Consider the following 57,671-nt stretch of genomic DNA (forward strand, 5'->3'; position numbering starts at 1 on the left):
AGGATTTTTGTAAACAATTTAGAACTAGCAATAAATTGTACACCCTTCTGGTAATAGTTTTAATTCCAATTGTGTTTATTCTTTAATCCTTTTATAGATTTCATAATTGAAAAACTTATTAGATTATCTATTTTGCTCGAAAAAGAAATAACATTATTTCCATTGAAATATTCATTGAATAAATGTGTTTTTTTAAGAAGTATGCCTTTGTCTTTTAAATCATAGATGGTTATGGTAAGCGTAATTTCTTTTTGTCTTCTTAATTCTGGATAAAAATCAATATTCGGCAATTCATTCTTTAAAATGGTTAGAGAAGTATCTATTAAAAAATCAAATTTAGTCTGCTCATAAATTACGGCAAGACTTTCTTCGCTTCTATCTTTTTCAGGGAATAAAAAAAGGTTGTCAAACTCAGTTATTAATACAAACTTTTCTCCAATTTTTTTATTAAGATGTTTTTTATAATTTGTTAGAGTTTCATTCTCGAAAGAGAAATCAATATTTCTGCCTAAAAAAGGTTTGTTAATAATCCATTTACCAATTTCAGGATTGAAATTTATTGGTTTAACTTCATAAGAATAGTTAGAATCGTATGAAGCACAAGAATTAACTAAAATTATTAATATCAGAAATAGGTTTTTCATAATCTTCGTTAAGGGACATGGTTTAGTATCAGAAACGTAGGGCAGGTGATAAGCATTATCGTTCCTATTTATTACGTAGCTAAATATAAATATTTTGCTTTTATCTTTTCTTCTATAAACGTCAAATTTTGTGTTTAGCGGATTGTGTTAATACTCCCAGATTTTTTCGGTTTAGCACAAAAAACCTTTTATTTTTCATTCACTCGTTTTCTAATATTAATAAGGCTGGGAATAATCAGAAGTAATTGTACAAATATTACAAATCCAATTAGTGCAATTAAAATAGTCCAAATATTTTCCAATTCTACATTTTCAAAATAATTCAAAATGACGAAGGCTATTGGGATAAAAAGAAAAGTATAGAAATTTGGAATTGGGATTATTTTCAAATTATTTTCCGTTTTAAAAATAAATTCAGGCGAATAATAGTCTGCATAATTTCCGGGAAAATATTTCACGTAATATTTGAATTCAGATTTATATTTAGTTGTTATCGAAGAACCGTTTTCAAACACAATTTTTCTTTTCCGTTCCATTTCAGTCGAGATAAAATGTTTTAAAAATAGCTGTTTGTCTATGTCGTTCATTCAAATGTCTAGTTCTGAAATATGGCTACAAGTTAAAACTGAATTTAAGCTGATAATTAATATACCTTATTAGGTGTTTTATAATCTAAAGATAAATGTAATCTTACGTCGTTGTATAAATTAATTGCATTTTTTGCAACTCTCTTTTTGTGAGTCACGTTATCAAAGGTTTGATCTAGATATAACTCATCTTTTAATATACCATTTACACGTGCTGCCATTGCATTTTCGTAACAGTGATTTTCTTCAGTCATACTAATGTCTATCTTTTTCCTTTTTAACATCTGTCGGCGATAACTTGCAATTTTAAAAAGTATTTAAAGTTTGTACAAAAACGAACAAAAAATAAAGGAAAAGTACTTGGAGTTTTGCTTTTTGAAATAATAGCACTTTACAAGGCCATAAACTTCCATTTAAGCGTATCAAAATTAAGGTGAATCTTAGCAAGTATTAAAAAATAACCCTTTTAAAAAGGCTTAATTTGCTTGATCTATTAGAATATTATAGTGTTGTGCAACGGTTACTATTGTTGGGCACAGTCATTTTTTTTCGTTATTATAAATTTTCTCCCAAGCTTTTCTTTTCATTGTAAAAAGAGATTCCTTTTCTAAATCAAATATCGATACTTCTTTTTCACTCATAACAATGTGCCGATTCCACTCAACATACTTTTTATAAAGTAATAAAGTGCATACGTCAGTCGATGAAATGTATTCGGTTATAATATGTGAGTGAATTGTCGAAACTGATGGGTTTTCTTTATCTTCTGATGTATATGGAAATTGTAAAATAGTGTTATGAATTTTCTCTTTTTTCTTAAATTCATTTTTCTTGTCATAACTCAATTTATAATCGTTCCCAAGTAATACTATTCCAGAAACTTGCGGTCCAGTTAATACGAAAACGCTTTTTTCTTTATCAGTAATTAGAGGAATAAAATTCAGTGAAGTATTGTCATAAAAACTAAAAAATTTGTCTTCGTTTGCATAAGCTCTATCTCTCGCATCTTGTCGGATAGAAATGAGATTTCTTTCTAAATCAGTTGCATTTTGGTTTAAAGTGTCAATTTTTATCGGTTCAGGTTTTGGTAAACTGTCAAACTCATATCTTATCAGTATTTTGTCAGAGTCAAATCGACTAAAAAAAATCGTATTGATTGTGTTATCATCAGTTTCATATGACAAATATCCACCAACTGAATCTTTTTTCGTTTTAAACCTTGCTAACATATCGTCTGTTCCATACCAAGAACCTTTTTCCATTCGAAAAAGTAATTTTCCTTCGCTCAATATTTTTTCAGTTTCCTTATTTTGAGAATATATAAGAGAACTTGTCAATAGTAATAATGCTATAATTATTTTCTGCATTTGCGTTTCGTTTTAATGTCTAGTACTAAAATAGGGCTACAGGTTAAAATTTAATATAAGTTGATAATTTATATGCCATATTAGGTGTGCGGGACACATTACGACTATTTTAGTCGAAGCCGTCTACTCGATAGTAAACAGTTTTTATTCCAAAATGTGTTTCGTAATATCTTCTGGCCAAATTATAAATTGTCCATATTGTCCACTTTTTTCAATTCCGCCAGCTTCTTTTCCACGCTTTGTTGTTACCCAATCATCATCTTTCTTATACATCAGTTTTTTGTCGGTAAACCAACTATTTACTTTTCTGCTACTCAAACCAGTAACTTGAGATAATTCCTTTGTAGTTAGAAGTTTTGATTTGGATTTATCTTTTGTTTCAACAATTTCAGAGATAGTTTTTTCAGATTGTAATTTTTTCTGTGGTGCTTTTACGTATGAAAAATCCTCACTATTATGAATTATTGAGTCAATATCTTTTGTAGCATCTTCATAGACTTTTTTATCATCTTCATTTTCCGTGTCAATTAAAATTCCCATTTCTCGATTATTTACTTGAGAATATTCGTAAAGATTCATTGATGCAATTATCATCTTATTTTCATTTAAATAACATTTTGCGTGAAGGTTTTTAGAGAAGTAAAGACGTACATATTTTAAATTTTCTAAAAATCCCATTTCTGAAGGTGCTAATTCTTGTTTTCCAAAAATTATTCGGACTTCAACTTTTTCTCTTTCTTTATCATTTAGAAGTTCCTTGACTTGATCAGAAAGTTTCAAATATGGACTAATTATATAAAGTTCTTTTTTTGCGTCTCTTATTAAAATTTCTAATTCAGCACTTATGCTTGATGTTCTTAAATATTTTGCCATTATTAATTTTGTTACAATTTTGTTACAATTTTTTTTTAATTTTTTACAATGTTTTGTGTATGATTAGTGGCGAGGATTTTCGTAAGTAGGCGAGAACCAGCCATTAATTATAATCGATGTGTTTGCCCAGCATGGGCATCTTTTTATTTACGGAAAGGTAAATAATTAATCTAGAAGGTGCAAGTCTCTTATGCGCAGAAGTAACCCTTCGGCTACGCTCAGGACAGGCTTATTGAAGCATTAGTAAGTCGCAAGGGTGAAAACCGCGAGGTTACATCTGAACGTGATTCTCTTCAAAATTCGCATAGGAGCACTAGTGGTAACCTATGCCTAAATTAGAAGATAGTGTCAAGGGTGAAAAGCCCTTTGGCGTGATGATTTACGAACGGCCGTATACGTTCCTGAGTGCTATTGCTAGTAGTAATAGATACGAAAGGACTAACGTAGTTGCGTACGTACGGTGGTTTGAGAGGCGCACTCCGGCTATTTTAGTCGGAGCCGTCTACTCGATTGGCAACTGTTATTTTTTACTATCACAATATTCGTTGTATAATTTAACAAGTTCAATAATTTCCTGCTGAGATAGTTTTTTTCTTGTTTTAATGAATTCTTTTGCTTTCGTGCAATCGTCAAAATAATCAATTCTTTTAGTTTTGATAAATTCTCCTAAACCTTTGAAAAGTGTGCTCTTCCATTCGTTTTTTCGATGGACGTAGTAATAATTATTCACATTATAAACATTAAAGTCGATAGCAGAAGTAATAATAATAAAATCTATATATAAATCACATTTTCCTTCAACTAATGATTCCAAAAGTCTTAGTTTTCCATTTGGTAATACTACAGTTTTTCGCTCTGAACGAGAATGAACCCATACCTTTCTTTTATGATTATTTGTTTCTGATTCCCAAATCACATCATTTTTATTCAAAAATTTACGCTTTTTAATATAAATACTATTATTAATTACTTTATCTATATCTTTTAAGGGTATTGCTATCTTTTTTAAGTGATTATCATTTATACTCTCTATTTTTTCCATACTTACCTCATATTTACTAGTTATTAAATATTCATTATGGACAATTATTGTTTTGAAATTTTCAATGATTTTAGTCCCGTCTTTTTTAACAATAGTATCATTTGGTATACTTTGAGAAAACGAATTTAGATATGTTAAAAATAAGATTGTATAAACTATAAATTTATTTGACATGATTTGTTCATTTAATTGTTGCCAACGTGTTCGTATAGGGTTAGTGTGGCAGTTGGAAATTGTATGATTTTCAGCCTAGTACTAAACTTATACTTATTTTATGTTTTTATCTTAGTTGACCTAAAATACTTAAATAAGTATAAGTGATATAGCAAAAAGACACACAACTTTGGGCAAACCCAAAAAACCACATTGACTTTATACGGTGTGTGTGCCCAGCATGGGCATCTTTTAATTTACCTAAAGGTAAATAATTAATCTAGAGGGTGCAAGTCCCTTATGCGCAGGAGTAACGTCTTGAAGCATTAGTAAGTCGCAAGGGTGGTAATCGCGAGGTTACATCTGAAGGCTATTTGTGATTGATTATTGAGTAAATACCACTACAAAACTCGGTACTGACGAACAGAAATCGTATACAGAGGCATAGTTATTCGGGTAAGCAAGCACATCATTGTAACGCCCCACGATTACCAAAAGGGTAATTATGTAGATACGGCAGTGATTGAGTGAAAGAAGATGCCATTACCTGGGGAGATCTCCAAAGTTACGAGTTAGCTATATGGAGAAGTCAGCAGAGGTCATAGTACTTACAGGACACGAGTTGAGGCAATACCTCAGAAGGTCTCACAAGTAAGGAAGGACTGAACGTAATTCTCTTCAAAATTCGCATAGGAGCACTAGTGGTAGCCTATGCCTAAATTAGAAGATAGTGTCAAGGGTGAAAAGAGCTTTGGCGTGATGATTTACGAACCGCCGTATACGTTCCTGAGCGCTATTGCTGGTAGCAATAGAGACGAAAGGACCAACCTAGTTGCGTATGTACGGTGGTGTGAGAGGCGCACTCCGGCTATTTTAGTCGGAGCCGTCTACTCGATTGTATGTCTGGTCTTTTATTTTTCAGATTGTAATTTAATTCTTTTTTATTAGATTAGTCAAATGAAAAAATATCTACCTATTATAAACTTAGTTTTACTACTCTCCTTGTTTTGTTTTACGCTCTATATTTGGCATAGATTCAACCTTTCTTCTTTCAGTAGGGAAACAGAATTTAGCAAGAACGGTACAGGCATCGAGCATAATATCGGAATGGATTGGATAATCGGTCTCATTAATTCTAATTTTAGCACTGTCATCACTTTTGTTACTGTCTTGTTTAGTATGCTTGGTATTATCACTTTCGTAGGAATCAGAGAAAAATTCAGGTTCACTATCGAAAGACTTGAAGAAAGATTTAAAGAGCAAAGGGATGAGAGCATTATTCATATTAATAATATTAAAAGTTTAGAAGGTGACTTAAGTTTTGAGGTTGCTGATAAAATGAATGATAGGTTAAAGGTTCTTTATGATAAAAATGAAAAATCTCTTGAAGATTATTCAAGTATTGTTGAATTGTCATTAATTGCTTGTGATAATTACTCTAAAAGTTTAATGTTTAAATCTGATATTCATCCAAAATTTAAAAAATCAGTTGATAATTTAATTAAATTCACTTTATCTGATGCATCTAAATTAATCTCAACTCAAAATAAATTTGAACTTAACACTATGGGTTATGATCGTTTTTTAAGATTAAAGAGAAATATTGAGCAAGTTTGTGATTTAGAGGGTAATCAAAATCTGTCTATAATTTTCAGTATACTTGATTTTCCTGATTTAGATTAATTTTTTCCGCATAGTTAGTAGTTCAGTTTTGAGTAAGCTTTTCACGCTCTGCTTGTCAGTCCAACGTAACAGTTGCGAACTGTTTGTAATTCAGATGTTATTTATTATCTTGTTTAAAAATTATAATTATGAGTTATACTCCAAGTGCCAAATATCTAGATGTTTATAATAAAGGGTTAGAGGCTGAAAAATTTATTATTGATAAAATTGATTCTTCATATAAAGAAATATCTGAACGAACTAAGGACAGAGGTGAAAAATTAGAATATATAAGAGATAATGTGCGTTCAGATGTATTTTCTTTTTTATCCGACTACGTAGGTAACTCTGCATTTAGCAGTAGCTTAAATCACGGAAAAGACAAAGAATATTTTAAATTCGCAAGAGTGTTTTTTGATAAATATCTTGAAATTATAAAATATCGTGATGAGGTTTGTTCCTAATCTGTAGTAGGATAGTCTTCTATGTTAAATCGGAATGGAAGATTATTGTCTACACATATTTCTGAAAGTTTTGCTACTACTACCATCATATTAAGACCTAGATATTTTGTCTGTCTGTCTGTCTGTCTGTCTGTCTGTCTGTCTGTCTGTCTGTCTGTCTGTGTTGTCTTTTAACTCCTTTAACTCTTTTTCAAGTTCTTCGTAACTAGGTTTGTTTTCTTCAGTATTCATTAGTCATTGTTTTTTAGATTTCAACAACTCTTATACATCTTCTTGTCGTATGAGTGAGTGACTTGCATACAACGACTAGGCTATGGTTAGTGCGGGAATTAAAAGTAGTGAACTTTCGATTAAGCACTTAGCCAAATCTTTTTATTTTGTTTTATCTTTTTCTTTATAAAGCCAAATCAAAAAGATTTGGCGGACTTCGTTTTAAGCTCTAAACTTTGGGTTAAGCACCAAACCCCGCATTAATTATAGCCATTGTGCCTGTTGCACAACATGTTGTTAAAGATATATAAATTTCGTATATTTAGTAATGCAAGGCACAAAAATATATCAAGAGAAATTATTCAACAATTTCCAGTTGAGTCGTCGGGTTCCCCAAGACAATTTTTATAGACGCTTATCAGAAATTTTAGACTTAGAGTTTCTACGAAATCAAACAAAAATCTATTACGGAAACTGTGGACAAAAAAGTTTAGATCCCGTGGTGTTTTTCAAATTCTGTTTAGTGGGTTATTTAGAGAATATCACCAGTGATAGAAAACTGGTATTACATTGTAGTCTTCGACTGGATATTCTTTATTTTCTAGGCTATGATATCGATGAGGAATTACCATGGCATTCCACGTTAAGCAGAACACGTCAACTGTACCCAGAGTTGGTTTTTGAAAGTCTATTTACTCATGTTTTCAAAATGTGCGTAGACATGCAAATGGTAAGCGGTCACACCCAAGTTATCGACGCCGCACCAGTTAAAGCAAATGCTTCTATGGATAGCTTAGAACTTAAAGTGCCAGAAGAAGATTTAGAATCTCATTTACGAGCAGTACGACATATAAGCAATAGAGATAAAACGTTACCCTTTCGTAGCTCTAAGGTTAATAAAGCCCCAAAATCGCAACAAGAATTATCAGCAAGCCGTCAGGAATTACAAGCTATAAAGAGCCGAAACAAAAAATGGTCAAAAGATCAAAACCATCGTCCTGGAGCAGGAAATAAAGGTTCCCGTTATACTAGTAATAAAACGCATTACAGTCCAACCGATCCCGATGCTCGCATAAGTGTAAAACCAGGAAAAGCGAGAAAATTAAACTATTCAAGTCAGCTCACGGTAGATGCCGCACATCATGTAATAAGTGACATCAAGGCCTATCATGCCGATGGCAAAGACAGTCAGCATTTACCTGATATTGTATTACGAGTAAAAAGACGCTTATGGCAATCTGGTCTTACCATAGACACCTGTCTCGCGGATACTGGTTACAGTAGTGGCGAGAATTATGCTTTTTTAGAAAAGCAGGATATTACGAGTTACATTCCGCCACACGGTACCTTTAAAGGAGGCCCAGATGAATTTATTTATAATGAAAAAGAAGATCACTATACCTGCCCCCAAGGGAAGATTATCCCCTTTAAAAAGGTGTTTTACGAAAAGAAGAACAACACCAAAAAGAAGGCCTATAGAGGTTCAAAAAAACTTTGTATAGATTGCCCAATACGAAGCGCTTGTTTAAGCAAAACGGCACAAGAAAAGTCATTTTCCGTAACGTATTACCGCGCAGAATACATGCGGAATATAGCACGAGTTGATAGTGAAAAAGGAAGCTATATGAAAGGAAAACGACAAAGCACGGTAGAACCTGTTTTTGGTACACTAACTCAGTTTTTAGGCATGGGAAAAGTGAATACCCTTGGGATTAAACAAGCTAATAAGTGTATGCATCTATCCGCAACAGCCTATAATCTTAAAAAGTATTTAAAATATATGAAAAACGGGCCAGAAAGTATAGCAGGACTACTTGCTTTTATTAAAAGTACCAAAAACTACCTAATAAGCGTTCGAATGCTATGTTTTAAGCCACTTGAATTTTAGAGAAAATACGGAGAGTCAAAATTAAAGACAGCTTAAAATCAAAGATTTTAAGCTGTCTTTGTGTTTTTTTAAGGGGTTGTGCAACGGTTACCATTGTTAGCAGCTTTGCTTTATTCACGTTTGATTCCATCTTCATTTTCAAGAAGATTTAGTAGTTCAATAATCATTGAATAAATTTTATCTAATCTTATTGAGCCAGATAATCCTTCTTTTTCTCCAGTCAATTCTTCATGTGTCGAATTAAACCGAAACTCATTATTCATTAGTTTAATTTCAATACATAGCGTACTAATTGAGGAAATAATCTTATCGTCGATGTTGAGAGAGTGGCTTGAAAGAATTTCATCAAGTGAATCCTTTAGGAACTTTAGTTTATCAAGTTCAGACTTTATAAAATCATGTCTTTTCTCACCAGAGTATTTGGCAATAGTTTCTAATATTTTGACGTTTAATTGTTCAGGAGCAACAGGTTTGAAAATATTTGGGTTTAGTAAAGCAACAAAATCAAACAAATCATTATACTTTTTATTTTTAACAAGAAAAGTAGTAGAATCTTTATTTACTTTAAATTCTTGTGGCATAGAATTTAAAAAATAGCATAACTCAGATATTATAAAGGTGATTTTTGTCCGAAAATGATTTATATTTTTTCTTTTTAATAGTCTAATTGTATATTTTGGGATGAGCCAAATGGACACTAATATTCCTAATATAAAATAAACGCTCCCAGCCAAAATATTAATCCAAAAAGAATTCCAATCCATATTTTATTAAATTTTATCTATTGTAGTAATATTTGGTTTTTCACGCATTGCTGCTAACTCGTTATATAAAAACTTTTATTCCACATATCCCGTAAATATTATGGGATATCCGCAACTTAAGTTACTGTTGCTAATTGGTTAAGCGAAACTACACTTTATAATTATTTTATACAATACGTAGAACTACGTATATTTATACCGTACTAGTTACCCAAAGGTAATTGTAGTATTTAGTATAATATTACGGAAAACCGTAAATGACCGTAATTAATGCAGAAGTAGCACTATTTAGTATGGGATTTTACCCTCTTAAATCTTGAAACCTGATGTTTAGCTTATTTAGTTGACTAATCATATTTTGGAGGCGTTCTTGCTTGAGCGCATCCACTGAAAAACGATAGACTTTATGATACACCATATGTATGACTAGCTGTGTACTACTGCCTTTTCCGTGCCTTATTTGTTTTAATTCAATATGATTAATTTGAGCTAAGGCTAATGGTGTCTTTTGTTTTAAAAACACTAAATTTTTAATATATAAGCCTTTGTCACAGCTTTCTATATAGTTTGATCTTGTGGCTATTATTAGCAATATAAAAACACATAAAGCACTACTTATTATAAGCCATTGGCTGTGTTCTATATTAAAATAAGCAGCTATACTACTGCTTACCAAAGTGACTAAAGCCAATAGTAAAATAAATGGGAGTGCTTTAGTTAGTAAAGGGATCGGACTGGTTGTATTGCCGTTAGTGTTACAATCAAAATTAGTCTTAAAATTAAAATCGAAAGTGGTGTTATTATTTATAAATCGGTTTTCTAAAAACCAACGGAGCTTCCATAAATTAGCACAATAGTTATCTTGAACAACTATTTGTTTACCATTTTTTAAGATTATGGTTACACAGGATTCGACCATTGGTAAAAATAAAAACTTATAAGTTGTGTAATCGTAAAGAGTTATACTAGCGATATCCTGATAGTTATATTTGGTAAAAAATCCAGTTTTAATATAGTCTTTATGCACGCTTAAATAAGTGAGTTGTTTTAAGGTGTAATACATAGCGAAAACAACAAAAGCGATAAAAAGTCTTAAAAATATAACAATCTCGTTTTTTGTATATAACAGTATAATTAAACCAAAGCATACTATTAAGCAGAATATTAAAACAAATACGATGATACTTTTGGGTCTTGCGGTTATTGTTTTACTCATTTATTTTAATAATATTTATCGATCTATTTAAAGTTAATGGCCAAATTGCGTGGCATGACGTCGCTTTATAATTTAATAGAATGCTTTTCACAAAAATTAAGAATTGTATCCTAGCAGGCGTCATTAAATTTTACGATGTGTTTATAGCCTTTTATAGGTTGTGTTTTTGGATTTAAATTTTTTCTATCTTTTAAAAGTATAACTAATTTTAAATCTATTCAACTTTCTGCTCAACGCGTTGTCTTTATAATTACGATGCCTTTTAAGTTACAGGCGTTTATTATAACATCAGTCCAAGCCGTCACGTAATATAGTAACTAAATTATGGGCGTCATCCAATTGTAAATTAGGATAAGTGATTTGACTTAAAAACAAACCATTGGGATGTGCCGCATAAGTGGTTTTTAATTTTTTGTCCTGGTTTAGGATGGCTTTAAAGGTTTCTATAGTCATTTTACCACGTCCGACTTCTAGTAGATAGTAAACACATATTCTAACCATGCCACGTAAAAAACGATTGCTAGTAATAGTAAAACGGAGTCTCCCTTGAGGTTGATTAACAGATAATCCACAGTGACTAATAGTACAATTGGTATTATCGTATAAATCTGGTTGCTTACAAAAGGCTCTAAAATCCGTAGTTTGACTTAGTAGCGCGGTTGCTTTTTGCATGAGATCAAAATCTAAGCTATAATCCTCGTAAAAAGAACTGTTAGAAAAGAGTATTGGATTTTTTTTCCAATGGACAAAATAGTCGTAAGTGCGTGTTGCCACATCATAACGACAATGTTGGTCGGTGGTGACTTCTAGGACTTCAAACACGGCGATACTATTGGGCAGGTTTTTATTCATCCGGAATTTTAAATCGAATGTCGGCGCTTCGTCAAGATTAATTTGAATGACATATTGACTAGCATGAACACCAGCATCCGTACGTCCACAGCCATAAATAGGTATTGGCTTTTTAAATAGTTTATGAAGGGTGTGTTCTATAACCTCTTGGATAGTATTTGACGTTGCATTTTGGCGTTGCCAACCACTAAAAGTACTTCCATCGAATCCTAAATGTATAAAGTATCGCATCTTTAAATTTAAAAACCGTAAAACTAAGTATTGTAACTATAATATGATGTGTAAATAGGGAATAGTTACTATTTGTTGCACATAGGAATGGTCTTGTTTTATTTAATTAAAGCGTGGTACTTAATTTTTTAAATCTGTACTTTTTTGTATAGAACTGGCGTGGTCTTTTATAAAATACCACTGGCCCTCTATTTTTTGTAAATCGTAGCTTACAATCATACGATTAAAATAAGGTTTACCATCTCTTAGCGGTTCGGAGTAGACAACGTCTACTATGGCCATACCTAAACGATCACCAACTTGTATATTCCGTATTGTTGTGATAAAATCCCATTCCAGATCTGCTTCAAACCACGTTTTATGGTAGTTTAAAAAGTCAGTATTGGTGTTGGTCGGTTCTGTTTGTGGTAAAATAAGTTGCATGTTTCCGTTTGGCGTCAAGGTCCTTTTTAGGGTTTCTAAATCCTTAGTTGGGATAGCGGCCAAATGTTTGTTTAAGACGTTTAAAAATGCGGTTCTTTGGTCTTGTTGGCTAATTTGTGGTCCTGTGGTTTCAGTGGTTGTTTTCGCTTATTGGCACGCATTCAGCGAAAGCGTTATAACTATAATTAAAGCTGTTTTTAGTGCCATATGTTTTAGTTTAATTAGCGTATTTTAAATAAAAATTGATAAGTGTATTGTTCTGTTATTGAGTAATTTGATTTAAATATAAGCAATTTAGGGTAATTAGTGTTCTAAAAAAACTGAGATCATGAAGTGTGATTATAGCGTTTAAGGTGTTTAATAGTTTAGTCGTTTGCTTTCCAATAGGTATCTGACACTAAAAAGCGGCCTTCTTTTTTATTTAATTGTAATACGATCGTGTTACCTTTAAAACAGTCCGAATCCTCGTCTTGGTGTAAAGCCCAAGAGGCAATGGTAATACTTTGGGGCGCACTAAAATCGTAATCAAAAGTGATTTTGTTTTCTTCTAACAGGTTTTGACAGGTTTCAGAATTATTTTGAAGTAATGCATTAAAGTACTCACCAAAAATGGGAGTGGCGTCTATAAGTTGTAAAACAGCATTTTTTAATATATACACGGTATAATCATTACCATCGCCCACGCTATCATTAGTAATAACCAAGGTGTTGTCCGCGTCGAGAGTATAGAGAGATAACGTCCAAAAGCCGTCCACAACAGATAAGCCCATGGTGTTGGGTTTGACGTATTTGATATTTAAAAATTGTGCTGTGGTATCTATGATATAATTATGTGTTTTAATATAATCAACCATGGTTGTACGGTCTTTTTGAGGCCAATCCCAACTGCCCATATTTGACTTGGGAAATAACTGGAGTACATCTAATAGTTTTTTATTGTCCTTATAATTTATAGCAATGGTGTCTCTAAAACGGTTAGATTCTGATTGTGATGCTTTGTAAAGAATAGCTTGTGTTCTTTTCGTTTTTTCAATTTGTTTTATATGGTGAACGTATTGCTTCTCCGTTTCGGTAAGAAAAACAGGGTCGTTTTTTCTAGGTGAATACCAGGGTTGTGCATTAAAATAAGTGTTTAATTCGGCACTATCAAAGACATACCCTTTCCTGGCATATACCTCATTTCTTAGTAAGCGTAATTGATTTAAGTCTTTGGCGTTTAATTCGGTTTCTGTTAATAATTTTGGGGAATGGTTGTCTAGCGCCGTAATCTTTGTTTCTGTGTCTATAGTTTTAGGGTGCTTCCTATTATTACAAGAGATTAGTAAAAAGAGGGTAGCGCAGAGGAGTAGTATGGCGTATCTCATATTTGTTAGTCCTTTTTTGTGAAATAAGGTGTGGTTTTTACGGATAGCATTGGAATGTCCATAAACGTAAAGTCAATTAAAAACTGAACACTATCTGGTGTAGCATTTACGATATAGATTGGCATTGTTTTTTTGACGTAAAACTTCATTCTAACAATAGTATGCTCTATTGGTAACGTCGTTTTAAAATTATACGTTTGCCCCATATAAGTGATTGGGATGATTAAATTAGATTTAAATTTAATTATGTCCTTCTGTTTATGATAGTCGCTAGTGGCAGGTTCAATATAAGAAGACGATTGGTTTGGATACAGTTCGTTATCGTACACATCAACCGCTCTGTTTTCTGTCCAATGTAATCCGTCTATTTTTATAGTATCCAATACTATAGGAACGCTTTTTAGCTTGCTTAGTAAATTGGTGCGGTGTTTGCGGTTTGATTTGACCTGATAAGCACCTGTTATTTTTACTATGATTAAAATAATAACGGTGACGACTAGTATAATTGTCTTGAGTTCCCCGACCATGTTTAAATGTTATTAGGTTTGTTTTTAGTACTATAGTTTCCGTTATAACGGTGAAGCTTTTGGCTTTATTTCCGCGAAAGCGAGCTGATATTACTGTATCATATTTTTTGAACGGTCAAACTCTTTAACGCAGTCTTCTAAGTTTTTAAATGTCATAACATATAAATAATGGTCATTTTGTATTTTAAAATAACGTACTAGATTATAGTTGTTTATTCTTTGATAGATATAACCAGAGGTATCGGCATCTATTGTTTTGTTACGTTGCGCTTCTTCTTTTACAGCGTCCATGGTTTCTTTAAAGTCATAAGCAACATTTGGTTTCTTTAAAATAAGTAGTTTACCATTTGGTTTGTTATAACTATCTTGATATTCGATATAAGTGGTGTCTTGAATTTGATATTGTATCAAATCTTTATTGGAATTATCAAAGACCAGACTGTCACTTAAATTAAAGATATACATACCTCCAATAGCTTGCTTTTTGACTTCATAATTGGCAGGAAAGGTTAAGTTTAGATTGGGTTTTACTTTTTTAAGACGTTCTAATTGATTTACTGGCTTTTGTCTGATGACTTCTAGATCTGCAAGGTAACTTTGGTTAAACGCAGGTGTTTGGTTATGAGCATTGTCGTCCTCTTGAGAAAAACTATCTAAGCTGTTACTCGTGTTTTTTAACGTTTGTATTTGGTCTTTTAATGTTTGTATTTGTTCCTGTATTAGTTTAGGATTTGGCTCTGGATAATCATAAGTGGTCCCATCTTTTAGTCTTATTTGACTAGGTATAATCTCTACACGTAAGTCATATTGCGCCAAGTCTGTTATAGGATAGTTAAATGTTGGTTGTAGTTTTTGTAATCGTCTGCTATTTTGGATTATTGAAGATAGTGATGTTGATATATTACAGAAAAATTGATCATTAGCTATTGTATTACCATGTTCTAAACGACTTCCAAAACCTGTGGATAAAATCAGTTTATCCTGAGCGATAGAGTATAGGTTTACAGTAAACATATAGTTGGTGATATCTTTTAAATTATTAGTGTTTTTAATTTTAAGATAAAGTGCTGGCTCGTCCCAACTGTTTTCTTTTATAACGATATCAGAAGGTTTAAACGCATCTAGAAGTGTAACGACTGCATCTGTTTTTGTGCGCTGTGCGTCTAGTTCTGAGATTTCTGATTCTAGAGCGTTTATTTTATCTTGGTTAAGGGTTTGAATAAAATCTTCGGCAAAATTAACAACAGCGTCGTACGATTTATTATTTAGTGTGCTTAATGTAATAGCCGTTATAGACTGGTTAGGGTGATTATCCGGATGTTCCCATTTTTCTTTCATGGCATACAGACCAATAACACCGATGGCATTATCTAATTTTTCTTGTTGAGTCACATTGAGCTCTTTTTTAACCACCAATAACGAGGCGGTTAAATCGTCTTCGGTGTCTCCAGATAATTTTGGTTTACAACTAACACTACTTAACAGTAATAGGCTATATAAAAAATGTTTTATGGTCATGGTTGGTTGGTTGGTTGGTTGGTTGGTTGGTTGGTTGGTTGGTTGGTTGGTTGGTTGGTAAATGAAGATAATATTAGTTCAGTTTGACAACATAGTTATAGGCTAAACCAACAGCTATAGCAATTCCAAAACTGACTAAAGTCCCTATTAAAACATACTCGGTTAACTTACGGTTTTTGGATTTTGATAAATCACCAAATCTAAACACCGATTTAGCTGTAATTAGTAAACCTATGGCGCTCCATTGGCTGAGTATAATAAACCCAAAGACAAATAAACGCTCTAGAATACCAATGTATTTTCCGGCTTTTTCTAAGGACTGGTCTGCGTTATCTTCTTCGATAACCCATTGACTCATCATTAAGCGCATAACTACTGGTGCTATGGATACTATAGTAATGATTGCAAGAAGAAAAGCGATGTTGTTTTTTGAATAAATTTCTGAAAAATCTACGACATACGACGTGTAGGCTATAGCAACAATAACGATTATAATTAGATGTGCGATTTGATCTAAGAAAAAGAGTAGTCTTGCATTTACTTTTTCTGTTAGATTAATTTTTAGAAGGTCTATAATATAATGGGATGCTAGTATGCTTAAAATACCCAACCAATAGTTAAAATCAAATTGTAGGGCTACTATTAAAGCGATGGCATGAACTAAAATATGGTAGTATAAATATTTTGATTTGTGCTTTTTTGACGCTTTGTCTATAACCCATTTTTCTGGTTGTAACACAAAATCGCCTATGGCGTGTGCTAACACTAATTTAAGTACTAATAACATCATAGTTTTATAATTTGGTTTTGGTAGTAGTTGTTTAATTGCATAATCTCTTCATAACCGCCACGTTTTAGGGCTTCACTAATATTACTTTGTGATTTACCTAAGAGTTTTGCAATATCTTTTTGGTTTTTTGTAGGGTGTTCTAATACTGTTAAAATGACTTTAGCAACGGTGCTGCTCCAATTATTAGCCGTTAGTAGTGCTAAATGAAACATTATATTTAAAGGTTGATCCCATTCTGGTAGGTCAGATTTTATGGCTAATGTTTGCTTTTTTAAGGCTTCAAAAGCTTCGCCAGAATTGATATAAGCAATACCATTGGACTCGGCTACTTTTTTAGCGCTATGGGTTTCTTCTCCTAAACCGATGGCTATTCTAACGTCATAACTTTCATTTTGCTTAATCGCTGCTTTAATATGTAACGCTGCTAATAAGGCCTGTTTTGGTGTGGTAACCAGTTGAAAACTATCGCCTCTAAACACTTCCCATTGGTGTGGTGTTTGTCCATATTTATCAAGGGTGGCTTTTAAAATATCCAACCACTGCGACACATTGCCTTCTCTAGAATTAATAATGTCTCCTGTTAATACTGCTACCATTTTTATTAGTTTTTATAAATATATCTGTTTTTAAGCAGATATGCAACAATATCTGTTTTTAAGCAGATAATTACAAATATCTGTTCTGAAGCAGATATTATAGTTTTCGTTATGTCTTATAAGTAACTAGAGACTGTCATCACCACTAAAGTAAAGATAATTAGGACTATAAATAAGGGCATCACAAATTTTATCCATTTATTAAAACCGACTTTCACGACTGCTAATGAGGCTAAAATTAAACCTGTAGGATTGATAAAATAGAATAACCCCAAGCCATATTGGTACGCGTTAACGACAAGTTCTCTTCCTACACCAACACTGTCTGCCAAAGGCGACATGATGGGCATGGTTAATACAGCCATTCCGGAACTACTTGGAATAAAAAAGGATAATCCCGCGTAAATTGCTGTCATAGCACTTGCAAAAAGCCCTTTATTCATGCCTTCCGTCATAGAACTCGCATAATATAATAACGTATCGCTAATTAATCCATCAGCCATAATCACCGTTACACCACGTGCTATACCAATAATTAAAGCGACTCCCAATAAATCTCCTGCACCTTTAACAAACGTCTCTATAAACTCGGATTCTTTTATTTTTGCAATGACACCAATTAATATTGAACCGACTAAAAAGACAGAGGTCATCTCTACAAACCACCATTCTAAAGCCACAACACCATAAATCATGATTATAAAGCATAAAGCAAACACTATTAAAGATAAGCGTAAACGGGTCGTGAATTGTACGGTTTCGGTTTTATGAGAAAATAACGCTGCTATTTGTTGTTGCTGATCGTAAATAACAGATTTTGTAGGGTCTTTTTGGACGCGTTTACCGTATCTAATAATATATATTAAAGCAATAGTCAAACAGGCCAGTAGCATAAATAGTCTACCGCCAAGCCCTGTAGTCCAACTAATACCTGCAGCATCACTAGCAATAATAGTACTAAACGGATTAATTGTAGAACACATAGTCCCAATAGCACTTCCTAAAAATATAGAGGCGATACCGACCATGGCATCATATTTTGCAGCTAAAAATACCGGGATTAGAATGGGGTAGAAGGCAATAGTTTCTTCAGCAAAACCAAACGTTGTTCCTCCAGCTGCCACTAAAACTGTGACTAATATAATTAAGATGAATTCGCGCCCTTTTAGTGCGGTTGCTAATTTGCTGATTCCTGCATCAAAAGCACCTGTACTATTTATAATACCTATTAATCCTCCAATAATTAAAACTAGAAAAATAATGTCTGCTGATTCTATTATTCCTTTGATTGGCGATTTTACAAAATCATAAAACCCTTGTGGTTGTGCTTCTAATTCTTGATACGTATTAGGGATGTTGATAGGCTTGTTAATATCTCCATTAGTAAACTTTTCTAACGGAATTTTAATGTTTAGAATTTCTAATGTTTGCTGTGTTGCTGCTAAGGCTTCTGTTTTTTCAAGACTGACTCTTGTAAACTGATTAGATTCTTTATTATAACCTAAAGTTTCGTATTTACCTGCTGGAACCAACCAAGTTAATAGCGTCACTAGTCCAGCTATGATAAGTAAAATTGATTGTGCTGAAGGGAATTTTATGTTTTTCATTTAAAATGTAATTGTCTTTTTTATATAATTTTAAGTCTTATTTACTCAGTTGTATTTGAAACAAACAGGCCGGCTGATTATGGTAATGCTCCGGTAAACCGTTCGTATTTTTTAAATCAAAAATGCCTAAAAAATCAAAACCTGATTGTTTATAATACGCAATTAAGCCCGTATTATTACCTAATGTATCTAGTCTAATATAATCGATTGCTTTTGTTGATGCGTAACCTTTTGCCCAATCTACTATTTTAGTTACAAAATGCTGGCCTCTAAACTCAGGATTAGTAGCAATACGATGGATATACATTGCATTATCATTTTGACTCGTTTCCCAAATTTGATCATCTTTAAATGTTATCGCCCAAACACAAGCAATCGTATTGTTAATGATGAGTTTAAATTGTCGATTTTCTTTGATTTCAGTAGCTACCAATTGCCGCTCAAAATCAGGCCAAACGACTACTGTTTTCTTAGTCTTTTGATAATCAGAAGCTATTTTGTATAGCTTAAAGATATCCTCAATATCATTGATTGTGGCGTTTTGAATGGTCATTTAATAATTAACAAATAGGTTTAGAATTCTTAAAGATAGTATTATTTTGTGCTTGAATTAAAGGTCAATAATTAAAAGTTATGAACGTCAATATACATCACAGTTGGAAAACAGCGTTACAAACCGAATTTGATAAACCTTATTTTAAAGATTTATCTCAATTTGTTACCGAAGATTATAAACAAAACCAATGTTTTCCGCCAGAAAATTTAATTTTTAATGCTTTTGATACCTGTCATTTAGAAGCTTTAAAAGTTGTTATTATTGGTCAAGATCCGTATCACAATTACAACCAAGCTAACGGGTTGTGTTTTAGTGTTACTGATGGTGTAAAACATCCGCCATCGTTGATTAATATTTTTAAAGAAATTGAAACCGATTTAGGGAAACCATATCCGTCAAGCGGAAATTTAGAGCGTTGGGCCAAACAAGGTGTCTTTTTGCTAAATGCGACATTAACCGTTAGAGCACACGAGGCTGGAAGTCATCAAAAACAAGGCTGGGAAACCTTTACAGATGCTGTGATTAAAACGATTAGTGATCAAAAAGAAAACGTGGTGTTTTTACTCTGGGGTGGATTTGCTAAGAAAAAAGCGAAGCTAATTGATGCTAAAAAACATCATGTTTTGACTTCAGGACATCCTTCGCCTTTAAGTGCTAATCGCGGCTATTGGTTTGGGAACAAACATTTTAGTCAAACTAATAATTTGTTAACGTCTGACGGATTGGACTTAATAGATTGGTAAGGTGTTTTTAGTCTTGTTTTCGCTTTTACTAATAGTGTTGTGATAGTAAATTTGATTTGAGATAATTACCAATGTTGAGTTATTGTAGCTCTCCTCTTGTTTTAAAGCCGAGAATGAATTCTAATGTCTTAATTAAGAGGGTATTGGTAGAAAGAAGAGTTTTATACTTGTCCGCTTTTAAAACTGCTTCGCGTTTTGGGACAAACCCTCCGTCTTTTTCTTTGAAAAACACACCTCCCTTCAGCTGAAGGGAGATGTTGTTTGCGATGTTGATAGTAATTATTGTTTTAGCTTTTATAAATGTTGAAATATTGTAGCTCTCCTCTTAAATTTAAGAGGAGAATGAATTCTAATGTCTTATTTTGAGAGACATTGGAAGAAAGAGGAGTTTAAGTATTCTAATATCTTAACGAATATGCTCTTCAATAGCCATAAAAACAGAGGGTAAAAAATCAAAAACCATTTTATTCTCAAATCTCAGCACTGTGTAACCGAGGTGTTCTAGATACTTTGTTCTTGTTTTGTCTTTTTTTGATTGTTCAGGGTTGTTATGAATTTCACCATCTAATTCAATTATTAATAGATGTTCAGCACAATAAAAATCAACAATATAATACCCGATACTGTGTTTTCTTGTAAATCTTGTCTTATGGAATTGTCTAGCTTTAAGTTTAGTCCACAAATAGGCTTCCGAAGGCGTTAGACTATGCCTTAACTTTGCTCTTAGTTGTTTTAACTCTTGTTTACTGTGTACTTGTTCGCGATACATGGCTTCAAGTTACAGAAAAGTTTGTAGCTTTTAGAATTTTGGCTTAAACAGCTTCGCGTTTTTGGACAAACCCTCCATCTTTTTCTTTGAAAAACACACCTCTCTTCAACTGAAGGGAGGAGCTGCATGCGATGGTGTTAATGGTTGTTTTGTAGTTTTTACTACTGTTGAGTTGTTGTAGCTCTCCTCTTAAATTTAAGAGGAGATGAATTCTAATTTCTTAATTAAAAAGAAATTGGAAGAAAGAGGAGTTTATTATTTATTATATATTAAAACAGCTTCGCGTTTTGGGACAAACCCTCCGTCTTTTTCTTTGAAAAATACACCTCCCTTCAACTGAAGAGAGGAGCTGTTTGCGATGTTGATAGTTACTCTAATTTAAGATTATTACAAATGTTGAGTTATTGTAGCTCTCCTCTTGTTTTTAAGCCGAGAATGAATTCTAATGTCTTATTTTGAGAGAAATTAGAAGAAAGAGGAGTTTTATACTTGTACACTTTTAAAACAGCTTCGCGTTTTGGGGCAAACCCTCCGTCTTTTTCTTTGAAAAATACACCTCCCTTCATCTGAAGGGAGGAGCTGTTTGCGATGGTGATAGTAAATTTGATATGAGATTATTACAAATGTTGAGTTATTGTAGCTCTCCTCTTGTTTTTAAGAGGAGAATGAATTTTAATTTCTTAATTAAAAAGAAATTAGAAGAAAGAGGAGTTTGTTATTTGTTAACTAGTAAAACAGCTTCGCGTTTTGGGACAAACCCTCCGTCTTTTTCTTTGAAAAACACACCTCCCTTCAGCTGAAGGGAGGAGCTGTTTGCGATGGTGTTAATGGTTGTTTTGTAGTTTTTACTACTGTTGAGTTATTGTAGCTCTCCTCTTGTTTTTAAGCCGAGAATGAATTTTAATTTCTTAATTAAAAAGAAATTGGAAGAAAGAGGAGTTTAATATTCACATATAAAACAAAAAAAGCCCCACTAAATAAGTGAGGCGTTTTAAAATTATACATCTTCAACAAGATCTTCATATTTCCATTTTTCAGGAATAATATTTAAAGCGAACAATTCGTCTTGTACTTTTTTAACCGTTTCTTTCGAGATATTGTCTTGTGACCATTCCGTTAAGCTCAACCATTCTTGAACATCTTCAATTTCTTGTTCATAGCGGTTAGCAATCATACGATCGATACTCGGGATTTCTTTAAACTCTTCAGTCGTAGCATTTACAATATCTAAAATGGCTTTAACATCAGCTTTATTAGTTTTTAAAAAGTCTTCTCTAACAGCTATAACAAAACACGGCCAAGGCGAAGGACAGTTACCAACACGTCTAAACGTTCCATTATCAACTAATGGTTTTGTGGTAAACTTCTCCCACATAAAGTAATCGGCTTTCCCTTCGGTTAAACCTTCAACAGCACCATCTAAGTTTTTTATAACTTCAAAGTTTAAATCTTTTTCTAAATCCCATCCATTATTTTCGGCATTGATATAAGCCATTAAATGAGATCCAGAGCCATATCTGCTGATCGCTGCTTTGGTTCCTTTTAAATCTTCTATAGTTTTATAGTCCGATTTTTCAGCAACATGAATGCCCCATATTAATGGAGTATCCACAAATACCTGAACAATTTTAGATTTGTTACCTGCTATGATGTCTTTGATAATACCTTCTGTTAAGATGACAGCCATATCAATATCTCCATCTCTTAAGCCTTTGCACATAGCACCTGTACCACCAAAATAGTCTTTCCAACGTAAGTTGATATCCGCATCTTTAAATTCGCCATTTTTTAAACCTAAATACCAAGCTAGGTTAAAGTGTTCTGGTACACCTCCAATATTAATTTGCTTCATAATTATTCTGCTAATTTGTCTAAGGTATATTGTATTAAATTTTCAACCACTTTTTTAGGGTCTTCGCTAAAGGTTCCATTTGGCCTATTAGCAATGATGGCATTTAAAGATAAGGCATTGTGTCCTAATAATTTTGATAAACCATAAATAGCAGAGGTTTCCATTTCTAAATTGGTAATCCTAAAATCTTTATAAGAAAACGCATCCATTTTCTGGTTTAAAGTACTGTTAGATAGCGGTAAACGTAATACCCGACCTTGTGAAGCATAAAACCCTCCAGCTGTTGCTGTCATCCCTTTGTACATTTTTGGACTATCAAAATGTGCTTCTAAAGTTTTGCTATTATTAATAACAATTGGTCTTGCTTTTTTGCTATCCCAATTAGTGAATTTTATAAAGGCGTCTTCAACATCATTATTACTAATAGCATCAATTTGATAGAAATGTAGCATCCCATTTAAATCTAAAGCATGAGTACTCATGACAAAAGAGTCTACAGGAATATCTCTTTGAAGTGATCCAGAAGTCCCAACACGAACAATATTTAATGTAGTTAGGGTCTCTTTTGGCTGTCTTGTTTTTAAATCAATGTTTACTAATGCGTCTAGTTCGTTTAAAACAATATCTATATTATCTGGTCCAATTCCAGTAGAAATCACCGTTATACGCTTGCCTTTATAAAGCCCTGTTTGTGTTTTAAATTCTCTTTTTTGAATTGTGAATTCAATAGAATCAAAATATTTTGTAATTTTTTCTACGCGGTCTTGATCACCAACAAATAGAATGTTATTTGATATATGTTCAGGTAATAAATTAAGATGGTATACACTACCGTCTGGATTTAAAATTAATTCTGATTCTTGTATAGCCATTTAAATGGTTGGTATTAATTTATTTTCTTTTTTATCATATTGGAAGTCGGCTTTATTAACCCCTCCAAACTGGAAATTGACATCTATTTGTTTGGAGAAGTTTTTTTGATGCTCTATAGCTAAATGACCATTTCTATTTAAAGTTAATGTCTCTTCAGTTTCGTCATAAAACAGTTCTAATCTGCTAATCATACGTTCTAACTGTAGATCTCCAAAACCATAATAGCCTTGATAATGTAGGCAGTACCCTAATAAATGATTACGAGAGGTTACGGTGTGTTCTTTTATTAATATTAGAGTATTGTACTCTAAAGTGTTTAATCCACTTCTAGTATCTGGAAAACGTCTTAAATGTGCTTTCAGACAATTGCTTAAATATTTAAAACTAGAAGGTCTAACAATTAGCTCTTTTAATAAGTTATGATCATCCTCGCAGTAAATACGCCACGCTTTTTGGGCTGTAGCAATATCATCCACATTCAACTTTATTTTATTCTCATATTCGTTTAAAAGTTGCTGTTCTGATAAATCAGACAGTGCTTTTAGCTCTTTTTCACCATCAATACGTCCGCTACATACTAAGTAGAGTGGAAGTTCGATACCTTTTTGTTTAATTAAACTAATAGCAGCAATTAAATTAATATGACAGAATAAATCATATTCAAACCACAATACAATAGCAGTATATTTAGAAACATCGTTTAGTTTACTAAACTCGTTTTTAATACTATCAATATCATATTCTACATCATACACGTGTTCTAAAAATGTTTTTCTAACCTCGAAAAATTCAGGTGTATTAATTTCTTTTACGGTTGGACCTTCACAAAGCATTTCGTGCCAAGTTAAAGTATCTCCTTTAAAGTTTATTTTAGCTAAATAATCCGTTAAGCTAGAACCATTTGTAATATGAAGACTGTTATCGCTCATAATTATCCGCCGACGCGTTTTACATTAAAACCTTTTTCCTTTAACATAGCCATGATTTTATCACGATAATCTCCTTGGATAATAATTTTATCGTCTTTAAAACTCCCTCCAACACTCAATTTTTGTTTCAGCTCTTTAGCTAATAACTTAAAATCTTCGGTTGCTCCTGTGTACCCTTCTAAAATAGTTATAGGCTTTCCTTTACGTTTTTCGTATTTGCAAAGTATTGGGTCGTCTTGAAGCCAAATTGCACTATCTTTTTCTTGTTTTTCAACAATTTCAGGTTCGTGTTCTGGAAAGAGGTTTTTTAATTGATCTTGTAAATCCATGGTGTGTCGTTTATAGGCCATAATTTATAGTCTCAGTAACACAATTGTATATGATTGTGACTGAGACTATAAATTGAATGCTATTTTTTTAAACCTAGCTCTCTTAAACGTTCGTCTAAAAATTGACCAGCAGTAATATCGTCAAACTGTTTTGGGTTGTCTTCATCTATACAGCTATCTAAAACATCTAGTTTCATTTCACTAATTGGGTGCATGAAAAAAGGAATAGAGTAGCGAGAGGTTCCCCAAAGTTCTTTAGGTGGATTAATTACGCGGTGTATAGTAGATTTTAATTTATTATTAGTGTGTCTAGATAACATATCCCCCACATTAATCATTAATTCGTCTGGCTCAGCAATGGCATCAATCCATTCTCCAGCATTGTTCTGTACTTGTAATCCACGTCCTTGAGCTCCCATTAACAAAGTAATTAAGTTAATATCACCATGTGCTGCAGCGCGTACAGCATTATCTGGTTCTTGAGTGATTGGTGGATAATGGATTGGTCGTAAAATTGAATTTCCGTTGTGAATATAGTTGTCAAAATACGTTTCTTCCAAATCTAAATGTAATGCCAGTGCACGTAATACGTATTTAGCCGTTTCTTCTAACGTTTGGTATGCTTTTTTACCGACTTCGTTAAAATTAGCTAACTCATTAACGCTAACATTTTCAGGGTATTCTTTAGCGCGTTTTGCATCATCCTCTACGTATTGACCAAAGTGCCAAAACTCTTTTAAATCACCTTCTTTTTTACCTTTTGCACTTTCTTTTCCAAAAGACACGTAACCACGTTGTCCACCAATGCCAGGGATCTCGTATTTATGCTTTGTTTCTAATGGTAGTGTAAAAAAGTTTTTTATTTCTTTATATAAGTTATCAACCAAAGTCTCATCTAATAAGTGTCCTTTTAAGGCAACAAAACCAATCTCTTCGTAGGCTTTTCCTATTTGGTCAACAAATTGTTGTTTTCTAACAGGATCTCCAGATGTAAAATCCTTTAAATTAACGCTAGGTATGCTATTCATCTTTATTTTTTATAAGTGTAATATATACAAATGTAGCGAAAACATTGGAAAAACGGTAGTCATAATTTTTTTTAAAGCCGCGATTTACTTTTGCACATTTATTCTATATTTGACAAACGCTTAAATTTATAAGCTACAGCTATAGAAAAAACCGATATGACTTTTGATAGAAAATTGTTAGACAATACTACGCTTTTAGACTTATATAAGCGCATGTTAAAACCAAGACTAATTGAAGATAAAATGCTTATTTTACTCAGACAAGGTAAGATTAGTAAATGGTTTTCGGGCATTGGTCAAGAGGCTATTTCGGTAGGTGTAACCTCTGCTATGCATAAAGACGAGTACATTTTACCAATGCATAGAAACTTAGGTGTTTTTACAACCAGAGACATTCCGTTGCATAGGCTGTTTTCGCAATGGCAAGGAAAAGCTAATGGGTTTACAAAAGGACGAGATAGAAGTTTCCATTTTGGAACCCAAGAGTATAATATTGTGGGAATGATTAGTCATTTAGGGCCACAATTTGGTGTTGCTGATGGCATTGCATTAGCGTCTAAATTAAAAAATAAAAATCAAGTCACTACCGTTTTTACAGGTGAAGGTGGGACTAGTGAAGGTGATATCCACGAAGCTTTAAATGTAGCTTCTGTTTGGCAATTACCTGTTTTGTTTTGTATTGAAAACAACGGTTATGGTTTATCTACACCAACCACAGAGCAGTATAACTGTAAAGATTTAGCGGATAGAGCTGTTGGGTATGGTATGGAAAGTCATATTATAGATGGTAATAATATTTTAGAGGTATATAATACACTTAATGATTTAGCTATAAGTGTGCGTGAAAATCCACGTCCGATTCTAATCGAATTTAAAACCTTTAGAATGCGTGGGCATGAAGAGGCGAGTGGTACAAAGTACGTCCCTCAAGAATTAATGGATGCGTGGGCTACTAAAGATCCTATCGAAAATTACCAAGAGTTTTTACTGCAAGAAGGTATTCTAACGACAGGCTTGATTTCAGAATTAAAAGCAAAATATATTACAGAAATTAGTGATAATTTAGATATCGCTTTCGCGGAAACTGAAATCGTTGCAAATGAAAGTGTCGAATTAAATGACGTCTATCAAGAATCTGTTTATCAAGAAGTTAAAAGAGGTGTGTCAACGAATGAATTACGACTTATTGATGCTATTTCTGAAGGATTGAAACAGTCGATGGAACGGCATGAAGATCTAGTGATTATGGGACAAGATGTTGCCGAATATGGTGGTGTTTTTAAAATTACAGATGGATTTTTAGAGCAGTTTGGAAAAGACAGAGTACGTAATACGCCGATATGCGAATCGGCTATTATCGAAACAGCTATGGGTTTAAGTATTGCAGGCATTAAAAGTGTTGTCGAGTTACAATTTGCGGATTTTGTGACTTCTGGTTTTAATCCAGTGGTTAATTATTTAGCAAAATCGCATTATCGATGGCATCAAAATGCGGATGTCGTTTTAAGAATGCCCTGTGGTGCAGGTGTAGCAGCAGGACCATTTCATAGTCAAACTAATGAGGCTTGGTTTACTAAAACCCCAGGGCTAAAAGTGATTTACCCAGCCTTTCCATATGATGCAAAAGGGTTGTTAGCTACAGCTATTAATGATCCAAATCCCGTGTTGTTTTTCGAACATAAAGCATTGTATAGAAGTATTAGACAAGAGGTTCCAGCGGACTATTTTACAATCCCGTTTGGTAAAGCTGCAACATTGCAAACAGGTGATGCTGTTACTATTATATCTTATGGAGCAGCAGTCCATTGGGTTTTAAATACCCTAGAAAAACATCCAGAGATAAAAGCAGATGTTATAGATTTAAGATCTTTGCAACCTTTAGATACAGAGACTATTTATGCTTCAGTTAAAAAGACTGGACGTGCCATTATATTGCAAGAGGATTCCCTTTTTGGTGGTATTGCTAGTGATATTTCAGCTTTGATTATGGAGCAGTGCTTTGAGTTTTTAGATGCGCCTGTTAAGCGTGTCGCTAGTATGGATACGCCAATACCGTTTATAAATCAATTAGAAGATCAATACCTTTCTAGAGACAAATTTGAAGGTGAATTGCTTAAATTATTAGAGTATTAATATTTTTTTGGCATTTAGGTATGATTTTTGGTTTATTTTCGGCAAATAACAGAACATAACACCATGAAGTTTTATATTTCTTTTTTAATATTATTTTTTATTTCGCTATCAAGCTATGCCCAAATTGATAGTGAGAATAATGGTTTCGCTATTCCTGCTGTTGAAAGTGAAGACCCTAAAGATGATCCTGAATTAATTATTGAACCCGCGCCTGAAGCGGAAGAAGCTAAGCCCGATGATAATAATGATAACGAAATTGAGGCTCCTAAAGAAGTGGTAACTGCTGTTAAACCTAAAGTAGCTTTTTCAATTTATAAAGAAGAAAATAATTTTAGAAGTTCAGCCGAAGTCTTCACTAAACAGTTAGATAGACAGATGAATAGTGTTGAAGAACGACTATTATTATTACCTGCAGATACCAATCAGTTTTTAGGGAATTATACAACAAGTGCTAAGAAATTGAATATACAATATCGCGATTTTGGAGCGCCCGATGGTGATTTGATTAGAGTGATAATCAATGATGATGTTGTTGTGCTTAAAGAGATGCTAACTACTGGATTTAAGGGGTTTAATATAGATTTTGACGAAGGGATATTTAGAATTGAATTTCAGGCATTAAACCAAGGGCTTTCTGGTCCAAATACAGCAGAACTTAGAATTTTTGATGAGAATAATAATATTATTATATCTAATCAATGGAATTTAAGAACAGGACGTAAAGCCATAATCGTTTTAGCCAAATCTGAAGAAAGTAAATTACAACTTATAGAACAAAGTGTTGATGGAGATGAAGAGTCTAAAGACGCCACAACAAAAGCCGATAAGTCAAAATCAACTTCAAGCTCTAGAGAAGAAGAATAGTTTTAATTAGGTACCAACCCAAGACTATTAAATAACTTGGCTTTTGTGGTAAAAAATTTATTCTCTAATTGTATGGCTTTGACTTGAGATTCTATCAATTTATTTTCTCTACTATTAATTAGAAATACAGAACTTTCTCCAAAAGTAAATTTACGTTCTTCTGCATTTAACAATGTTACATAATCTGCTACTATGGTTTTTATTAATTGGTTTTGAGTCTTATAAGACGCTAACTCTTTAGTCAAAGCGGTAATCTTATTTTTAATTTGTAATTGTGTGTCTGAAAACTCGAATTCAGCGTCTTGAATTTTTAATTTAGAGAGTTTTAAATCTCCGCGTTCTTTTCTTAAAAACAAAGGAAAAGCAACATTAATACTGGCTTTATAAGCGGATGCATTAAATGAATTTGCGACTTCTGGTGTTTCGGATAAAAAATTATACTGTCCATTTATAATAGGCAAAAGCTTATTCGCTTTTAGACGTCTATCTACATTCATTCCGTCTAGTTTACTTCCTAGAGCAACTAATTTTGGATGTTCAGATACGTTTAAGTCTAAGCGATCATCTAATGCTAGAATGGAATCCACTTCCTCGTCTAGTGTTAGTGTCGGGTAGACGGCATCATTTATATCTACAGGCGTGTTGTTTAGCCATATAAAGTTGGAGGCTTGTAATCTGGCCTTTAATAATTTGACTTGGGCTTGTTCTAATTCTAATGTTCTAGTTTTAACAACAATGCCTGCTTCCAAACTATCAATGCCTGCTTTATCGCCAGCAAGCACACTAGAGCGTACACCTTTAAACCGGACTTCAGCATTAGCTAAGAAACGTTGGTATATCTTTGTTTCGTTATAAGCTTGTAGCCAATCAAAATAGGCAGTAGATGCATTATATAATACTTCATTGACTAGTAATTTACGTTCTGCTTCTGTTTGAGTTGTAAAAAACTTAGCTTTTTTAATAGCAGCCATTCGTTTATTAATTAACAAACCTTGTCCTAAAGAAAATCCAATACCTGCACTATATAATCCATCGTCTGGGACTGTATTTTCTGGATTTAAATAGTATCCCGAATTTTCTTCAAAATTAGCTTTCAGTTCAATACCGTACCACGTTGGTACCTTAAAGGTGGCATTTAGACGCTCGTAATACTCAGTACTTTTAAAATCTTTTTCATTAAAATCTACTTCAATTTTTGGGTCAAACCCACCACGAGCTTTCATTAATGACGCTTGGCCAATTTCTAAACGTAAATCGGCTTGTTTAACAACGGGATGAAATTGTTTTACGTAACCTAAATATTCAGTAAAACTCAAACTATCTAAGGTCTGCGCACCAGAAATCCAAGGACATAGTGTTATTAGTATAATTATTATATTTTTCATTCTTACTTTTTATCTTTTGTCTCGCTTTTGTTTCCGTTTGGTTGGTAATAGTTAGGAGGGAAGCCATTTAGTTGTCGCCATAATTCAAACCATATAGGGACATCTTCTAATAATCCTATTGTTCTAGCTCCTGAACCTACACGGATAGCTTCGGGCCATTCATGTTCATTTTCCATTGGTGCTAATAAGATTCTGAATTTTCCATTCGGACTTATAAAACGCTCGATAGCCACTACTTTTGCACCATAGGTTCCGTATGACGAATTGGGCCAACCACTAAAAATAATAGCAGGCCAACCATCAAATTGCACTCTAAATTCTTCATTTAAATGCACTAGTGGTAGATCAATTGGGTTTATAAATGTTTCGATGGCGACATCATATTTAGAGGGCATGATACCCACTAATTTTTCGCCTTCTTTAAACGATTCTCCAATTCCTGCTTTTATAGCTCTATTAATAAAACCATCTTGTGGCGCTTTTATGTAATAGAGGTCATTACGCATGGCGTAATTGGTATATGCATTTTCTAGCTTGGTGACTTGCGCTTCGGCATCAAATCCGCTAGACTGCGCTGTAAACTTATCACTTTGTGCTTTGCTTATTTTCTCTGCATATTCCGCACCAATTTTATTTAGTTCTATTCTAGCATTAATGACTTCGTTTTGAGAGGCCAAATACTTATTGTCTTGTGACATTAGTTTTGCTTTAGTCTCTTGTAACTTTGCTTTTTTAGACTCTAATTCTGTTAACGATTTTAAACCTTCGTCATATAAATTTTGAATGGCTCCAAATTGTCTTTCTGCAATATTTAAATTGATTTTGACAGCTTCCAGGTCGATACTATCCGTGGTCACTTTATATTTACTCTGTAACAACTTGTTTTTAGCTTGTTCTAACTTTAGTTGTCTTTCATTGGATAATGCTCCGATTTGATTATTTAAGGCATTTACTTTTCCAGAATAAGAGACCACGGATGATGCTTTCGCTTTAATTTGCTGACTTGTTCTTTCGACTAAATTAGGATCGAAATATTCATTTTTTACTTCTGAAATAAATAGAATAGTATCACCTTTCTTTACAAAATCACCTTCTTTAACAAACCACTTTTCTATACGTCCAGGAATAGGAGATTGTATCGTTTGTGGGCGTTGGTCTGGCGTTAATGTGGTGACTAAGCCTGATGCAGTAATGCTCTGCGTCCAAGGGAGAAACAGTATAATAATACCAATGACTCCAAATATAATTAATAACCGATTAAAGTGTTTGTAGTGTTTTTTATTAAATGCTTTTTGCACAGATTTAAAACGACTGATGTCAATGTTTTTATTGACGCTATTTGTTGAAATATTTAACATGTTATTTAGTGTTAATTATTTGACCTTTATCTAAAATGATTGTTTTATTAAGTTTAGGTTTCCAAATAATGTTTTGGCTAACCACAACTAATGTCCAAGGGTGTTCCGGTTGACATAAAAAATCTACTAATTGTTGCGCTTCTTTGGCTTCAAATTGATCTAACGGTTCTTTAAGCATTAGTAACTTAGGTTGTTTTACAATACTTCTAGCTAACATTATTTTTTTAGAAATAGTAAACGAAACGCCTTTCCCTTCTGGATACAACATCGTATTTAATCCGTTAGGTAAGTGCTTAACAAAATCTCTTAACCCGACATTTTGGATGGCCCAATCTAATTGCTTTAAAGTAATATCGGTATCTCCGAAAGTGATATTTTCTAACAGTGTCCCTTCAAAAGGTGTTTCTTCTACTAATGTCTGACCAATATTTGACCTGTAACTATTAATATTTAAACTAGTCAAAGATTTTTCACAGACATATACACTACCCTGAGTAGGTGTTATGACGCCAGCAATAAGTTTTAATAAACTAGATTTCCCAGAACCACTATTCCCTTGGATGAGTAGTCTGTCTTTAGCTTTTATTTTTAATGACACATCTTTTAATATAGGCGTGTTTCTATCACTTACACTATATGAAACATTGTCTAACTCTATATCAAAATCAAGATCTGCAAGGTCTAAAAGTGCTCCGTTTTGCGGTTCTAAATCTTTATCTACAACTTTTCCTAATTTTTCAATAGAGGTTAAAACATCATAAAAGGTTTCTAGTCCAAGAATTAATTTTTCAACAGAATTAATAACTAAAAGTATAATAATTTCAGCAGCAACAAACTGTCCAATATTCATTTGTTGATTCAGTACCAATGCGCCACCAATTATTAGTAATCCAGCAGTCACCAAAACTTTAAAGCCAATAAGTTGAATAAATTGGACAATTAAAACCTTAAAGTGACTTTCTCTAGCCTCTAAATAATCGGTTACTAATCTATCATTTTTTTGTAACGCTAGACTGGTCTTCCCTGATAATTTAAAGCTTATAATAGACCGTGCTATTTCTTGTAACCAATGCGCGACTTTGTACTTATGGTTAGATTCGTCAATACTCGTTCTTAATCCTTTTTCGGCAGTAAACTTAAAAACAACGTAAATAAGTATTAATAATAGTGCACCATAAATAATAAAAAAGGGATGATAAAAAGATAGTAATATTAACCCAAAAACGATTTGTAAAATCGCAGCAGGAAAATCAATCAATACTTTAGCTATTCCTTTTTGGATATTAATAGTATCGAAAAAACGGTTGGCTAACTCTGGTGGATAATACCCATTTAATTCGCTCATTTTCATTTTTGGAAAGCGATAAGCAAATTCAAAAGAGGCTCTTGTAAATATTTTTTGTTGAATGTTTTCGATAATTCTAATTTGCATGAGTTGTAATATTCCAACAAAAACGACACCTATTGTTACTAGCACGACTAATACAATCCACGACGTACTAATTTGTGCTGCCTGTAATAAATTAATAATGGCCTGTATCCCTAAGGGTAAGGATAGATTAACTAAGCCGGCAAAAATAGCATAGAAAAAGACTTGCCTAACGTCTTTATGATCTAATTTTAATAAACTAATAAAACGTTGCCATGCAGTTAGTATTTTTTTACTCATTTGTAGAAATGTTTAGGGATTTGAAAACTAAATCTTTAAAATAATTAGTAGGAGCTTCCTCTTTTTTTAGGTCAGAAATCGTGGTAAAATGATCTTTCAGAAAATGCTGATGCAACGCACCATCAATAACAGTACTGGATAAGCTATAAGCATAAGGGTAGTTACTATCTATAGCTAAAATCATGTCATGCAATCGTTTGACTAAGCGTTTGTAAACCAAAAAATAACCATCCTTATTCTCATTATCAACCTCTTTTGTTAAGTAAGATTTAGAATATTCGTTTATAACTATGCGTTTTAAAATAACTTCATTGATATGCGAGAAATTAGAATCTACAGTGGTTGTTCTAGTGAGTATAGTAATAGCTCTCTCAATCTTTTCTGTAGTATTTTCAATACTATTTGTAGTAAATACTAATTGATACTCCAACCAAGTCCAATACCAAGAGGCGAGATAAATTAATAGTTTGTGTTTGCTTTCAAAATAGCGGTAGATACTACTTTCGTTAGAACCTATTTTAGCACCAAGTTTTTTAAAAGTGTAGGCATCAAAGCCTATTTCGTCTATTAATAGTATACTGTTTTCGACTATGCGTTTCCCCAATGCAGAAGATTCTGGATCTTTGAGGTAGATTTTTTCGTTAATATTGATCTTTAAATTTGTTAGTAAAGTATGCATAACATTTTATTTAATTGCAAATATAATAGTATTACTATTAAAATTGAAATCAAATTAACTATTAATTAACTTTCTCGAAAAAAATAAGGTTTTAAGATTGTGTAAAACTGTTATTGCTTGGAAGTTCAAATAACTCTAAATCGAAAAAAGGAACGGCTGCTAAGAAGTGATCAAATAGATCGCTCATAACATACTCATAACTTTCCCAACGTTTATCTTTAGTAAAGCAATAGATCTCCAAGGGAATCCCTTGCGAGGTTGGTTGTAATTGTCTAGCCATTAATAACATGTCATTATTGATGGCAGAATGTTGTTGTAAATAGGTTTGAATAAATTTTCTAAATACACCAATATTAGTTAAGTTACGGCCATTAATTAATATAGATTTATCAATGGAATGCGAGTCGTTAAAATTTTGAATTTTACCCTGCATGGTATTTAAATACACCGAAATTATTTCGATTTTCTTTAAACGCTCAATATCTTCAGTTGTTAAGTATTTAATAGATGTTTGCTTAATTAACATGTGTCTTTTAATTCGTCTACCGTCAGAATTTGTCATTCCTCTCCAGTTTTTAAACGAATCTGCTATTAAGGCATAGGTTGGTATGGTTGTAATTGTATTATCAAAATTCTGAACTTTTACTGTCGCTAGATTTATTTCGATAACGTCACCATCAGCACCAAATTTTTCGAAAGTAACCCAATCACCAATACGGACCATATCGTTAATAGAAACTTGTATACTAGCAACAAAACCTAAAATAGTATCCTTAAAAATTAACAAAATAACAGCAGAAGCAGCCCCAAAACCTGTTAGTATTTTCCATAAGGATGTCCCGCCAACAATGACAGCCAGAGCAAGAACAATGCCTATAATCCAAGCAAAAATCATAAAGACTTGTATGTAACTGTCTATGGGTTTGTCTCTTAATCTTGGTAATGTTTTAAAGTAGTTTTTAAGTGTATTTAGTAAGCTTCTTACGATTAATAACCCTAATACTATACCCGAAACTTGCATTCCTTTTTCAAAAAATAAATGTAGATTTTCAAAATCCTTAAACACTAACGGAATACTTTCTATAGCCAAATATAAAGCAGGAATGTGGGCTATATTTCTCGGCACACGGTTAGCGATTAGTAAATCATCAAAATTAGATTTAGTCGTAGCAGCGACTTTAGCAGAAATTAAACGTAGTATTTTTCTAACTAAAAGATCTAATAATAAAAGCGCAACTATCGTTAAGATTGATAACGCCAATAAATTCAGATACTTAGAAGTGATGTTTGCTAATCCTAGATCGATAAAGTAATCGTAAAAAAAGTGTGCGTATTTAATCATATAATTTGTTGAAATTTATAACAAAAGTAATGTGTTTTATCTGATTACTATTGGATTAAAAATTAAAGATACGTTAAAGTATCTCTTTTAGATTGTCTATCGGAAAAACCGAACCAACAGGCATATCCTCCAGTAGGATTTTACCAACTCTAACACGCACTAATCGCAACGTTGGGCAATTTACAGCACTAGTCATTTTTCTAACTTGCCTAAATTTCCCTTCTGTTAAAGTTACCGAAATCCATGTTGTTGGACCATGTCTAGCGTCTCTGATTTTTTTAGAACGTTCAGGTAAATTAGGGAGCGCTTGTAATTTAAAAACTTTGCAAGGTTTTGTGATGTATTTTTTACCATTAAATCCAATTTCTACGCCGTTACATAATTGCTGTATCGCTTCCGCGGAAATTGCTCCGTCGACTAAGGCATAGTATTCTTTTTCTATTCCGGATTGGTTAACATGATCACTTAGTTTACCATCTGTAGTGAGTAGGAGTAGACCTTCACTTTTCTCGTCCAAGCGTCCGATTGGCATAATACCTTCAGGAAAATTACCTAGCTCACTTAAAAAATGTTTACGTTGTTCTTTAGCAGCATTGCTAGAAAACTGGCTTAACATTTTAAACGGTTTATATATTTTGAAGTGTTTGTGGTTATTTTCCATATAAAATCTCAAAAACCAAATCTTTGGTTAGTGGTTTACCATTTGCTTTTTCACGAATCAAATCATAGCTGAATCTAAAGTCGCATCCTGATTTATAAGCACTACAACCATAGGCCGTTTTTCCTTTTATAATGGTTCCTTTTTTACATTTAGGACACGGATTGGTATCCGAACCTGTTTTTGCTTTCGCTGAAGCTTTTTGCTTGGGTTCTAATTTTAGTTTGAAGGCATCATCAAAACGAAGCAAGCCTTCAACTGAAGCGCCTTCTATTTTAAACCCTTTTAAATTCACAGTCGATCCTTTATCCAGTAAACGCTTGTATTGGTTTTCAGAAATATTTTTTTCGCCAAAACTAAAAGGCAACACAAAATCACATGTTTTACCATAATTACTACAACCATAGGCGTTTTTTCCTTTTAAAACTTGTCCGCTTTTACATTTTGGACAAGCTTTACCAACAATACCTTTTGTGGTGGTTTTAGATTTTGTTTTAGTCTTTGTTGCTTTTTCTGATTTATTATTGGTGTAACTTATTTTCGCTTCGACCTTTTCACTTCTTACTTCGTAGACCAATTGATCTACCATTTTTTTCATATTATTTATAAATGCTGAAGCGGAATATTCGCCTTTTTCAATATCTTTCAATTGCTTTTCCCAAAGTCCCGTTAGCTCGGCAGACTTCAGTAAATCATTTCTAATAATATCAATCAATTGAATACCTGTTACTGTTGGTAACACTTGTTTTTTATTACGTTTTATATATTTACGTCTAAAAAGTGTTTCAATAATATTGGCACGCGTAGAAGGTCTACCAATACCATTTTCTTTCATTAAATCACGCAACTGGTCATCATCCACTTGCTTTCCTGCGGTTTCCATTGCACGTAGGAGTGTCGCTTCCGTAAACTGATTAGGTGGTTTGGTTTGTTTTTCAAGAAAACTAGGTTCGTGTGGTCCTTTTTCTCCTTTAACAAATGTTGGTAATAATCCTGCTTCCCGGTTAGGGCTGTCTTTTGTTTCAAAAACAACACGCCAACCTTTGTCTAATATTTCTTTACCTGTAGTTTTAAAATTAACACTTTCTGCTTTTCCTATAACCGTGGTATTTGCAACCTTACATTCGTCATAAAATACAGCAATAAAACGTCTGGTAATGATATCATAGACTTGTTGCTGATTGTACTGTAAATTGCTTTGCACACCAGTCGGAATAATGGCATGGTGATCTGTTACTTTAGCATCATCAAAGACCTTTTTAGATTTTTTAATTTTCTTTTCTAAAACAGGTTGTGTTAGTACAGCGTATTTGGTCAGGTTTTTTAAAATTCCTGCTACTTTTGGATAAATATCGTTTGGTAAATAGGTGGTATCGACTCTAGGGTAGGTCACGACCTTCATCTCGTACAATTTTTGTACAATCTTCAAGGTTTCATCTGCAGAAAATCCAAATTTAGTATTGCAGTATACTTGTAATCCTGTTAAATCGAATAATTTTGGTGCATATTCATTTCCTTTTTTCTTTGTAATTGAGACAATTTCAAAATCGTGTGCTTTTACAATTTCTGCTAGCTTTTCACCATCTTCCATTTTTAAAAAGCGACCTTCCTCATAACTAAATAACGTGTCACGATATAAAGTTTGTAATTCCCAATAGGGCTGAGGCTTAAAATTCTCGATTTCTTTCCAACGATTAACTACCATGGCTAAAGTTGGTGTTTGTACACGACCAACACTTAAAACCTGCTTGTATCCACCATATTTTACGGTGTATAAACGGGTGGCATTCATCCCAAGTAACCAATCGCCAATGGCTCTAGAAAATCCTGCGTAATATAAATTATCGTATTTAGAACTAGGTTCTAGCTTTAAAAAGCCTTCTTTAATAGCTTCCGTTGTTAGAGAGCTAATCCAAAGACGTTGTACTTCTCCTTTGTAACTAGCTTGATCTAATACCCAACGCTGTATCAATTCTCCTTCTGTCCCGGCATCCCCGCAGTTTATAACCACTTCGGCTTTATCAAAAAGACTTTTTACAATTCTAAATTGTTTTTGAATACCTGAATCTTTGGTGACTTTAGTTTCAAATTTTTCAGGTAGCATGGGTAAGTTGTTTAAATCCCAACTTTTCCAATAGGGTTTGTAATCGTTAGGTTCTTTTAAAGTACAAAGATGTCCAAATGTGTAGGTTACTGCATACCCGTTGCCTTCATAGTAACCATCACGTTTTGTGTTGGCACCTAATACTTGCGCAATTTCTCTGGCGACACTGGGTTTCTCGGCAATACAGACTTTCATGTGATATTAGCTATGATTTTAAAAAGAGACCCATTACATTCCTTAAATTTAGTTATTATACTATAATTTTAAAAGGTAAATGGCTTACTTAATGAGTAAAATTCAGACCTGCAAAATAAGTGAATTAGTTTGGGTAATGAAAGGGTTTTGGTAGGAGTTATTAACGAAATGCTTTTTAGCGCTTCGTCGTAGTTTATTACCTTGATTAGTAACACTTAATTAATAGTATCTAAAACTTTAAAGCCTTGAATTTAAGGTGCGCTTTCTGTTTTTTGCTTAATTAATTGAGTACACAGGAGCATCTCATCTTCTATTTTAAGGGATTTCATACCTCTTGATCAAAACCATTATTCTGTATAGTTGAATATTAATGATTCAATAATAACGTGGAAAAATTGATAGTAAAATGAAATAATTTTTCATGTGAGATATTGCGTGAGATATAACGAAACTAAGATACTTAAAGATCTAAAGTAGGGTGTTGAAAGCTATTTGTTTCGGCCAAAAAGCTTGTTTTTAATTAAGATAATCTCACTAATTATTTTAGATTTTTTTGAAAAGGCATGAGAAAATGCCATAGACGTCAGTAGTGTAATAAAAGCTAATGTCCCCAACGCACCACCATAACCATTAAAAAAATGGCTTTTGTTGATGTAGACCAAACTAAATAAGACTCCTGAAATGGCTAATAGCAAATAGTGTTTTTGACCTTTAGGGGACGCCATTCCAATAAAAGATGTTCCAATAAATACAATTGGAATGTTTTTAGTGAGATAAACGTCTAGAATATCTGGAAAGCAATAAAAAAATAAACCCACTATTAGGGATAGTAATGCAGAGGCTCTAACAACGCCTTGGTTTAATTGTTCGCTCACATAAAAGGTAAGTGTTGCCCCGAGGACACCTGTTATTGCTAATATTATAAAATTCATATAAATAACCAATATAATAATGATACCATAGCGACTCCAGCAAAGGCCAGCGTGCCCAATTTACCTCCAATACCTAAAAACAAGTTTTTAGAAACCATAAATAATACTCCTGTTAAAGTTCCTGCCGCAATTACAAATCCTATGGAAGGTGTGATTTCTGCACTAGACATACCAACAAAAGCACCACAATAGATAGCACCTGGTAGTTTTTTTATATAAATAGAGTCTTTATTTAGGACAGGGATAAATGAGGCCAATGTACCGGTGATTCCTGCGGATAAAACACTACCTAATTCGCCATATATATTTAGTGAGTAACAAAAAACAGCACCAATGGGAACCCATATAGCGACACCAATTCTTTCATATCCATACTCCTCATGATGTAAATCTAAATAGCGATAACCAAAAAAAATAGCTACAGTTATGATTACTAAGGATATTAGAATAGCAAAGCTACCCACTTCATATTTTTCTTTGGCTATCATCGTTAAAAAAATAACTTGGATAACTAAAAGCGTAATAATGGTAACTAATCTAATATTTTTATGTGTTTTCATTACAAAAACAAATTTTGGAAGATTACTGTTTTGGTTTTGATTCTGTTTTTGTTAGAGGTGATCACTGACTTCTGTTAGAAAAATAAATATTGCAATTAATATAAGTGACACAAAATTAATTTAAAAAAATGAAAAAGCCCCATAAAGGGCTTTTTCATTACTATGTATTTTAAAGGGATTGGTTATTTGGTGCCTCTCACGGTTTTATTTTTAGGATATTTAATAGTGTAAATAAACTTTTCGACAACAGTCTCTCTTGCTTGGACACCAATAGTCCACAATAACTTACCATTATCTTCTGTATATTCAGCGTTTCCTTTATCATCTAAAGTAATTTCAATATCCTTATTTTGAGAGACAGGAATTTGATCTAGAATTTCAATAGTTATAGGTGTTCCTTTTTTGTTTTTAACTACAAGTTCGTAACCTATAGTTTCTTTTTTATTACTTCCAATAAATTTTGAAGCGGTAAACTCTTTTATTGGCGTACGCTCTACAACAATACTATTATCACGTCCCATAGAGATTAATAATTCTTTAGCAGTCACTTCTGGATTAATATAAGACGTCCCTACAAAAGCACCTTCAAAAAAGATATTGGCTTCTCCTGCAACTAAGTTGTATTGACTCCAATCCGTAATTTTTGCTATCAAAAAGGCAGCTCTGTCTAATTTAGGAACCGTGTGATAGATGTAATCGGTTTTTAAATCAAAGGACTGTAAAGCAACCAGGTTTTCTTTTCCATCACTAGCAATAGAGCGCTTACTTAAAATAGTAAAATCTACAGTTAATTGATTTTCTGCCACCGTTGAAGCATTAACACGTTTAGATTTTTGCGTGTATGCCATATTACTAACCTGGATTTCTTCCATGACTTCATCATTTTGCTCTTCTTTGTATCGCTGTAGCTGTTGTTGGTAGATACTAGCATACAAAGGACTTAAAATAGGTCTGTCATTATTTTGAGACGGATTACCTGTACTTATTGTTAAAGCCACATTGTCCCAGTCTAATCCAGTGTTTTGGTAGATACTAGCTTTATAAGTTAAGTTTACATCTTCTGTAATACTTTCTGATCTTAAATCGTATAACGGAGTCCAACCGACGTTTCCAACAATATATTTACAATCAATAGCTACTTTTCCTGGTTTTTTAGAATCTATTTGAAGTACAATATTCCCACTTGGTTTATTAAATTTTGCATTAAGCTCACTTAATTGTTGGTTTAACTTTACGGCTGTTTCTCTTAAAGGTTTTTCCTTTTTATCTAAAGCGATAATCCCTTTTTTTATTTCAAGGTATTTAGCATGATATACGTTACTTAACTCTAGGACCTGTTGTGGCGTAAAACTAGAATTTCCAGAACCTAAATCTTGATTTTTATTTAAGATTTGTTCCATTCCTAATAGACTATTTCGCTCATGAGCTAACCAATTGATATCATCATTTAAAGCTTCCAATTGTGCTTTTAACGCTTCAATTTCTTTGTTATTTGTTTTGGAAACTAGATAGTTGTTTTCATATTTTGCAGATACCAATACCGTATTAGGATTATTAAATTGCACTTGTAAACTGGAGGGATTGATGCTTGTAGAAATTCCCGTTAACACAATTTCTTGTGGTCCCAATGCGGCATTAAACGAGGCGTCTCTTACTATTTGCGCGTTGCTTTTAAAGACTTTAACAGCTGTTATTTTAGAGGATACTTCGGTTTGTGCTGTCGCAGAAGCACTTAGTAGAAAGAGGAATAGTCCAAATATTTTTTTCATGATGTTTATTTTTTTACGAAGCTATTATAATTATCCAAATTATTAAACTCTAATGAGTAAACATTAAGTTTGAATGAGTAAAACGATACGTTTTAGAAGGCAACGTTACCAGGCTACTACAAAACACTTCATTACTGTTCCATTAGGACATTTTAACCAGAGTAATGGGGCGTACTTTTCTCCTTTATAACGATCCAATTGTGGCATAATTTGATCATAAGTCATCCAATCGACGGTAACGTCCAAATCTAACAACCAGTCTATTTTTTGTGGTTTATAAAACTGGCACGCCGCAAACTGCGGTAATTGCGCATAATTGAAATAAAAACCATAAATACAATCGTTATTTAAAGTTTTAAATTGAATCGATTGCCCAAAAGGCACAAAAATCTGTGCTTTAAAATAAATGCGTTGTTTTATATTCTCAGCTTTTAATTCCAACCGGTCTAATAAAGGTCTTGTGGCTTTGTTAAAAAGTAACGGAAGCTGCTTGTTTTTTAACTTGTTTAGTTTTTCTATTAAAGAATCTCGGCGCATGGGCCCAATCAAGCAATCGACCTCATTAGGTCCTAAAGTAGAATCATATAAATAATATTTAAACTGAATTTCTAAATGAACAGCTTGCCCTTCATTCAAATATAAACAGTCCAATTCGCCAATGGTATGGTTTTGATTTTCCTGAATTTGAATGTTTTCCGCTAAAACTGAAATATTTTCAAACTGTTTTAATTCTTCAAAAACAAATTGCTCCACACGTTGTCCTAGACGTATATTCGTTCTAATTTCTTTATTAAAAACAAAGGTGCTACCCAATTGTTTTACAAAAGGTTGCATTTCAAATATTTTATTATAAAATAAGTGTGGCGTGTTAAAAAAACCACTAAATGTGGCTTGTAAATTTTCTTTTTTTTGGCTCATATTAAAGAGTAAAAGTAATCAAAATTAATTTTTTCTATAAAATAATCGTTGAAACCCTTTAATTCGTTGTATTTTTGCACATCTTAAAATTTAAAAATTGCAATTGATTAATGTCTACTAAAACCATAGAATTACAAGAACGTACAGAAGGAAAAAGTCTTTATAGTTACCAAAAGGGTGCTATTGATAAGATTTTTAAATGTTTTGAAGAAGCAGAAGAGGATTATCATTTATTATATCAATTACCTACGGGTGGTGGTAAAACGGTTATATTCTCCGAAATTGTTAGGCAATATTTAAAAACACATAAAAAGCAGGTGCTTGTAATGACGCACCGTATTGAGCTTTGTCGACAAACATCTAGAATGCTTACAGAATTTGGTGTGAGTAATAAAATTGTAGATAGTAAAGCCGATTTAAGTGACCAGAAAGACTTTAATTGTTTTGTGGCCATGGTTGAGACGCTTAACAACCGTTTAACAGATAATAAACTAGATATTTCGGACATCGGTCTAGTTATTATTGATGAGGCGCATTATAACAGTTTCACTAAGTTATTTAAGTTTTTTGAAAAATCATTTATCCTTGGTGTTACAGCAACGCCTTTAAGTAGTAATATTAACCTTCCAATGAAGGATAATTATAACGAGCTTATTGTTGGAGAAACGATACATTCTTTAATTGCTAATGAGTTTTTGGCTCGTGCCGAAATTTTTTCATACAACGTTGGATTAACGTCTTTAGTTGTAGGAGCCAATGGTGATTATACAGTAAAATCTTCTGAAGATTTATATACCAATACGGATATGTTAACTAAGCTTATCCAAGCTTATGAAGAGCGTTGTAAAGGTAAAAAGACCTTGATCTTTAATAATGGTATTAACACGTCTTTACACGTGTATGATACGTTTAAAAGAGGTGGGTATCCTGTAGCACATTTAGATAATAACAATACTAAAAAGGAACGTAAAGCTATTCTAAAATGGTTTAAAGAAACACCAGATGCGATTTTAACCTCTGTAAGTATCTTAACTACTGGTTTTGATGAACCTACAGTAGATTGTATCATGCTTAACAGAGCAACCAAATCATTGACATTGTATTACCAAATGATTGGTCGTGGATCTCGTATTTTAAAAGATAAAAATAAATTTGTTGTTATCGATTTAGGGAACAACTTACACAGATTTGGACCTTGGGGTAACGATTTAGATTGGCATAAAATATTCCGTTCGCCCAACTATTATTTAGATGGTATTTTAAGTGATGAAGAGCTTGAAAACAACTTTAGATATGAAATGCCAGAGGAGTTACGTGAAAAATTCGCGAAATCTGAGCAAGTTTATTTTGATATTAAAAAATGTTATATCGATAGTATTAGAGCAGGAGAGAGCTCTAAAGTTGTACTAGAACGTTCTATCATTCATCATGCACATATCTGTACAGAAAATAGTGAAGATCTTTGGGATGCTTTAGGTTTAGTAAAACTATTAGGAGACGATATTGATTATCGTATTTCACGTTACACCAAGTGTATTAGTAAAAGTACATTCAATTTTGTGGAATGGTTGAAAGATGATTATCGTAAAAAGTTAAATGCATTTTTACGTACTAATTTTGACGAAATCTTTGAAGAAATCAATGGTTTTCCTCCAGAAGAATAAAATTAAGTTTGACAGTATTCAGTCGCAGTTTGCAGTTGCTTACTCTTGTAAATATATTAAAATAACTATAGACTAATTACTATTATTATGACTTTTAAAGACTTAGGTTTAGATAAAAATTATATAAAAGCACTAAAGGAATTAGGGATTAAAAACCCTACTGAAATTCAATCTCAGGCCATACCAGTGTTACTTAAAAAGTCAACCGATTTAATTGGTTTGGCACAAACAGGAACAGGTAAAACGGCTGCTTTTGGTTTACCTTTATTACATAAAATTAATCCTAAAAAGGATACTGTTCAAGCGCTTATCATTGCACCGACAAGAGAATTGGTACAGCAAATAAAGAAACAGTTATTTAAGTATATCAAGTATAATGACGCTAAAATCTTTTTAGAAGGGGTTTATGGCGGTGAAAAGATTGATATTCAACTTAAAAATGTAGCCAGAACAACTCATATTATAGTAGCAACTCCTGGTCGTTTGGTTGATTTAGTAGAGCGTGGTGCTGTAAATTTAGCGGATGTTAAAACTATTGTTTTAGATGAAGCTGATGAAATGTTAAGTATGGGGTTTAAACCTGATTTGACTACGATTTTAAAATCGGTAACAGGCCAAAAAAACACGTGGTTATTCAGTGCAACCATGTCTGATGCTTTAAAAGATATTGTAAAGCGTTATATCGCAGATGAAGCTATTCGTTTAGAGATTGATAGAACAAGTATTGTTAATCAAAATATCTCGCATTATTTTGTAGAAACTTCAGTGCATGAAAAAGCATCAACTATCATCAGATTATTAGAAGATAGAGAAGACCAACGTGGTATTATTTTTACTAAAACAAAAGCAGGTGCCCAGGCATTAAGACATCAATTAGAAACCGAAGGGTTTAACGTTGGTGCTTTAGAAGGGGATATGCAACAAAGAGATCGTGATAAAGTAATGCGTGCGTTTAAAAATACAACGTTACAGTTACTAATCTCAACCGATGTGTCTGCAAGAGGAATTGATGTTAACGATTTAGCTTTTGTAATGCATCACCAATTACCAGAACATATTGAGTATTACACGCACAGAAGTGGGCGTACAGCAAGAGCTGGTAAAAAAGGAGAATCTATTGCGTTGATTTTAAGTAGTGAGCGTAATGACCTTAAAAAGGTGGAATCTACTTTAGGGATCAAATTCAAACAATTATCGGTTTAGTTATAATGTAGTTTTTCTTATTAATATATAGTGTGAAACACTTTAATTCAATGCTTTATGAGTATTGAGTTAAAGTGTTTTTTTGTTAAAATTGCTTCGCGTTTTAGGTCAAACCCTCCGTTTTTTTCTTTGAAAAACACACCTCCCTTCAGCTGAAGGGAGGAGCTGTTTGCGATGTGTTAATGGTTGTTTTGTAGTTTTTACTACTGTTGAGTTGTTGTAGCTCTCCTCTTAAATTTAAGAGGAGTATGAATTTTAATGTCCGATTTTAGAGACAATGGAAGAAAGAGGCGTTTTATACTTGTGTACTTTTAAAACTGCTTTGCGTTTAAGTCAAACCCTCGGTCTTTTTCTTTGAAAAAGCCACCTCCCTTCAGCTGAAGGGAGGAGCTGTTTGCGATGGTGTTAATTGATTGTTTTGTAGTTTTTACTACTGTTGAGTTGTTGTAGCTCTCCTCTTAAATTTAAGAGGAGTATGAATTTTAATGTCCGATTTTAGAGACAATGGAAGAAAGAGGCGTTTTATACTTGTGTACTTTTAAAACTGCTTTGCGTTTAAGTCAAACCCTCGGTCTTTTTCTTTGAAAAAGCCACCTCCCTTCAGCTGAAGGGAGGAGCTGTTTGCGAGGGTGTTAATTGGTTCTTTTATCGTTTTTACTACTGTTGAGTTGTTGCAGCTCTCCTCTTAAATTTAAGAGGAGTATGAATTCTAATGTCTTATTTTAGAGACATTGGAAGAAAGAGGCGTTTTATACTTGTGTATTTACTAATGTTTAGTTGTTGTAGCTCTCCTCTTAAATTTAAGAGGAGTATGAATTCTAATGTCTTATTTGAGAGACATTGGAAGAAAGAGGAGTTTTATATTTGGTTAATTTTTAAAACTGCTTCGCGTTTAGGGTCGAACCCTCCGTCTTTTTCTTTGAAAAAGCCACCTCCCTTCAGCTGAAGGGAGGAGCTGTTTGCGAGGGTGTTAATTGGTTCTTTTATCGTTTTTACTACTGTTGAGTTGTTGTAGCTCTCCTCTTAGATTTAAGAGGAGTATGAATTCTAATGTCTTATTTTAGAGACATTGGAAGAAAGAGGCGTTTTATACTTGTGTACTTTTTAAACTGATTTGATTTTAGAGGCAAATCCTACACGTTCAATTCTAAAAAAAAAGACATAAAAAAAGCAACTCCATTGAGCTGCTTTTTTCGTTTGTTACTATTTATATAATAATTAGTGTGTTGACATTTTTCCTTTTCGTTTTGCTAATTGTCTTTCTAATTGCGTCACAACTTCACTCACACTTTTATGCAAAGTGTCCTTGCTTTCTTCAGCATATAATCTTGGTCCAGGAGCACTCAATCTAATACCTGCAATTTTACCAGAAGCATCATCACTAGTATTTTCTAATTTAAAAAACACATCGGCACGCACTATAAATTCATATTTATTAAACAGCTTTTGGATTTTTTCTGCAGTAAATTGCTCTAACTCTTCACTTGCTTTTACCTTATCATATTCAAAATTGATATCCATATTCTTAAGTTTTATATTTACTTAAAGATACAAAAAAGAGAACCTATTCTTGTCTTTTTATTAAATATTTAAGACAAAAAATTATTGATTATCTTTAGACCACATTCAAAAACACTATTAATAATGCGTACAATTAAATCCTTAATTTTACTAACTGGTTAGCTTTAGTCTCTTGTGGAGACTCTGGAACTGCAGTGGTAGACGAGTCAACCGATTTTAAAATCGATTATGAAAAATTCACCTTAGATAATGGACTAGAAGTTATTCTCCATGAGGACCATTCCGATCCTATTGTTGCTGTAGCAACGCTAATGCATGTCGGGTCTAACAGAGAAAAACCTGGTAAAACAGGCTTTGCCCATTTCTTTGAACACATGTCTTTTAATGATTCTGAAAATGTACCAGTGGGTGCTAATCGTAAAATGATTCCGGAATGGGGTGGAAGCCGTAATGGAGGAACGTCTAACGATTATACTGTTTATTATGAAGTCGTACCAAAGGATGCTTTTGAAAAAATCATGTGGATTGATTCAGATCGTTTTGGTTACATGATTAATACGGTAACAGAAGCTGCTCTTGAGCGTGAAAAGCAAGTGGTTAAAAACGAAAAACGTCAACGTGTGGATAATGCCGCTTATGGTTATACGGATGAGATTATTAGAAAAAACTTATATCCTCAAGGCCATCCATATAATTGGACTGTCATTGGTGCATTACCAGATTTACAAGCTGCAACTGTTGCTGATGTAAAAGAGTTTTATAAGCAGTATTACGGTGCAAAAAACGCCTCTTTAGTAATTGCTGGAGATATTGATATTACCGAAACTAAAAAATTAGTGGCGCAGTGGTTTGGTGAAATCCCGAGTGGACCAGATGTAGAAGAGCAAAATATAGCACCTGTGGTTTTAGATAACACAAAATCGTTGTATTTTGAAGACAACTTTGCCAAACTACCAGAAGTACGTATGGTATATCCGACGATAAAAAATTATGATGCTGACAGTTATGCTTTAGATATTTTAGGCGAATTACTTAGTGGTAGTAAAAAATCACCTTTATATAATGTATTAGTTGAAGAACAAAAACTAGCACCTCGTGTTGGAACCTATCAAAATAGTAGTGAGTTGGCTGGAGAGTTTGTGTTTAGAGTGCGTGCAAATGCAGGAACAGACTTAGACCAAGTAAAAGCAGCTATTGATGCCGGTTTAGCTAAGTTTGAAACGCATGGTGTTAATACGGACGATTTAAAACGTATTAAAGCCGAATTAGAAACAGGCTTATACCAAGGGGTTAGTACTGTTTTAAATAAAGCTTTTCAGTTAGTACAAGATAACGAGTTTAATGGTGATCCTAGTTTTATTACTAAACGTGCTAAATTGACTAATGCAGTAACCGCAGCAGACATCATGCGCGTGTACAATCAATATATAAAGGATAAAAACTATGTGATGACTAGTGTGGTCCCTAAAGGACAATTAGAGCTAGCGGTAGCAGATAGTAAAGAAGCGACTGTTTGGATTGAAGAGATAAAGCAAGATGTGGCTAATGAGGAAGTCAGCCAGGGTGAAGAAGCTGTTTACGAGAAAACGACAAGCAAATTTGATAGAAGTGAACCTAATTTTGGCGAATTACCAGTATTTAACGCACCAAAAGTGTGGAAAAGTCAAATGGATAATGGTATGGCTGTGTACGGGATTGAAAACAATGAAGTGCCTTTAGTACAATTCGATATCACTATTCCTGGTGGGCAACTACTAGACCCAAAAGGTAAAGAAGGTGTGGCTAATTTATTTAGTGATTTAATGATGCAGGGCACAAAAACTAAAACGGCAGCAGATTTAGAAGAAGCTATTGGTTTATTAGGAGCGCGTATTACTATGTATAGTGGTAACGAAGATTTTCATATTACAGGTTCCTGTTTAACTAAAAACTTAGACGAGACGATTAAGTTAGTTAAAGAGATGCTTTTAGAACCACGTTGGGATGCTAAAGAGTTTGATCGTTTAAAGCAAGGCTTAGAAACTAGTTTAAAAGGTAGTGAAGCTAATCCTAATGCTATCGCTTCTAACGTCTTTAATCAATTAATGTATGGTAATGACCATCGTTTTGGAATTAATGGTTCAGGGACTTTAAATAGTACTAAAGACATTACAATGGACGATTTAAAAGCCTATTATAAAAACCTATCGCCAAAAGCCGCGACATTTCATATTGCTGGTGCTATTAATAAAGGCGAAACAATCACCGCTTTAAGTACTTTAAAAGCGTGGAAAGGGGAGACTATAAATGTACCAACAGTAGCAGTAAAAAATAATGGAGCAGGAGGGAACTTATATTTTGTAGATGTACCAGATGCTAAACAATCGGTAGTTTACATCGGTAAATTGGCATTGTCAGGAAAAGATAAAAATGCTAATAATCTTGATTTTGCTAACGAAATTCTTGGAGGAGGATCAAGTGGACGATTATTCCAAACCCTTAGAATTGGAAAAGGATACACTTATGGTGCTTATTCTAATATCTCAGAACGTGAAGCGATTAGTCCATTTGCTATTAGAAGTAGTGTACGTGCCAATGCGACTTTAAAATCGTTAGAGATTATTAAAAACATGGTTACGGATTATAAAGATAGTTTTACTGAGACAGAAGTCGAATTAACAAAAAATAAAATCTTAAAAGGAAACACTAGAGCCTACGAAAGTTTAGGGGCACAGCTAAGTATTTTAAGACGTATTAGTAAGTACGACAAAGCAGAAAACTTTTTAGATACGGACCAAGACGAATTAATTAATATGACGTTAGCGGATTACAAAACCATTATTGATCAGTATTTAACCGAATCTGATATGGTGTATTTAGTGGTTGGTGATAAAGCTACACAACTAGAGGAAGTCAAGCAATTAGGAAAACCGGTTGTAGAACTTGATATTTATGGTAATACGCTATAAGTACACATTAATTTAAATATCAAAAAGCACAATGTTTAACATTGTGCTTTTTTTGTTTCTGTGCTATTTAGATGTAAATCTTGTAACACGCACTAATAATTGTGTAATGTAAATAGTAAGGTTAGTGGTCATCTTTGTAAAACAATTAATAATCACTAAAACTTGAAATTATGAAGCTTATAAGTATATTATTTAGTCTGTTTTTTGCTTCTACAATAGCTGTAAATTCAGATAACATTACTCATTCAAATACCAAAGAAACAACCAAACAAGTTGTTTTTGATGGCTACCATGGCCAAATTTACTATTTCACAGATAATAATGATAACACGATTCTTATTGAAGATATCAGCGCGAGTAAAGTATTGGATACTTACAATTTAGATAACAATAGGCACCTAGGTGCTACATTTAATCTTAAATTAAATGAAACCACATCTGATAATATTTATAGCGAAATCCAGGTGGTATCCATTAACTTAATACAGAAATAAAGATGAAACAGTTACAATATATAATTATCGTAGTAATGGCTTTTAGTTGTCAAAATATAGTTCACGGGCAAGTACCTAAAGATGTTGAGGATGCGTTTGAAGCTAAGTATCCTGGAGAAAATGATCCCGATTGGGAAACTGATGCCCATGGTAATTTTGAAGCTCATTTTAAAGACGAAGGCGTGAAATATAGAGCCGATTTTAGCCCTAATGGGCATTGGATTGAAACCGAAAACAGTATTAAAAAAGGAGACTTACCTAAAGCCATAAGAACTAGTATTAAAACAGAGTATGGTAGTGAGGACATTACTGAAGTAGAACATGTGCAAAGTGCCTCTAAGGGCGAATTCTATGATGTTGAGTTTAAACAGAAAGGGAAAAATAAAGATGTCGAATTCCGGGCCAACGGGGACATTATAAATTAATAAAGGAAAATACTAAGTAAATAAAAAGTCCAACACTAATTGTTGGACTTTTTTATGCACTATATCAAGTATTCTGAAGTGACGCTCTAAAAAAATGGTCATCGTATAATTTCTCTAATGGGACAACAACATGTTTGGCTTTAAACGGTTCTAATTCTTGGATGCTATTCGTGAAATTAGATTATTTGATAATATCAGTAATAGGGAATTTTACGAAATAGGATAAATACTATGAGTGAAGGCGTATAATATTGTTTAATAAAGTCTATTTTACATAATATAAATTATAGTACAAATGTATTTCATCCATTAGATAGCTATAATTCTATATTATGTAAAATATCCCAGAAAGTTCAGTAAATACAATAAGCTGTAGTACTCGGGTCATTGAACATTAGCTTTTAGCATTTCGTTTAATTTGAGTATTCTGTACAATGGTTCAACATTTTTTAAATAAGCAATTCTAAGAAACATTGTAACTATACATTTGTAGCCATAATTTGTCATTATTTAAAATATCCCAGTATGTGTTGTTTCATAAGAAACGTTTGTACTTGGGTAATTAAATATTAGTATTTTGCTTGTCGTGTAAATTGAATATTCTGTACAATGGTTCAAGTTTTTTAAATACGTGATTGTCAAGAAACTTCAGAACTACAATTTACACACAATTAGCCATAGCTAACTAGTGAGAAAATAAAAGCTAATCTTTATTACACTTATAAAATTCGCGTATGCGATAAAATAGACAGAATAAAATTTTAGATGACTATTCCAAACGGGTTTTCGATACTATGCATTGGTTTTGTAAACCATTTTGGACCAACATTTGTCATGTAAATATGATCTTCTAATCTAATTCCAAATTTATCTGGAACGCAAATCATAGGTTCGTTACTAAATGTCATTCCTGATGTTAAAACCGTGTGATCGTTTCTAACAATATAGGGCCATTCATGAATTCCTAAACCAATTCCATGACCTGTTCTATGTGGTAATCCTGGTAATTTATAATCCGGTCCTAGACCATGAGACTCTAGTACAACTCTAGAGGCATTATCAACATCAGCACATGTATTTCCTAGTTGTGCTGCATTAAAAGCGGCTTGTTGTGTTTCTTTTTCTATAGTCCAAATACGTGTTTGTTCTTCATTTGCTTTTCCAAAAACATAGGTTCTTGTAATGTCCGAAATATAGTCATGTAACATACAACCAGTATCTATTAAAACGATCTCATTTTCTTCTAAATCTTTGGGCGATTTTACGCCATGCGGATAAGAGGAATCTACACCAAACAACACAATACAGAAATAAGATCCTGAAGTCACTCCATGTTTTACGTGTGCGTCATTTATAAAATCTGAAACTTCTTTTGCTGAAATACCTACCCTTAAAATTCTTGCGACTGCTTTATGTACTTCTAATGTAATATTCATGGCATGTTGCATGATAGCAATTTCTGAAGCAGATTTAATCATTCTGCATCCTGCAGTAATAGGTTTTGCATTTACTAGCGTGTATGTCTCTTGACAATTTCTAATACCATCAAAAACAAAAAATGGCGTTGCTTCATCTATAGAGATTTCGCCTGCTTCTACTCCATTCTCTTTTACTATTTCTACAAATAATGTATAAGGGGATTCATGTTCTTCCCAGCATTTTACATCTCCTTCAATTAGCATAAAATCTAAAATTGTTCCTTTTTCAAATTCTGGAGCTATATAAACTAGCTTGCCATTTGGAAATAATAAAGCACCAACCATTCGCTCACTTGCATTCCATTTCATTCCTGTAAAATAGAATAAGTTTGTGCCAGAATGTAAGTACAATGCTGGTCTATTTTGGTCTTGCATTAATTGACACGCTTTATCAATTCTTTGCTGAAATTCTTCTTTTTGTATTGGTTGCACTACATGTGCTATCGGTTTAATGGCCTCTAATTCTGCTTTTATAGTGGATCCTCCTATTCCTATCATATTATTTTTTAATTATTCATTAAAGCCTCAATCTCTTTAATTTCAATTGGCATTGCTTCAGTTAAATTAATATTTCCTTGAGTTGTTATTAGATAATCATTTTCTAATCTACAACCAATACCTTCTTCTGGAATATAAATTCCAGGTTCGCAAGTAAGTACCATTCCTGCTTCTAAAGCACGAGAATATAAACCAACATCATGTACATCTAACCCAATATGGTGAGCGGTTCCATGCATAAAGTACTTTTTATATAATGGTTTTTTAGGATCTTGATCTGCTACTTCTCTAGCATTTAGTAATCCCAATTTTATAAGTTCGTTTTCGACTAAAGTTGCCATGCTTTTTTCGTAATCTACTGGTAAGACTCCAGGTTTTAAAAGTTTACTCCCTTCTTTTAAGCAATATAAAACAGATAAATATACTTCTTTTTGTCTTTTAGTAAATTTTCCGTTTACAGGAAAACAACGTGTAGTATCACTATTATAATTTGCATAGCAAACACCAAAATCTAACAATATCATGTCGTCATCTTTACAGATAGCATCATTGGTGTTATAATGCAATGCACAAGCGTTTATACCTGAAGCTACAATAGGCTTAAAAGCATGTCTTGTGGCACCAGATTTAATTAAATTATAGGTTAATTCTGCTTCCAACTCATATTCTTTTATGTCTGGTTTACATGTTTTTAAAACACGTTTAAAGCTTTCAATACTTATATTTACTGCTTTTTGCATTAATAAAATTTCTTCTTCAGATTTAATTGGTCTTAAATCTCTAGTTATTTTTGCAGCTCTATAATAATCATGTAAAGGGTATTTTTCTTTACACCATTGTATCATTCTATCTTGTTGTGTTTCTTGGTCTTTTGTAACACGTTTTAGATGTTCATTATGTCCTAAATAAAAACCATCTGCTTCAAAAGCCATGTATTGTAGCGCCATTTCAAAATCTTGAATCCATGCTACTCTTTGTATTCCAGAAACTTCTGTTGCTTGTTCTTTGGTTAATTTTTCGCCATCCCAGATTTTAATTTGTTCGTTCGTTTCTTTTACAAATAGAATGGCACGATTTTCTTCTTTATAAGCATCAGGATATAGCACTAAAATAGTGTCTTCTTGATCTATTCCTGATAAATAAAATAGGTCATTGTTTTGCGCAAAGCCCATAACATCATCTGCATTATTATGCTTTACATCATTTGAAGTAATAATTGCAATGGTATTTGGTTCCATTTTAGAAATAAAATTCTTTCTATTATTTTGGAATATATTATTGGGAATTGACTCGTATCTCATATTAAAATTTTCTGTCTGGATTAAATGGACTTAAATCTAAAGTAGTCTTTTTTTCTGAAATTATTTCGGAAACTAACTTCCCTGTTGCTGGTCCTAAACTCCAACCCATCATTGCATGACCAGTTGCGATTGTTAAATTAGTACACTTAGATGATTTGCCAATATAAGGTAAACCATCTGGAGAACAAGGTCTTAAACCACAATCTGCAGCTTCTTTTTCTACTTCAGAAATATTCAAATTAGTATAATAATTCTTTGCTGCATTGGCAATAGTTTGTACTCTAATTGGATTAATATTATGATTGATTCCAGCGATTTCCATTGTGCCAGCAAAACGTGTAAATCCTTGCATTGGAGTAACTGCTACTTTTGCTTCGCATAGTATTGCGGGAATTGTAATTCCTGTTTCTCTGTTTACATTAATTCTGTATCCTTTTCCTGCTTGTATTGGAATTTGTAACCCTAGTTTTTTAGTCAATAATGGGCTCCAACTTCCTGCTGCTAAAACAACTTCATCTGCTTTTAATTCTTGTTTGTTTGTTATTATTTTTGAAACTGTTCCATTTGTTACTTCAATATCTTTTACGTCTTCATTAGCATAAAAAATAACGCCTTTTGTCTTTAAATACTTTACCATTTCTGGCATAAAATCTGTTGGAGTCATATGTGCATCCGAATCAAAATAAATAGCGCCTTTAATATTCAGGTTTGCATTTGGCTCTAGAACATCGACTTCTTTTTTAGTTAAATTTTTAACACCTAAACCTTCTTCAATTCCACGTTTACCAATCTTCCATTCTGCTTCACCAACCTTATCAGATTGATAGCACATTAATAAACCTTTACGTTCATAATGAAAATTAAACGCGTTAGATGCTTTAATAGCTTCGTATAAATCTCGACTTAAAATATTAATAGCTTTAATTACTGGAATTGCTTTTTCTACTTTAGACGCAGTAGCCGATTTTTTAAATGCCCAAGTCCATTTTAAAAAATCTGCATTTAAACGCGGTTTAATATAAAAAGGACTAGTTGGATTAAACATCCACTTAATCCCTTTATTAATCATTCCTGGAGCTGCTAACGGAATAAAATGACTAGGTGTTATATAGCCCGCATTAACATAAGATGCACCGCTTGAGAAATTAGATTTATCAATTATTGTTACTTGATGGCCTTCTTCTAAAAGATAATAAGCTGTACTTAAACCTATTATTCCTCCACCAATGATTATTACGTTTTTATTCATATTAAATTACTTGGAAACCATGTGCATAAGGATCATCTTGATCATCAATAGTAATAGTATTGTGCCCAAAAACTTTTGCCCATCCTTGAATGCTTGGTATTATGGCTAGTTTACCATCCAAAATGGTTTCTTTTTCAACACGTCCTATAAATTTACTACCAATAAAGCTTTCGTGTATAAAAGGCTCATCAATTTTTAATTTTCCTTTGGCATACAATTGTGCTAATCTAGCAGAAGTACCAGTTCCACAAGGACTTCTATCGATAGCTTTGTCTCCATAAAACACTGCATTTCTTCCTGATGATGTTGGGTCTATAGGATTACCTGTCCACAACATATGCGTTACATTTTTTATGGTTTCATTTTCTGGATGCACAAATTGATTAGGATATTTTTCGTTAATTCTGTTACGCACTATTTGAGAATATTGAATAATCTTGGACGCTGTAAAATTATGAACACCAGAGAAGTTTTTCTGAGGATCTACTATGGCATAATAATTTCCGCCATAAGCAACATCAAACGTAATCTCTCCTAATTCTGGACAATCTATTGTTAACTCTTGAGCAGCTAAATAACTTTTTACATTAGTAAGTTTTACCCATTCTACTTTATTGTTTACTTGCTTGTATTCAATTTCTACTAAACCAGCAGGCGCTTCCATTTTAATTTTCCCTGGAATTTTGGGTTGTATTAAACCCTCTTCAATTGCAATTGTAATGGTACCAATTGTACCATGTCCACACATTGGTAAGCAACCTGATGTTTCAACAAATAAAATAGCAAAGTCATTTTCTGGATTATGTGGTGGATACAAGATGCTACCACTCATCATATCATGTCCTCGAGGCTCAAACATTAACCCTTTTCTGATCCAATCGAATTCTTTTAAAAAATGAAGTCGTTTTTCGCTCATGGTATTTCCAATTAATTTAGGACCTCCACTTTTTATAACTCTAACAGGGTTTCCGCAAGTATGAGCATCTATACAAACAAACGTGTGCTTACTCATTTCTTAATTTTTTGTTCTTAATCCATCAATAACCCTAAAAATATTGGAAGGATTATCGTTTTTTAATTCATTTGGCAACAAATTATTTGGCCAATCTTGATAACTAAACGGACGTACCCAACGTTTTATAGAACCTATTCCAACTGCTGTAAACCTACTATCTGTAGACGCAGGATATGGACCTCCATGTACCATAGATTCGCAAACCTCTACTCCTGTTGGAACTCCGTTAAAAATAATACGTCCCACTCTATTTTGTAGTGCAGCAATTACTGCTGAATAGTTAGCAACTTCATTGGCATCAGAAATTACAGTTCCTGTTAATTGCCCTTCTAAACTAGCGATAATGGTTTCTAATTCTGATGCGTTTTCACATTGGACAATCATAGAAAAAGGTCCAAAAACTTCTAAATGTAATGTCGGATTTTCTAAAAATGTTTTTCCATGGACAGTAACAATAGCTTGTGCTGCATAATTATTTTGAAGGTCTAATGTATAGTTTGCTGTTACTGTAACGTTAGCTTGCGACACTACTTTTTCTTTATTACTGATGTATCCTTTTTTAATATTTGGATGCAACATACATGACGGATTTATTTTAGTAATTTCTTCCGATACATTATTTATAAAGCTTGTTAAAGCGTCGCTTTTAATACCTAATAATAATCCAGGATTTGTACAAAATTGACCAGTCCCTAAAGTGATAGAACTTGCATACGTTTTAGCAATGTCTGCTTGTATATTTTCTAATGCTTTTGGCAAAATTATAACCGGATTTATACTTCCCATTTCTGCAAAAACAGGAATTGGCTCTGCTCTTTTTGAAGCTAAATCTAATAAGGCTCTTCCTCCTTTTATGCTTCCTGTAAAACCAACTGCTTTTACTTTTGGGTGTGCCACTAATTGTTGCCCAACTTCTATTCCGCTAGAATTTAAATTAGAAAACACACCATTTGGCATTCCTGTTTTTTCAGCTGCTTTAATAATTGCAGATGCTACTAATGCTCCTGTTCCAGAATGCATTGGATGCGATTTTACAATTACTGGACAACCTGAAGCTAAAGCTGCTGCTGTGTCTCCACCAGCTGTAGAATAGGCTAAAGGAAAATTACTTGCGCCAAAAACGACAACTGGACCTAAAGGAATTAACATTTTTCTAATGTCGGATCTTGGCATTGGCTCTCTATTAGGTTGTGCTGTATCTATTGTTGCTTCAACCCAAGATCCTTCTGCTACTAAATTTGCAAAGCTTCGTAATTGTCCAATTGTTCTTCCTCTTTCTCCTTTTGCTCTTCCTTCTGGCAAACCCGTTTCTGAGCAATATGTTTTGACTAATACATCGTTTAGTGCTAAAATTTCATCTGCAATTGCGTTTAAAAATTCGGCTTTTTTAATTCCAGAAACTGCTCTAAATTCTTTAAAAGCTGATGCTGCTAAATTTACTGCATCATCAAT

General features: G+C 33.1%; 53 protein-coding genes (1 of these 53 running past the window's edge). 11 read left to right on the plus strand and 42 right to left on the minus strand.

Going from position 1 to position 57,671, the window contains the following annotated elements; translation table 11 throughout:
* Window positions 1-59: 59 nt before the first annotated feature.
* From H0I26_RS12240 to H0I26_RS12265, 6 genes are all read right to left on the minus strand, one after another.
* Complete coding sequence (locus tag H0I26_RS12240) at window positions 60-644, minus strand: hypothetical protein (RefSeq protein ID WP_218699271.1); 585 nt, start codon at window positions 642-644, stop codon at window positions 60-62.
* A gap of 188 nt (window positions 645-832) precedes the next feature.
* Complete coding sequence (locus tag H0I26_RS12245; RefSeq protein WP_218699273.1) at window positions 833-1,231, minus strand: hypothetical protein; 399 nt, start codon at window positions 1,229-1,231, stop codon at window positions 833-835.
* Window positions 1,232-1,287: 56 nt separating this feature from the next.
* Window positions 1,288-1,515 carry an integrase core domain-containing protein gene (locus tag H0I26_RS12250; RefSeq protein ID WP_256935118.1) on the minus strand — a complete coding sequence of 76 codons (228 nt, stop codon included), beginning with the start codon at window positions 1,513-1,515 and terminating at the stop codon, window positions 1,288-1,290.
* Between the two features lie 255 nt (window positions 1,516-1,770).
* Window positions 1,771-2,598 (minus strand): hypothetical protein, encoded by an 828-nt coding sequence (locus tag H0I26_RS12255; protein ID WP_218699277.1) that lies wholly within the window; start codon window positions 2,596-2,598, stop codon window positions 1,771-1,773.
* Between the two features lie 144 nt (window positions 2,599-2,742).
* Window positions 2,743-3,471 (minus strand): phospholipase D family protein, encoded by a 729-nt coding sequence (locus tag H0I26_RS12260; protein ID WP_218699279.1) that lies wholly within the window; start codon window positions 3,469-3,471, stop codon window positions 2,743-2,745.
* 520 nt (window positions 3,472-3,991) lie between these two features.
* The gene (locus H0I26_RS12265) at window positions 3,992-4,687 is read right to left on the minus strand and encodes a hypothetical protein (RefSeq protein WP_218699281.1); all 696 of its coding nucleotides are present in this window, start codon (window positions 4,685-4,687) and stop codon (window positions 3,992-3,994) included.
* A gap of 936 nt (window positions 4,688-5,623) precedes the next feature.
* Between H0I26_RS12265 and H0I26_RS12270 the strand changes: the two genes are divergently transcribed.
* Together H0I26_RS12270 and H0I26_RS12275 are read left to right on the plus strand one after the other, a co-directional pair.
* Window positions 5,624-6,349: a hypothetical protein gene (locus tag H0I26_RS12270; RefSeq protein ID WP_218699283.1), complete on the plus strand. Its 726-nt coding sequence runs from the start codon at window positions 5,624-5,626 to the stop codon at window positions 6,347-6,349.
* 128 nt (window positions 6,350-6,477) lie between these two features.
* Window positions 6,478-6,792: a hypothetical protein gene (locus tag H0I26_RS12275; RefSeq protein WP_218699285.1), complete on the plus strand. Its 315-nt coding sequence runs from the start codon at window positions 6,478-6,480 to the stop codon at window positions 6,790-6,792.
* 90 nt (window positions 6,793-6,882) lie between these two features.
* Here H0I26_RS12275 and H0I26_RS12280 read toward each other — a convergent pair whose 3' ends face one another.
* On the minus strand, window positions 6,883-7,023 hold the full coding sequence (locus H0I26_RS12280; protein ID WP_218699287.1) for a hypothetical protein: 141 nt from the start codon (window positions 7,021-7,023) through the stop codon (window positions 6,883-6,885).
* A 307-nt stretch (window positions 7,024-7,330) separates the two neighbouring features.
* Here H0I26_RS12280 and H0I26_RS12285 point away from each other — a divergent pair, with 307 nt between their 5' ends.
* Window positions 7,331-8,890 carry an IS1182 family transposase gene (locus H0I26_RS12285; RefSeq protein WP_218699289.1) on the plus strand — a complete coding sequence of 520 codons (1,560 nt, stop codon included), beginning with the start codon at window positions 7,331-7,333 and terminating at the stop codon, window positions 8,888-8,890.
* Between the two features lie 110 nt (window positions 8,891-9,000).
* Here the strand turns inward: H0I26_RS12285 and H0I26_RS12290 are convergent, their stop codons facing one another.
* The 11 genes from H0I26_RS12290 to H0I26_RS12340 form a co-directional block, all read right to left on the minus strand.
* On the minus strand, window positions 9,001-9,654 hold the full coding sequence (locus H0I26_RS12290) for a hypothetical protein (RefSeq protein ID WP_218699290.1): 654 nt from the start codon (window positions 9,652-9,654) through the stop codon (window positions 9,001-9,003).
* A gap of 301 nt (window positions 9,655-9,955) precedes the next feature.
* A complete protein-coding gene (locus tag H0I26_RS12295; protein ID WP_218699292.1) occupies window positions 9,956-10,870 on the minus strand; it encodes a hypothetical protein in 915 nt (304 codons plus the stop codon).
* Window positions 10,871-11,158: 288 nt separating this feature from the next.
* Window positions 11,159-11,953, minus strand: a complete 795-nt coding sequence (gene truA, locus H0I26_RS12300) for a tRNA pseudouridine(38-40) synthase TruA (protein ID WP_218699294.1) — start codon at window positions 11,951-11,953, stop codon at window positions 11,159-11,161.
* Window positions 11,954-12,073: 120 nt separating this feature from the next.
* On the minus strand, window positions 12,074-12,439 hold the full coding sequence (locus H0I26_RS12305; protein ID WP_218699296.1) for a hypothetical protein: 366 nt from the start codon (window positions 12,437-12,439) through the stop codon (window positions 12,074-12,076).
* Between the two features lie 302 nt (window positions 12,440-12,741).
* Window positions 12,742-13,740, minus strand: a complete 999-nt coding sequence (locus H0I26_RS12310) for a YARHG domain-containing protein (protein WP_218699298.1) — start codon at window positions 13,738-13,740, stop codon at window positions 12,742-12,744.
* 5 nt (window positions 13,741-13,745) lie between these two features.
* Window positions 13,746-14,267, minus strand: coding sequence for a hypothetical protein (locus tag H0I26_RS12315; protein WP_218699300.1), 522 nt, complete (start codon window positions 14,265-14,267; stop codon window positions 13,746-13,748).
* Between the two features lie 90 nt (window positions 14,268-14,357).
* Window positions 14,358-15,785 (minus strand): hypothetical protein, encoded by a 1,428-nt coding sequence (locus tag H0I26_RS12320; RefSeq protein ID WP_256935119.1) that lies wholly within the window; start codon window positions 15,783-15,785, stop codon window positions 14,358-14,360.
* A gap of 73 nt (window positions 15,786-15,858) precedes the next feature.
* On the minus strand, window positions 15,859-16,575 hold the full coding sequence (locus H0I26_RS12325) for a DUF3307 domain-containing protein (RefSeq protein ID WP_218699302.1): 717 nt from the start codon (window positions 16,573-16,575) through the stop codon (window positions 15,859-15,861).
* On the minus strand, window positions 16,572-17,171 hold the full coding sequence (locus H0I26_RS12330; RefSeq protein ID WP_218699304.1) for a SatD family protein: 600 nt from the start codon (window positions 17,169-17,171) through the stop codon (window positions 16,572-16,574). The genes H0I26_RS12325 and H0I26_RS12330 overlap by 4 nt, the downstream gene beginning before the upstream one ends.
* 116 nt (window positions 17,172-17,287) lie before the next feature.
* Window positions 17,288-18,778: a YfcC family protein gene (locus H0I26_RS12335; protein WP_218699306.1), complete on the minus strand. Its 1,491-nt coding sequence runs from the start codon at window positions 18,776-18,778 to the stop codon at window positions 17,288-17,290.
* 37 nt (window positions 18,779-18,815) lie between these two features.
* Window positions 18,816-19,331, minus strand: a complete 516-nt coding sequence (locus tag H0I26_RS12340) for a GNAT family N-acetyltransferase (RefSeq protein WP_218699308.1) — start codon at window positions 19,329-19,331, stop codon at window positions 18,816-18,818.
* Window positions 19,332-19,411: 80 nt separating this feature from the next.
* Here H0I26_RS12340 and ung point away from each other — a divergent pair, with 80 nt between their 5' ends.
* Window positions 19,412-20,077, plus strand: coding sequence for a uracil-DNA glycosylase (ung, locus tag H0I26_RS12345; RefSeq protein ID WP_218699310.1), 666 nt, complete (start codon window positions 19,412-19,414; stop codon window positions 20,075-20,077).
* Window positions 20,078-20,483: 406 nt separating this feature from the next.
* On the opposite strand, the gene H0I26_RS12350 is transcribed toward ung, so the two are convergent.
* The 7 genes from H0I26_RS12350 to H0I26_RS12380 form a co-directional block, all read right to left on the minus strand.
* Window positions 20,484-20,846, minus strand: a complete 363-nt coding sequence (locus tag H0I26_RS12350; RefSeq protein ID WP_218699312.1) for an endonuclease domain-containing protein — start codon at window positions 20,844-20,846, stop codon at window positions 20,484-20,486.
* A 401-nt stretch (window positions 20,847-21,247) separates the two neighbouring features.
* Complete coding sequence (locus tag H0I26_RS12355) at window positions 21,248-21,412, minus strand: hypothetical protein (protein WP_218699314.1); 165 nt, start codon at window positions 21,410-21,412, stop codon at window positions 21,248-21,250.
* 431 nt (window positions 21,413-21,843) lie between these two features.
* Complete coding sequence (locus H0I26_RS12360) at window positions 21,844-22,698, minus strand: substrate-binding domain-containing protein (RefSeq protein ID WP_136584681.1); 855 nt, start codon at window positions 22,696-22,698, stop codon at window positions 21,844-21,846.
* Between the two features lie 2 nt (window positions 22,699-22,700).
* The gene (locus H0I26_RS12365) at window positions 22,701-23,570 is read right to left on the minus strand and encodes a nucleoside phosphorylase (RefSeq protein ID WP_218699316.1); all 870 of its coding nucleotides are present in this window, start codon (window positions 23,568-23,570) and stop codon (window positions 22,701-22,703) included.
* Window positions 23,571-24,500 carry a DUF1835 domain-containing protein gene (locus H0I26_RS12370; RefSeq protein WP_218699318.1) on the minus strand — a complete coding sequence of 310 codons (930 nt, stop codon included), beginning with the start codon at window positions 24,498-24,500 and terminating at the stop codon, window positions 23,571-23,573.
* Between the two features lie 2 nt (window positions 24,501-24,502).
* Window positions 24,503-24,829, minus strand: a complete 327-nt coding sequence (locus tag H0I26_RS12375) for a translation initiation factor (RefSeq protein WP_101018534.1) — start codon at window positions 24,827-24,829, stop codon at window positions 24,503-24,505.
* 80 nt (window positions 24,830-24,909) lie between these two features.
* Window positions 24,910-25,857 carry an isopenicillin N synthase family dioxygenase gene (locus H0I26_RS12380; RefSeq protein WP_218699320.1) on the minus strand — a complete coding sequence of 316 codons (948 nt, stop codon included), beginning with the start codon at window positions 25,855-25,857 and terminating at the stop codon, window positions 24,910-24,912.
* A gap of 156 nt (window positions 25,858-26,013) precedes the next feature.
* On the opposite strand from H0I26_RS12380, the gene H0I26_RS12385 reads away from it, so the two are divergent.
* Window positions 26,014-27,990, plus strand: a complete 1,977-nt coding sequence (locus H0I26_RS12385; RefSeq protein ID WP_218699321.1) for a thiamine pyrophosphate-dependent enzyme — start codon at window positions 26,014-26,016, stop codon at window positions 27,988-27,990.
* A gap of 63 nt (window positions 27,991-28,053) precedes the next feature.
* Window positions 28,054-28,854: a hypothetical protein gene (locus tag H0I26_RS12390; RefSeq protein ID WP_218699323.1), complete on the plus strand. Its 801-nt coding sequence runs from the start codon at window positions 28,054-28,056 to the stop codon at window positions 28,852-28,854.
* Between the two features lie 2 nt (window positions 28,855-28,856).
* Here H0I26_RS12390 and H0I26_RS12395 read toward each other — a convergent pair whose 3' ends face one another.
* The 11 genes from H0I26_RS12395 to H0I26_RS12445 all read right to left on the minus strand — a co-directional run bounded on the left by H0I26_RS12395 (window position 28,857) and on the right by H0I26_RS12445 (window position 42,423).
* The gene (locus H0I26_RS12395; protein ID WP_218699325.1) at window positions 28,857-30,239 is read right to left on the minus strand and encodes a TolC family protein; all 1,383 of its coding nucleotides are present in this window, start codon (window positions 30,237-30,239) and stop codon (window positions 28,857-28,859) included.
* A 2-nt stretch (window positions 30,240-30,241) separates the two neighbouring features.
* The gene (locus H0I26_RS12400; RefSeq protein ID WP_218699327.1) at window positions 30,242-31,597 is read right to left on the minus strand and encodes an HlyD family secretion protein; all 1,356 of its coding nucleotides are present in this window, start codon (window positions 31,595-31,597) and stop codon (window positions 30,242-30,244) included.
* Between the two features lies 1 nt (window position 31,598).
* A complete protein-coding gene (locus tag H0I26_RS12405) occupies window positions 31,599-33,266 on the minus strand; it encodes a peptidase domain-containing ABC transporter (protein WP_218699329.1) in 1,668 nt (555 codons plus the stop codon).
* Window positions 33,259-33,945, minus strand: coding sequence for a TetR/AcrR family transcriptional regulator (locus H0I26_RS12410; protein ID WP_218699331.1), 687 nt, complete (start codon window positions 33,943-33,945; stop codon window positions 33,259-33,261). Before H0I26_RS12410 ends, H0I26_RS12405 begins: the two co-directional genes overlap by 8 nt.
* Window positions 33,946-34,036: 91 nt before the next feature.
* Window positions 34,037-35,287: a mechanosensitive ion channel family protein gene (locus H0I26_RS12415; protein WP_218699333.1), complete on the minus strand. Its 1,251-nt coding sequence runs from the start codon at window positions 35,285-35,287 to the stop codon at window positions 34,037-34,039.
* A gap of 73 nt (window positions 35,288-35,360) precedes the next feature.
* Complete coding sequence (locus tag H0I26_RS12420) at window positions 35,361-35,948, minus strand: pseudouridine synthase (RefSeq protein ID WP_218699335.1); 588 nt, start codon at window positions 35,946-35,948, stop codon at window positions 35,361-35,363.
* Window positions 35,938-38,244: a DNA topoisomerase 3 gene (locus H0I26_RS12425; protein WP_218699337.1), complete on the minus strand. Its 2,307-nt coding sequence runs from the start codon at window positions 38,242-38,244 to the stop codon at window positions 35,938-35,940. Before H0I26_RS12425 ends, H0I26_RS12420 begins: the two co-directional genes overlap by 11 nt.
* A gap of 488 nt (window positions 38,245-38,732) precedes the next feature.
* Window positions 38,733-39,176, minus strand: coding sequence for a hypothetical protein (locus H0I26_RS12430; protein ID WP_218699339.1), 444 nt, complete (start codon window positions 39,174-39,176; stop codon window positions 38,733-38,735).
* Window positions 39,173-39,736, minus strand: coding sequence for a hypothetical protein (locus H0I26_RS12435; RefSeq protein WP_218699341.1), 564 nt, complete (start codon window positions 39,734-39,736; stop codon window positions 39,173-39,175). The genes H0I26_RS12430 and H0I26_RS12435 overlap by 4 nt, the downstream gene beginning before the upstream one ends.
* Window positions 39,737-39,918: 182 nt before the next feature.
* A complete protein-coding gene (locus H0I26_RS12440) occupies window positions 39,919-41,505 on the minus strand; it encodes a DUF4139 domain-containing protein (protein ID WP_218699343.1) in 1,587 nt (528 codons plus the stop codon).
* Window positions 41,506-41,610: 105 nt separating this feature from the next.
* Entirely contained in the window at window positions 41,611-42,423 is an 813-nt protein-coding gene (locus H0I26_RS12445) for a DUF1853 family protein (RefSeq protein WP_218699344.1), read from the minus strand.
* Between the two features lie 110 nt (window positions 42,424-42,533).
* Here H0I26_RS12445 and H0I26_RS12450 point away from each other — a divergent pair, with 110 nt between their 5' ends.
* Together H0I26_RS12450 and H0I26_RS12455 are read left to right on the plus strand one after the other, a co-directional pair.
* Window positions 42,534-44,087 carry a DEAD/DEAH box helicase gene (locus H0I26_RS12450; protein WP_218699346.1) on the plus strand — a complete coding sequence of 518 codons (1,554 nt, stop codon included), beginning with the start codon at window positions 42,534-42,536 and terminating at the stop codon, window positions 44,085-44,087.
* A gap of 84 nt (window positions 44,088-44,171) precedes the next feature.
* Complete coding sequence (locus tag H0I26_RS12455) at window positions 44,172-45,290, plus strand: DEAD/DEAH box helicase (RefSeq protein WP_218702086.1); 1,119 nt, start codon at window positions 44,172-44,174, stop codon at window positions 45,288-45,290.
* A gap of 1,218 nt (window positions 45,291-46,508) precedes the next feature.
* Here H0I26_RS12455 and hpf read toward each other — a convergent pair.
* On the minus strand, window positions 46,509-46,811 hold the full coding sequence (hpf, locus tag H0I26_RS12460; RefSeq protein ID WP_101018550.1) for a ribosome hibernation-promoting factor, HPF/YfiA family: 303 nt from the start codon (window positions 46,809-46,811) through the stop codon (window positions 46,509-46,511).
* 194 nt (window positions 46,812-47,005) lie between these two features.
* Here hpf and H0I26_RS12465 point away from each other — a divergent pair, with 194 nt between their 5' ends.
* From H0I26_RS12465 to H0I26_RS12475, 3 genes are all read left to right on the plus strand, one after another.
* Entirely contained in the window at window positions 47,006-49,759 is a 2,754-nt protein-coding gene (locus H0I26_RS12465) for a M16 family metallopeptidase (RefSeq protein WP_256935120.1), read from the plus strand.
* A 170-nt stretch (window positions 49,760-49,929) separates the two neighbouring features.
* Window positions 49,930-50,253, plus strand: coding sequence for a hypothetical protein (locus tag H0I26_RS12470; protein WP_218699348.1), 324 nt, complete (start codon window positions 49,930-49,932; stop codon window positions 50,251-50,253).
* 2 nt (window positions 50,254-50,255) lie between these two features.
* Window positions 50,256-50,678, plus strand: coding sequence for a PepSY-like domain-containing protein (locus tag H0I26_RS12475; protein ID WP_218699350.1), 423 nt, complete (start codon window positions 50,256-50,258; stop codon window positions 50,676-50,678).
* 761 nt (window positions 50,679-51,439) lie between these two features.
* Here H0I26_RS12475 and H0I26_RS12480 read toward each other — a convergent pair.
* The 5 genes in view from H0I26_RS12480 to H0I26_RS12500 are tightly spaced (at most 8 nt apart) and all read right to left on the minus strand, a layout consistent with a single transcriptional unit that may run on beyond the window.
* The gene (locus tag H0I26_RS12480) at window positions 51,440-52,654 is read right to left on the minus strand and encodes a M24 family metallopeptidase (protein WP_218699352.1); all 1,215 of its coding nucleotides are present in this window, start codon (window positions 52,652-52,654) and stop codon (window positions 51,440-51,442) included.
* A gap of 8 nt (window positions 52,655-52,662) precedes the next feature.
* The gene (locus H0I26_RS12485; RefSeq protein WP_218699354.1) at window positions 52,663-53,955 is read right to left on the minus strand and encodes an aminopeptidase P N-terminal domain-containing protein; all 1,293 of its coding nucleotides are present in this window, start codon (window positions 53,953-53,955) and stop codon (window positions 52,663-52,665) included.
* A 1-nt stretch (window position 53,956) separates the two neighbouring features.
* Window positions 53,957-55,204, minus strand: coding sequence for an NAD(P)/FAD-dependent oxidoreductase (locus H0I26_RS12490; protein ID WP_072302225.1), 1,248 nt, complete (start codon window positions 55,202-55,204; stop codon window positions 53,957-53,959).
* Window position 55,205: 1 nt separating this feature from the next.
* Window positions 55,206-56,216: a 4-hydroxyproline epimerase gene (locus H0I26_RS12495; protein WP_072302224.1), complete on the minus strand. Its 1,011-nt coding sequence runs from the start codon at window positions 56,214-56,216 to the stop codon at window positions 55,206-55,208.
* Between the two features lie 3 nt (window positions 56,217-56,219).
* Window positions 56,220-57,671 carry the 3' portion of an aldehyde dehydrogenase (NADP(+)) gene (locus H0I26_RS12500; protein WP_218699356.1) on the minus strand. Its footprint extends 126 nt past the window's final position, so only the last 1,452 of its 1,578 coding nucleotides appear in the window; the start codon falls outside the window, past its right edge; the stop codon is at window positions 56,220-56,222.

The sequence above is a fragment of the Olleya sp. HaHaR_3_96 genome (assembly GCF_019278545.1).
Classification (GTDB): domain Bacteria; phylum Bacteroidota; class Bacteroidia; order Flavobacteriales; family Flavobacteriaceae; genus Olleya.

What these genes read in the sequence shown, in the direction of transcription:
- H0I26_RS12440 (WP_218699343.1), bottom strand. Translation starts at nt 41,505, where the DNA reads ATGAAAAAAATATTTGGACTATTCCTCTTTCTACTAAGTGCTTCTGCG.
- H0I26_RS12340 (WP_218699308.1), bottom strand. Translation starts at nt 19,331, where the DNA reads ATGACCATTCAAAACGCCACAATCAATGATATTGAGGATATCTTTAAG.
- H0I26_RS12395 (WP_218699325.1), bottom strand. Translation starts at nt 30,239, where the DNA reads ATGAAAAATATAATAATTATACTAATAACACTATGTCCTTGGATTTCT.
- H0I26_RS12350 (WP_218699312.1), bottom strand. Translation starts at nt 20,846, where the DNA reads ATGTATCGCGAACAAGTACACAGTAAACAAGAGTTAAAACAACTAAGA.
- H0I26_RS12485 (WP_218699354.1), bottom strand. Translation starts at nt 53,955, where the DNA reads ATGAGATACGAGTCAATTCCCAATAATATATTCCAAAATAATAGAAAG.
- H0I26_RS12385 (WP_218699321.1), top strand. Translation starts at nt 26,014, where the DNA reads ATGACTTTTGATAGAAAATTGTTAGACAATACTACGCTTTTAGACTTA.
- H0I26_RS12400 (WP_218699327.1), bottom strand. Translation starts at nt 31,597, where the DNA reads ATGTTAAATATTTCAACAAATAGCGTCAATAAAAACATTGACATCAGT.
- H0I26_RS12390 (WP_218699323.1), top strand. Translation starts at nt 28,054, where the DNA reads ATGAAGTTTTATATTTCTTTTTTAATATTATTTTTTATTTCGCTATCA.
- H0I26_RS12430 (WP_218699339.1), bottom strand. Translation starts at nt 39,176, where the DNA reads ATGAATTTTATAATATTAGCAATAACAGGTGTCCTCGGGGCAACACTT.
- H0I26_RS12250 (WP_256935118.1), bottom strand. Translation starts at nt 1,515, where the DNA reads ATGTTAAAAAGGAAAAAGATAGACATTAGTATGACTGAAGAAAATCAC.
- H0I26_RS12370 (WP_218699318.1), bottom strand. Translation starts at nt 24,500, where the DNA reads ATGAGCGATAACAGTCTTCATATTACAAATGGTTCTAGCTTAACGGAT.
- H0I26_RS12280 (WP_218699287.1), bottom strand. Translation starts at nt 7,023, where the DNA reads ATGAATACTGAAGAAAACAAACCTAGTTACGAAGAACTTGAAAAAGAG.
- H0I26_RS12420 (WP_218699335.1), bottom strand. Translation starts at nt 35,948, where the DNA reads ATGGAAAATAACCACAAACACTTCAAAATATATAAACCGTTTAAAATG.
- H0I26_RS12330 (WP_218699304.1), bottom strand. Translation starts at nt 17,171, where the DNA reads ATGGTAGCAGTATTAACAGGAGACATTATTAATTCTAGAGAAGGCAAT.
- ung (WP_218699310.1), top strand. Translation starts at nt 19,412, where the DNA reads ATGAACGTCAATATACATCACAGTTGGAAAACAGCGTTACAAACCGAA.
- H0I26_RS12410 (WP_218699331.1), bottom strand. Translation starts at nt 33,945, where the DNA reads ATGCATACTTTACTAACAAATTTAAAGATCAATATTAACGAAAAAATC.
- H0I26_RS12365 (WP_218699316.1), bottom strand. Translation starts at nt 23,570, where the DNA reads ATGGCTATACAAGAATCAGAATTAATTTTAAATCCAGACGGTAGTGTA.
- H0I26_RS12295 (WP_218699292.1), bottom strand. Translation starts at nt 10,870, where the DNA reads ATGAGTAAAACAATAACCGCAAGACCCAAAAGTATCATCGTATTTGTT.
- H0I26_RS12315 (WP_218699300.1), bottom strand. Translation starts at nt 14,267, where the DNA reads ATGGTCGGGGAACTCAAGACAATTATACTAGTCGTCACCGTTATTATT.
- H0I26_RS12435 (WP_218699341.1), bottom strand. Translation starts at nt 39,736, where the DNA reads ATGAAAACACATAAAAATATTAGATTAGTTACCATTATTACGCTTTTA.
- H0I26_RS12325 (WP_218699302.1), bottom strand. Translation starts at nt 16,575, where the DNA reads ATGATGTTATTAGTACTTAAATTAGTGTTAGCACACGCCATAGGCGAT.
- H0I26_RS12355 (WP_218699314.1), bottom strand. Translation starts at nt 21,412, where the DNA reads ATGAAGGGAGGTGTATTTTTCAAAGAAAAAGACGGAGGGTTTGCCCCA.
- H0I26_RS12480 (WP_218699352.1), bottom strand. Translation starts at nt 52,654, where the DNA reads ATGATAGGAATAGGAGGATCCACTATAAAAGCAGAATTAGAGGCCATT.
- H0I26_RS12260 (WP_218699279.1), bottom strand. Translation starts at nt 3,471, where the DNA reads ATGGCAAAATATTTAAGAACATCAAGCATAAGTGCTGAATTAGAAATT.
- H0I26_RS12425 (WP_218699337.1), bottom strand. Translation starts at nt 38,244, where the DNA reads ATGAAAGTCTGTATTGCCGAGAAACCCAGTGTCGCCAGAGAAATTGCG.
- H0I26_RS12335 (WP_218699306.1), bottom strand. Translation starts at nt 18,778, where the DNA reads ATGAAAAACATAAAATTCCCTTCAGCACAATCAATTTTACTTATCATA.
- H0I26_RS12380 (WP_218699320.1), bottom strand. Translation starts at nt 25,857, where the DNA reads ATGAATAGCATACCTAGCGTTAATTTAAAGGATTTTACATCTGGAGAT.
- H0I26_RS12360 (WP_136584681.1), bottom strand. Translation starts at nt 22,698, where the DNA reads ATGAAGCAAATTAATATTGGAGGTGTACCAGAACACTTTAACCTAGCT.
- H0I26_RS12490 (WP_072302225.1), bottom strand. Translation starts at nt 55,204, where the DNA reads ATGAATAAAAACGTAATAATCATTGGTGGAGGAATAATAGGTTTAAGT.
- hpf (WP_101018550.1), bottom strand. Translation starts at nt 46,811, where the DNA reads ATGGATATCAATTTTGAATATGATAAGGTAAAAGCAAGTGAAGAGTTA.
- H0I26_RS12310 (WP_218699298.1), bottom strand. Translation starts at nt 13,740, where the DNA reads ATGAGATACGCCATACTACTCCTCTGCGCTACCCTCTTTTTACTAATC.
- H0I26_RS12475 (WP_218699350.1), top strand. Translation starts at nt 50,256, where the DNA reads ATGAAACAGTTACAATATATAATTATCGTAGTAATGGCTTTTAGTTGT.
- truA (WP_218699294.1), bottom strand. Translation starts at nt 11,953, where the DNA reads ATGCGATACTTTATACATTTAGGATTCGATGGAAGTACTTTTAGTGGT.
- H0I26_RS12245 (WP_218699273.1), bottom strand. Translation starts at nt 1,231, where the DNA reads ATGAACGACATAGACAAACAGCTATTTTTAAAACATTTTATCTCGACT.
- H0I26_RS12285 (WP_218699289.1), top strand. Translation starts at nt 7,331, where the DNA reads ATGCAAGGCACAAAAATATATCAAGAGAAATTATTCAACAATTTCCAG.
- H0I26_RS12255 (WP_218699277.1), bottom strand. Translation starts at nt 2,598, where the DNA reads ATGCAGAAAATAATTATAGCATTATTACTATTGACAAGTTCTCTTATA.
- H0I26_RS12450 (WP_218699346.1), top strand. Translation starts at nt 42,534, where the DNA reads ATGTCTACTAAAACCATAGAATTACAAGAACGTACAGAAGGAAAAAGT.
- H0I26_RS12320 (WP_256935119.1), bottom strand. Translation starts at nt 15,785, where the DNA reads ATGACCATAAAACATTTTTTATATAGCCTATTACTGTTAAGTAGTGTT.
- H0I26_RS12405 (WP_218699329.1), bottom strand. Translation starts at nt 33,266, where the DNA reads ATGAGTAAAAAAATACTAACTGCATGGCAACGTTTTATTAGTTTATTA.
- H0I26_RS12470 (WP_218699348.1), top strand. Translation starts at nt 49,930, where the DNA reads ATGAAGCTTATAAGTATATTATTTAGTCTGTTTTTTGCTTCTACAATA.
- H0I26_RS12415 (WP_218699333.1), bottom strand. Translation starts at nt 35,287, where the DNA reads ATGATTAAATACGCACACTTTTTTTACGATTACTTTATCGATCTAGGA.
- H0I26_RS12270 (WP_218699283.1), top strand. Translation starts at nt 5,624, where the DNA reads ATGAAAAAATATCTACCTATTATAAACTTAGTTTTACTACTCTCCTTG.
- H0I26_RS12445 (WP_218699344.1), bottom strand. Translation starts at nt 42,423, where the DNA reads ATGAGCCAAAAAAAAGAAAATTTACAAGCCACATTTAGTGGTTTTTTT.
- H0I26_RS12240 (WP_218699271.1), bottom strand. Translation starts at nt 644, where the DNA reads ATGAAAAACCTATTTCTGATATTAATAATTTTAGTTAATTCTTGTGCT.
- H0I26_RS12265 (WP_218699281.1), bottom strand. Translation starts at nt 4,687, where the DNA reads ATGTCAAATAAATTTATAGTTTATACAATCTTATTTTTAACATATCTA.
- H0I26_RS12495 (WP_072302224.1), bottom strand. Translation starts at nt 56,216, where the DNA reads ATGAGTAAGCACACGTTTGTTTGTATAGATGCTCATACTTGCGGAAAC.
- H0I26_RS12275 (WP_218699285.1), top strand. Translation starts at nt 6,478, where the DNA reads ATGAGTTATACTCCAAGTGCCAAATATCTAGATGTTTATAATAAAGGG.
- H0I26_RS12375 (WP_101018534.1), bottom strand. Translation starts at nt 24,829, where the DNA reads ATGGATTTACAAGATCAATTAAAAAACCTCTTTCCAGAACACGAACCT.
- H0I26_RS12290 (WP_218699290.1), bottom strand. Translation starts at nt 9,654, where the DNA reads ATGGATTGGAATTCTTTTTGGATTAATATTTTGGCTGGGAGCGTTTAT.